Genomic DNA, 57,258 nt, shown 5'->3' on the forward strand with positions numbered 1-57,258 from the left:
CCCTCAGCGAGGCGCAGCTGACGCAGTTCGTCCATGACGGTTTCGTCAGGATCGATCGCGCTTTCCCGCGCGACCTCGCAGAGGCCGGCCGCCTTATCCTGTGGCGTGACACCGGTTGCGATCCGAGTGACAGCAGCACATGGACGGAACCGGTGATCCGGCTCGGCGATTATTCACAGCTGCCCTTCGCAGCAGCAGCGAATACGCCGGTGCTGCATCGCGCCTTCGATGAGCTGGTCGGAATTGGCCGCTGGCTGCCACGTGGCAGTCTTGGCACCTTCCCGGTACGGTTCCCCTCGCCTGAGAATCCCAACGATGCCGGCTGGCACATCGATGTGTCATTCGGTCACGAGAACCCGGACTTCATGTCGTGGCGCGCCAACATCGTCTCAAAGGGACGCGCGCTGCTGATGCTGTTCCTGTTCTCGGATGTCGGCACAGACGATGCACCGACGCGAATTCGCGCAGGATCGCATCTGGATATCGCACGGCAACTTGCTCCGCACGGCAATGCAGGCCTGTCGCTCGGCGAACTTGCCGCCGACGGCTTTGCCGGTAGCGCGCATCTGCCAGAATTGCTCGCATTGGGAGAGGCTGGCACGGTCTATCTATGCCACCCGTTCTTGGTCCATGCAGCGCAGCCACATCGCGGCACGGCGCCGCGCTTCATGGCACAGCCACCGCTATTGCCACGCGGCGATCTCTTGCTTCACCGCGATGACAAAGCGTATTCGCCGGTCGAGCAAGCGATCAGGCTGGCACTTGCCGACTAGGAAAAATGGCTTCGGCGGCACGCGCCGCTGAAGCCAACATCAATTATGCCAGAACCAGCCGCGTCGTCTCATCCATGCTCACATCGCGGTCGCCCAGCAAATGCGCGACTATCTGCTTCTGGGCCTCGGTTTCCACCAGCGCAAACGGATCGGGCGCCATCAGGCGATGATCGATGACGAGGCGCGACAGCAGCAGGCGCCGCGCATCGCCGCGTCGTGTATGGATGCGATGTGCTTCCCAGGTTAGCGCGATGGCGCTGGCTGCATGATATAGCGAACTGGTCGCGCGGCGGGCATCGCCTTCGTTGTCCGAGCGCGCCGCCACCTCGCGCGCGAAACCGATGGCCTTGTCCGCGAGACCACGCAGTCGATCGCGCCAGGCCTGCGGCACGCTGGGTGAATCATCGAGCCGCGCATGAAGATCCGCGGCAAGCGCGGCTTCCGCGCCGTGCCGCCCAACCGCGCGCGTCAGCGCGTCCAGCGCGACGATATTGCCGGTGCCTTCCCAGATCGACCCGAGATGCGCATCGCGCAGCAGCCGTGCGGTAGCGAATTCCTCGATGTAGCCGACACCGCCGCGCATCTCCATCGCGTCACCGCAGACCTTGCGCGCATCGCGGGTGGCGCGGAATTTCAGCGTCGGCGTCAGGATACGCAGTAATGCTGCAGCGTCCTGGCTGTCGGCCTCGGCACGGTCCAACGCATCCGCGGTGAGGAAACTCATCGACAGCGCTTGCTCGGTCGCCAGCATGATCTTCATCAATTGCCGCCGGGCCAGTGGCATGTCGATGATGCGTTGACCGAACACGACGCGGCCGCGCGCCACCGCCATGGCATCGTGATAGGCGCGGCGCATCAGCGAGGTCGACTTCACGCCATTCGAGAGACGCGACGAGTTCACCATCTCGGCCATCTGCACGAAACCGTGATCGAGCTTGCCTACTGAATAAGCGATGGCGCCTTCGAGCTTGATCTCGCCTGAAGCCATCGAACGCGTGCCTAATTTGTCCTTCAGACGCACGATCCGGTAGTGGTTGGGCGTACCATCATCGAGCGTGCGCGGCATCAGAAACAGGCCGACGCCCTTGGTGCCGCCGACCGCGCCTTCCGGCCGCGCGAGCAACATCACCATCTTCGCATCGGCATTGGAGCAGAACCACTTCTCGCCATACAACCGCCAGTGATCGCCTTCCTGCACGGCACGAGTGGTCAGCTTGCCGACGTCCGAGCCACCTTCTTTCTCCGTCATGAACTGGCCGCCCTGCGTCAGCTTGCTCATGTCGGTCTGCGTCAGCCCGTCGAGATATTTTACCTTCAGTGCGTCATCGCCATAGTTCGACAGCAACTTCGCCGCCCCATCGGTGACGTTGATCGGGCAGCCCATGCCGAATTCGGCTTGATTGAACAAAAACGTAAACGCGTGCTTGGCTGTAACCGGATAAGTCGAGGGCCAGCCCATGATGCCCTTGCGATGCGACATCGCGTGAATGCCGAATTCGCCGAAGGCCGCATTCTCCAGTTCGCGATAGGCTGGATGATATTCGACCCACTGTACATCCTGGCCGAACTTGTCCCGCTGATGCAGCACGGGGCCATGCTTGTCGGCCATTCGTCCGGCTTCATCGAGGGGACCTCCGACGAGCCCACCCAGCCGATCGAGATGCGGTTCGATATGGTTGAACAGGTCCTCAGGCAGATGAATGCGGAGCAGATCAGCCAGCGCCGGATCGGCGCGATAGAAATTCATGCCGGAGGTATCGGGCGCGATCAGATTGGCGGCAATCGGGGCATGGGCGTTCATGACGGCCTCTTGTGTTTGGCAGTTGCGTTTCCATCTTCATCATGCGCCCGCTCAGTCCGCGAATAAAGCGCCCAGCCGGAGATTTGATCCATGGAAATTCCGCACTACGAAACCGCTTTGATCGTCGGCGTCGGTGAGGGCATCAGCGCATCGCTGGCGAGGCTTTTATCCAAGCAAGGTATCCGCGTCGCACTCGCAGCGCGCAATCCCGGCAAGCTGGATGCGCTGTGCCAGGAAACCGGCGCCAAGGCCTTTGCCTGCGATGCGACCCAGGCCGACGACGTCGCCAAACTCTTTAAGGATGTCGAACGCGATCTCGGTGCGCCCGACATCGTGGTCTACAACGCCAGCCAGCGCGCGCGCGGCGCTTTCGTCGAACTCGCGCCCGCCGACGTTGCGCAAGCAATTGCCGTCAGCGCCTTCGGCGGATTTCTGGTCGCGCAACAGGCGTTGCAGCGCATGTTGCCGAACAAGCACGGCGCCATCCTGTTCACTGGCGCCTCGGCGAGCATCAAGGGCTTCGCGCAATCGGCCCCCTTCGCCATGGGCAAGTTCGCGCTACGCGGTATGGCGCAATCGCTGGCCCGCGAATTCGCACCGCAAGGTATTCACATCGCCCACTTTGTCATCGATGGCGGTATTCGCAGCTCCGTGCGCGTCGAGCCCGCCGACAGACCTGACTCAATGCTCGATCCCGATGCTATCGCCGCAAACTACTGGAACGTGCTACAGCAGCCCCGCAGCGCCTGGAGTTCGGAGCTGGAAATCCGGCCATGGGTCGAGAAATTCTGACGCGAAAGCGGGGCGAGGCGTATGAGTAAAGTCGTAGAGGTCATCGACACCGGCACCAGCGAACTGTTGTGTGAAATCCGCGAGCGTGTTGCCGTGATCACGCTGAACCGGCCGGAAGCGCGCAATTCGCTTTCCGATCATCTGACGCCCGCATTGCGCACGATGATCCGCACCTGCGGCGAAAACCCCGATGTCGGCGCGTTGCTGATTACCGGCGCGGGCACGGCCTTCTGCTCCGGCGGAGACGTCAAGGGCATGGGCGCCAATCGCAAACAGGCCGTGCTGGAGATGTCGTTCGACGAGCGCGTCGCAGATCTGCAGGAGCGTCAGCGCCTGCTGACCGGCGCTTTGGTCGCCGTGCGCAAGCCGACCATTGCCGCGCTGCCCGGCCCCGCTGCCGGCGCTGGTCTTGCCATCGCCATGGCCTGCGATATCCGCATCGCCGCCCAATCGGCTTTCGTCTCGACTGGCTATCTGCGCGTCGGTCTCAGCGGCGATTACGGCATCGCCTGGCTGCTGACGCGCCTCGTCGGCACGGCCCGTGCGCGCGAGCTGATGTTCACCGCCGAAAAAGTCGAGGCCAACCGCGCCGAAGCCATCGGGCTGTTCAACCGCGTGGTGCCCGACGACAGGCTGCAGGACGAGGCTTTCATACTGGCACGCGGCATGGCGCAAGGGCCGACGCTGGCGCTGCGCTATATGAAGGACAATCTCGACGAAGCACTCGCCTTCGATTTCGCGACAGCGCGGGACCATGAGGCGGAGCGCCTGATCCGCACCACCATGACGGCGGATCATCGCGAAGCAGTGCAGGCCTTCATCGAGAAGCGCAAGCCGAACTTCACGGGCAACTGAAGCGGATCAGGCCTTCGGCTTCACAGGATTTGGAGCCTTGGCAAAATCGACAAAGACCCGCAATGCCGCCGGCAGTTGTCGGCGGCTCGGATAATACATGAAGAAGCCGGGATAGGCCGGGCACCAGTCAGCGAGGACTCGAACAAGCTTTCGCTTGGCAATCAATTCGTCGACCTGCCCTTCGAATACGTAAGCCAGCCCGGCTCCGTCCAGCGCGGCGTCCACCATCAGGTCCTGATCGTTCAGGGTGAGCGCACCCGCGACGTCGATCTCGACCTCGATGCCGCCGCGCTCGAATTCCCAACGATAGAGCGCACCGCCCCAGAATCGATAGCGGATACATGGCAGGTCTTTCAGCTCGTACGGCGTCTGCGGCGGCTTGTGCAGCTTGAAGAAGCCGGGTGACGCAACGACGGCCGATCGTTGCCGTGGACCGATCGGTACCGCGATCATGTCCGCTGCAACGGTTTCACCGAAACGGATGCCTGCATCGAAGCCGGCAGAGACCATGTCGACAAGACCGTCATTCACGGCAATCTCGACATTGATCTCCGGATAGACTTTCAGGAATCGTGTGACGATCGGCAGCAGCACGAGTTGTGCGGATTGCCGGGCAGTATTGAAGCGCAACGTCCCCGCCGGCTTGCCACGAAAATGATTGAGATCTTCCAGCGCGTCATCGATGTCCTGAAACGCCGGACTGACCCGCGCGAACAGCCGCTCGCCCGCCTCCGTCAGCGCGACGCTGCGGGTGGTGCGATTGACCAGACGGACATCAAGACGCTCCTCAATGCCGCGCAAGGCGTGGCTCAGCGCGGAGGCAGACACGCCAAGCTCAACGGCGGCATTGCGAAAGCTGCGATGGCGGGCAATCGCGAGAAAGGTGGCGAGGTCGGCCGGGCCGATCAGGCTCATTGTTGAATCCAGCTCATGAACACATGGAATAAATAGAGGATTATTTCAGTTCTAGCGAGCCGCTAGTTTCCTCCCATCAGCCCGGCACTGACGCGGGGCCATTACCAAAGGGAGACCACCATGCGTGTCTGGTTCATTACAGGAGCATCCCGCGGTTTCGGCGCCCTCATTGCGGCGGAGGCCTTGGCCCAGGGCGATGCCGTCGCTGCAACGGCCCGCGACCCCAAAGCCGTCACCGCACGTCTCGGCACCCATGAGCGCCTGCTGGCGACGCGGCTCGATGTCACCAGCGAGACCGAGGCCCATGAGGCCGCAGGTCAGGCCGTGAAGAAATTCGGCCGCATCGATGTGCTGATCAACAATGCCGGCTATGGCCTGCTCGGCGCGATCGAGGAAGCCAGTGCCAAGGAAGTCGAACGCCTCTATGCCACCAACGTATTCGGCCTGCTCGGCGTTACCCGCGCGGTACTGCCGCATATGCGCCGGCAGGGCTCGGGTCACGTCATGAACATTTCATCCGTCGGCGGATATGCGGGCTTTCCGGGCTGGGGCGTCTATGGCTCGACCAAGTTCGCGGTCGAAGGCATCAGTGAAGCGCTGGCCGCCGAAGTCGCGCCGCTCGGCATCCATGTGACGGTGGTCGAGCCCGGCTTCTTCCGCACCGACTTTCTGGACGACAATTCTCTGGTACGCACGACACTGGAGATCGGCGACTATCACGCCACCGTCGGCGAGACTCGCGGCCATGCCGCCGACGCCAATCATGCGCAGCCCGGCGATCCCAGCAAGCTGGCAAAGGCCTTCATGCAGCTCGCGGCTGCCAAGACCCCTCCGACCCGTCTGCCGCTCGGCAGCGACACGGTTGCGCGGATTGAGAGCAAGCACGCTTTTGTCGAAAAGGAACTGGCTGCATGGCGCGACGTGGCCAGATCGACAGACTTCGTGACACCGAGCGCCTGAACGCCTGACTTCAAGACACGACGTTGCGACGAAGCAATCCAGAGCTAGAGAGGGAATTGGATCGCTTCGTCGCGTCGCTCCTTGCCAGAACGTGGCGACTATTGCCGTGCTCAGGCAAGTATCGGCTGCAGAGGCTGCGCTGCGAGGCGCCAGACCGCACAGGGATTTCCCGCTGGCACCGCATCGATCTGCTTTTCAAATCGCACTTGCTTCCAGTCGCCCGGCGTCGGCGCGAATATGAAGCCGGCCTTGCGGGCCAGTGCGAGCATTGCCTCGTTGGAGCGCAATGTATCACCGTAGAGATGTTCGGCGCCCAGCGCCGCAGCACGACATTCCAGGTTGGACAGGAGCGCCGCGCCGATGCCCTGCCCTTGCATGGAATCGGCAACGGACAGGCCCAGTTCGAAACGGGATGTCACTTCATCGAGCGCGTAGCGTGCTTCGCCGACAATGGCCTCCGAGCCATTGCTCCAAATTGTCGCGATGACCGAGAAGCTGTCGGCCTCGCCGATATGGATGAACTTGTCGAGCTGCCCCGCCGGCAATTCGCTGGCGGCGCCCATCAGGCGGTTGTAGCGCGACCGCACCGACAGGCCACGAAAATAGGCCTGCAGCGCGTCCGCATCGTGAAGTTCTACAAACCGAACCGTCACCGCAGCACCGCTGCGTGACAACACCACATCGGAATACTGACCGAGGTCATCGAGGTTGAGATGTTGCATGACAGTCACTCCTTGACGATCGGATCGCCCTTACGCGCGCCAGAAAGGCTTGCTGGCCTCGGCCATCACGTCGCCCACTGACAGGCCGGCGTCATGGATGTCGCGCTCGCTCCAATGCGCGAGTTCGCCGCGCTGATGAGCTCGTTCCCGCCACGTATGAACGGTTTCCACGACCGTCGCGACGACGCCAGAGGCATGATGATTTGTCATCGATTCATGGGTGCAAGTAGACATTTTGCTCTCCTGAAGCTAAATTTATACAGCCAATATTTGCTTCATTCTCCAATCGCACAAACGACATTGTGCACCGCATCACATGAGAGAAATTCATGTATAACTGAGAGCTGGATAACCAAGGGAGAGCATCAATGAGCGCCCGATTGCCGTCACTCAACGGGCTCCGCGCTTTCGAGGCTGCGGCGCGGCTTCTGAGCTTCACCAATGCGGCGAACGAGCTGAGCGTCACGCAGACGGCGATCAGCCATCAGATCAAGCGGCTGGAAGAAGAACTCGGCCTCAAACTGTTCATTCGGCAGAACCGCGCTTTGGCGCTGACGCCGCAGGGCCGCGACTATCTGCCGGGCGTGCGGGCAGCGTTCAACGACCTGCGTCTCGCGACCGACCGGCTAAAGCGCCGGGACAACGATCATGTGCTGACGGTGAGCACGCTGGCCTCAATGGCCTCGAAATGGCTCCTGCCACGCATCTCAGCATTCCAGAAAGCCCATCCCGATATCGATGTCCGCATCACCACATCGACGAGCATGGTCGATTTCAAGAGCGGCGATGTCGATGCCGCGATCCGCTACGGCCGCGGCCAATGGCCGGGCCTGCGCGCCGATTGGCTGACGGCAGACGATCTGTTTCCGGTCTGCAGCCCGGCGCTGCTCACCGGCAAGAAGGCCCTGCTGAAGCCGCAGGATCTCGCAAGCTATACGCTACTACATTCGAGCGGTGGCTATGACGATGACTGGCGGCTCTGGCTCACCGCGGCAGGATTGCCGACCGATATTTCAAAGCAACCGGGCCTGACCTTCGACATGATTTTCATGACGTTGCAGGCGGCGATCGACGGCCTCGGCGTCGCCATCGGCCGCACCACCTATGTGGAGGGCGATCTTGCCAAGGGCCGGCTGGTGGTGCCCTTCGACATGCGCATGCCCGCCGATGCCGGCTTCTACCTGGTGTCCCCCGAAGCCTCGTCGGATTCGCGGAAACTGAAGGCTTTTCGCGACTGGCTGCTCTCCCAGGCTCCCCCAAGAGGTTGATCCGCCTACGCGTTTTGGGTTGGACGGTCGCGCTTGATGTGGCAGATTGTCGCATAACGGCAGCCCAACTGCCCGGCCGCGCGCTTCGCCGGTCGTCCGTGACCGGGAGAGAACGATGACGGCATCCAACACGACACTTGCCCAGCCTGCCGAGCTCAAGTCGCGTCTCGGCGCCATCCTGCGCTCGACGTCGGGCAATTTCCTCGAACAGTTCGATTTCTTCCTGTTCGGCTTCTACGCCACCGCGATCTCCAAGGCATTCTTCCCGCCCGGTAACGACACCAACGCGCTGCTGCTGACCTTCACCACCTTCTGGCTCGGCGCCTTGATGCGCCCGCTCGGCGCGATCTTCCTCGGCGCCTATATCGATCGCATCGGCCGTCGCAAGGGCCTGATCGTGACGCTGGCGATCATGGCGCTCGGCACCGTCTTCATCGCGGTGTGCCCAACCTATGCCTCGATCGGCATCGCCGCGCCGATCATCGTGCTGATCGGCCGGTTGCTGCAGGGCTTCTCTGCCGGTGTCGAGCTCGGCGGCGTCTCGGTCTATCTGTTTGAAATTTCGACGCCCGGCAATCGCGGCTTCTACACGTCGTTCCAGTCGGCGAGCCAGCAGGTCGCTATCTTCGTCGCTGCGCTGCTCGGCTTCTTCCTGAGCGAGGTCATGCCCGCCGATCAGGTCGCGGCTTGGGGCTGGCGCATTCCGTTCTTTGTCGGCTGCCTGATCGTGCCGTTCATCTTTGTGCTGCGCCGCTCACTGGAAGAGACCCCGGCATTCCTGGCCATGAAGAAGCATCCGACGGCGTCGGAGATCTTCGCGTCGGCTGCGGTGAACTGGAAGATCATCGTGCTCGGCATGTTCCTCGCCGCGATGACCACCGTGACCTTCTACTTCGTCACCGTGTACACGCCGACCTTCGGCAAGAACGTGCTGAAGCTCTCGACGCAGGACAGCCTGCTGGTGACGCTCGCGGTGGCCGTCACCAACTTCATCTGGAATCCGGTCGGCGGAGCACTGTCCGATCGCATCGGGCGCAGGCCCGTATTGTTGGCGATCTCGGGCCTCGCGCTTGTGACGGCCTATCCCGCTTTGCTCTGGCTCACCGCGAATCCGACATTCGGCAAGATGCTCGCCGTGGAAATGTTGTTCTCGTTTTACTTCGGCATGTACAGCGGAACGATGCTGGGCGCTCTGGTCGAGATCGTTCCGGCGCATGTGCGCACGACCTGCTTCTCGCTGGCCTTCGCCCTCGCCGCGGCTTTGTTCGGCACCTTCACGCCGCTCGCCTCGACATGGCTGATCGAACACACCGCGGACCGCGCCTCCCCCGGCTTCTGGCTGATGTTCGCGGCAGCGAGCGGCTTCCTGGCAACGCTGGCGATCTATCGTGGCGGCGGCCAGACCGTGGAAGCGCCCAAGCCTGTTCCCGCCTAGGCTGCAGCATCGACATCAAGGCATCACGTGTTCGCGAGCAGATTGCCATCCGAAACATGCTAGAAGTCTGGCCTGTTTCGGATGGAGCTTGCGATGAATCGGACGACACTGGCCGCGGTTATCACTCTTCTCACGCTGACGCCTGCGCTCGCGCAGCAGGCATCTCCGCCGTCGGCACCGCCGCCGCCCGACTTCTCCAAGGTCGAGATCAAGACCACAGACCTCGGCGACGGCGTCTACATGCTCGAAGGCCAGGGCGGCAACATGACGCTGGCGACGGCCAAGTCGGGCGCCATTCTCGTTGACAGTCAGTTTGCGCCGCTGCACGACAAGATCAAGGCGGCCATCACTGCGGTGACGCCGCAGCCGGTGAAGTATCTGGTCAACACGCATTTCCACGGCGACCACACCGGCGGCAATGAAGCCTTCGCCAACGAGGGCACGACGATCGTCGCTCACATCAAGGTCCGGACAAAGCTGAAAAAAGGCTCCGCCAATTTCCTGACCGGCGCGCAGAACCCGCCGGCACCGAAAGCCGCCAGGCCGGTGACGACCTATACCAATCAGCTCAAGCTCAGTCTGCGCGGTCGCATCGCCGAACTGCGCCACCCCGATAACGCCCATACCGACGGCGACACCTATGTCTACTTCAAGAGCGCCAATGTCATTGCAACCGGCGACACATTCACCAATGGACGCTATCCTAATATCGACACCCTCAACGGCGGCAACATCAAGGGCATGATCGCCGCGACCGATGCCTATCTGAAGCTGGCCAACGACAGTACCAAGATCGTTCCAGGTCATGGCCCTCTGGCGAACAAGGCTGCGCTGGTCGGGTACCGCGCCATGCTGGTGACAGCCCGCGATCGCATGACCACGCTGATCAAGGAGGGCAAGACCGAGGACGACGTCCTGGCGGCCAAGCCCTTCGCCGATCTCGATGCGAAGTGGGCGCCGAACGAGACGGCCAGCAAGAACTTCATTCGCGCGGTTTATACGTCGCTGGCGAAAAAGCCTTGGATCAAACCGTGGGGCAAGAAATCATGAGAGATCTCGTCCTCCTCGCCGAGAAGATCGCCATCGAGCTGATCGCGCGCAAGCAGACCATCGGCGTCGCAGAATCCTCCACCGGCGGATTGATCTCCGCCGCACTGCTGGCCGTGCCTGGCGCCTCCGCCTATTTCATCGGCGGTGGTGTGATCTATACGCGCGATGCGCGGCGCGTGTTGATGGATATTTCCGATGACGCGTTTCGGATACCGGGCATGCGCTCGTCTTCAGAGCCCTACGCACAACTGCTAGCAACGCAGATCCGCACCCGCCTCGGCTGCGACTGGGGACTGTCGGAGACCGGAGCCACCGGCCCCTCCGGCAATCGCTATGGCGACGCCGCCGGCCATAGCTGCATGGCCGTCGCCGGCCCTCGGAACGAGGTCATGACGCTGGAGACCGGCAGTAATGACCGGTCTGGCAACATGCACAGTTTCGCGCAGACGGCATTGACGTTTCTGCTGAAGAATTTGGCGGGGTAGGAAGGCGTCAGGCCGGCACTGCCGCTGCCGCCTGCTCCGCCAGAATACACCGCACTACGCGATTGTCCGCGAGTTCGACATTCGGCGGCGGCGCTTCGACACAGCGCGGCTGGGCGAATTTACAGCGTGGCGCGAAGGAGCAGTTCACCGGCGGCTTGTCCAGCGACGGTGGCGTGCCCGGAATGGTCTCCAGCCGCGCGCCGCGCTTGGCGCCATGCACCGTGGAGGCCAGCAGCCCCTGCGGATAGGGATGCACGGCCGAGCGCACGATCTGGCTCAGCGTGCCCTGTTCGACGATCTGGCCGGCATACATCACCGCGACACGGTCGCAGATCTCGATGGCCACGCCGATATCATGCGTCACGAAGATGATCGACATGCCGAATTCGCGCTGCAGCTCGCGCAGCAACAGCAGTATCTGGATCTGCACGGTGGCATCGAGCGCGGTGGTCGGCTCGTCCGCGAGCAGGATCTTCGGCTTGCAGGCCAGCGCCAGCGCGATCATCGCACGCTGCCGCATGCCGCCGGACATTTCATGCGGATAGGCATCGAGGCGACGCTTCGCAGAGGGAATGCGCACGACCTCGAGCATTTCGAGCGCGCGCTTCACACCCTCGGCCTGGGTCTTGCCCTCGTGGCGCATCACGCTTTCCGCGATCTGCTGACCGATCGTATAAACGGGATCCAGCGCCAGCGCCGGTTCCTGGAAGATCATCGACACCGTCTGGCCGCGAAAGGCCGAGAGCTCGTCGTCGTCGAGCGCCAGCACGTCCTTGCCGAGCACATTCACCGTGCCGGTGATCTGCGTGCGCTTCTTCGGCAACAGCCGCATCAGCGCGCGCAAGGTGACGCTCTTGCCCGAACCGGACTCGCCGAGCAGGCCGAGCACCTCGCCCTCACCGAGCGTCAGGTTGAGATCATTCACCGCATAGACGGTGCGCTCGCCGCCGAACCGGACGTTGAGATTGCGAACGTCGACAAGATTGCTCATGCCAACTCCGGGCACTGTTTGTGGAAGTCGGTCGCGCGCTGGAAGGCCGCGCCAATGGTCAGCAACGTCGTTTCATCGAACGGCCGACCGATCAGCTGCATGCCCACCGGCAGCTTGGACTTGGTGAAGCCGGCCGGAATCGAGAGACCGGGCAGACCGAGATAGTTGATCGGGCGCGTGAAGCGCGTCAACCGCTGGATCATTGCTTCGGCACCCGAGCTATTGCCGACATCGGTCTCCGCAATGGTCGGCGCCGCGCCGGGCGAAACCGGTGCGAGGACGGCATCAGTGCCGGTCACGGCGGCCAGATAGGCCGCAAGCGCCGGGCCGCGCCAGCGCAGCGCCTCGATATAGGACACGCCGGTGATCGCGAGGCCGTTTTGCAAACGCATCAGCACCTGCGCGCCGTAATCCTGTGGACGCTCGATCATCCAGCGCTTGTGCATTGCTGCGGCTTCCGTCGCGAGCACGAACTGACAGGCCGCCGTGAGCTGGCCCTGATTGGGCAAATCGACCTCAACGATCTTGACGCCATCGTCTTTCAGCGTCGCGATGGTGTTCTGCAGAATGGCAGCAGTATCGATGTCCAGATCATCGACATAGAACGCTTTGGGAATGCCGACGGTCATGCCTTTGGCGGACGCGCGTGTCGCCACCATGTAGTCCGGCACAGGGAGCGTGCTACAGGTCGGATCGAGCGGATCGGCACCGGCCATCAGACCCGTCAGCAGCGCGCAATCCTCGACGGTACGCGCCAGCGGGCCGACCGTATCCAGCGATTGCGACAGCGGCATCGCCCCGGCGCGACTCACCAGACCGACGGTCGTCTTCAAACCGGAGACGCCGCAGAAATGCGCCGGCAGGCGGATCGATCCGCCGGTGTCGGAACCCAACGCCGCGAACGTGAGACGCGCCGCAACGGCAGAGCCAGAACCCGACGACGAACCGCCGGTGACGTGATCGACGTGCCAGGGATTATGCACGGCGCCGTAATGCACGTTGTGGCCGAGCGGGCCGTAGGCGAACTCCACCATCTGCAACGAACCGAGCCGCACCGTGCCGGCATCCTTCAGGCGTTGCAGTGACGTTGCCGTCGTGGTGGCAACCCAGTCGCGGCGAATATGCGAGCCGCATGTCACGACGTGTCCCTCGTCGTAATACATGTCCTTGTGCGCCAGCGGCACGCCATGCAGTGCGCCGCGGCTCTGCCCCCTGGCAAGCGCGGCGTCGGCCGCGGCCGCCGCCGCTAGCGCTGCATCGGCCTCGATCGACATATAGGCGTTGAGGCTCGGCTGAGACTTCGCAGCGCGATCGAGGCACGACTGCGTGACTTCGCGTGACGAAATCTTCTTCGTGGCGATCGCGTCAACGACTTCCGTCAGCGACAGCAATGCGGGTTCGGTAACACTCATTTGGCAGCCTTCGTATTCTGAACAGCGAGGAAGGTCGCAGGCTCGAGATCGAACGGCAGGGTGCCGGCCACGGCCGCGAATCCTTCGAAGGCCGGACCGATCGAATTGGCGATGCGCTCCGCAACCTCATCAGAGGCGGGAAGACCGCTGACCTCGGTCAGCGCCTTGATCTGCTTGGCAGTCGGTTTGGTCATCTCAATGCGCTCCTGCAGCAGGTGCTTTGCTGTGTCCCGAACCCGGGATCGCCATGTAACAGGCAGCCTGATGGCCGGTCACAGTGATTTCAGTCAATTTCGGCGTCGCCTCCCCGCACATCGCTTCGGCAAAGGGGCAGCGTGTGTGGAAACGGCAGCCGGACGGTGGATCGATCGGGTTCGGCGGATCGCCGGTGATCGGCGGCGTTTCCGTCCGCTTGTCGGGGTCGGACGACGGCATCGCGGCCAGCAACGCGCGCGTGTACGGATGCGCCGGCCCGTCCCAGACCTCGTCCACCGGACCGAGCTCGACAACCTCGCCGAGATACATCACCAGCACGCGGTCGGAGATATAGCGCACTACGTTGAGGTCGTGGCTGATGAACAGATAGGTCAGGCCAAATTCGCGCTTGAGATCGACCAGCAGGTTGAGCACCTGTGCCTCGACCGACTTGTCGAGCGCCGAGACAGCTTCGTCGAGAATGACGAGCCGCGGCGACAGCGCTAGCGCACGCGCGATGTTGACGCGCTGACGCTGGCCGCCGGAGACTTCATGCGGATAGCGATTGGCGAAAGTCTCAGGTCGCAGGCCGACCTTGCCGAGCAACTCACGCGCCAGCAGCCGCGCGGCCTTGTCGGCCATGCCGTGGACCTTTGGTCCGAACGCGATCGATTCCTCGATGGTGAGGCGCGGATTGAGCGACGCATAGCTGTCCTGAAACACCATCTGCATGCCGCGGCGCAGCTCGCGCAGCGAGAGCTCGCGTCCGACGGTACGGCCGTCATAGATGATGTCGCCGGAATTGCGCGGCATCAGATGCATCAGCAACCGCGCGGTCGTCGACTTGCCGCAACCGGACTCGCCGACGATGCCGACGGTCTCGCCCTTGGAAATCGTGAACGACACATCATCCACGGCGCGCACGGTCTTGCTTGGCGCGAACAGTCCGCCGCGCACCGGAAAATGCTTGGTCAGGCTGACCACCTGCAACAGCGGCTGTGCAATACCGCCAATGTCTTCCAGCGGCTCCAGCTTGTCGATTTCTTCTACGGTATCACTCATGCCATCAGTTCCGGATATCCATGGCACTACGCATGCCGTCGCTCAAAAGATTGAAACAGATCGACACTGCGAAGATCATTGCACCGGGGAGTGCTGCCACCCATGGATTGACGTAGATCGCCGTGCGCAGCGTGTTCAGCATCAGGCCCCATTCCGGCTCCGGTGGCTTGGTGCCGAGACCGAGAAACGACAGGCCTGCGGCAAGGATCATCGATACCGAGATCAGGCCCGTCGCATAGACGAAGATCGAGCCCAGCACATTGCCGAGCATGTGCACGCGCATGATCGTGAAGGCGCTCGCGCCCGACGCACGCGCGGCTTCCACATAATCCATGTTGCGCACGCCCGTGGTGACGCTCTCGGCGACGCGCGTGATCTGCGGCACGAAGACGATCGTCAGCGACACAATCGAGTTCAGAATGCCCGCGCCCAGCGCGCCGGAAATTGCAATGGCCAGCAGGACCGAGGGGAACGCATAGAACACGTCGACGGTGCGCATGATCGCGGTATTGAGCTTGCCGCCGACATAGCCCGCGACGAGTCCGAGCGACGTACCGATGACGAAAGCGAGGATCACTGGCAGAATGCCGATCAGCAGCGACAGCCGCCCACCATAGATCAGGCGCGCGAGCATGTCGCGACCGAGTTCGTCTGTGCCGAGCGGATAATTGGGCGTGCCGATGGCGCGCAGGCGACGGATCATCGAGCCCTGATAGGGATCCGCAAGATGCAGATAGGGCGCGAAGATCGCGGCGAGGAAGATCAGCAACAGGATGAACGCGCAGACCATCGCGACCTTGTCGCGCGCGATGCGGCGGCCCACCGTGGCCCAATAGCCGCGGGCCTTGCTGGCAGGAGCCACCTGCAATGCAGTGTCGGTCATCACGGTCATGAGAGGATATCCAGCATGGTCAGCTCCGCTTGATGCGCGGATCGATCGACGCCTGCGCGATATCGACCAGAAGATTGAGGAACACGAAGAACAGCGCCAGCACGAGGATCGTGCCCTGCAGTAGCGGCAGGTCGCGCTGGAAGATCGCGGAGTTCAACAACAGCCCCGAACCGGGCCATGAGAACACGGTCTCGATCAGGATCGAGCCGCCGAGCATGTAGCCGAGCTGCAGGCCCATCACGGCCAATGCGGTTGGCGCAGCGTTCTTGATAACGTGACGGAACACCTTGGTTTCCTGCAGGCCCTTGGCACGCAGCGCCTCGACGAAATCCTGCGACAGGATGTCGCCAGTGAGTGCGCGCACCGTGCGCGTCACGATACCCATCGGAATGACCGATGTCGTGATCGCCGGCAGCACCAGATATTTGATGTGCTCCCAGTCCCAGGCCCATGAGCCCGAACCGCCCGGTCCGGCGCCGACCGCAGGGAGCCAGTTGAGCTGTACCGAGAAGATGATGACCAGCACCATGCCGAGCCAGTAATGCGGCACCGAGACGCCGGCGATGGCGATCGAGGTCGCAACCTTGTCGACCCAGGTGTCGCGAAAGTAGCCGGCGATCAGGCCGAAAAACAAACCGAGCGTGAAGCCGATAGCGGCCGCTGCGACGGCCAGCGTGACGGTGTTGCCAACGGCTTTCAGGACTTCGGCCAACACCGGACGGCCCGTGGCGATGGAGCTGCCGAGATCACCATGTAGCGCGCGCCACAGCCACAAGCCGAACTGAACTGGCAGCGGACGATCGAAGCCGTAAGCGACGCGGAGCTGCTGCGCCAGTTCCTGCGACGCGTCAGCGGGAAGAATGGCAACGAGAGGATCGCCGGGTGTGATGTGTACCAGCAGGAAACACACCAGCGCCACGCTGAGGACGATGGGAATGACGTAGACAACACGTCGCGCGATGTAGACGAACACTGGTCACCTTCAGTTCTAGTTCAGAGAGCCGCCTCTGGCGACTTCGCCCCTCTCCTGTGCAGGAGAGGGGCGAAGCATCGGCTTGACGTAATGACCGAGTTCTTACGGCGCGATTGACACCGGCGAGAAGTCGACAAACCAGCTCTTCGGCTGCACGAAGCCCTTGACCTTCGGGCTCAATGCACGCGGGCCGACGTCATGGGCCACGTAGAGGAAGGCTGCGTCATCGACCGAAGCGGCGTGCAATTCGGCCAGGGCTGCATCGCGTGCCGTCGCATCGAAGGTAGTGCGAGCCTTGGTCACCAGTTCATCGAACTTCGGATTGTTGATGAAACCCCAGTTGTTGGAGACCGGCGGCGCCATCGACGACTGCAGGAAGCGGACCAGCGCGAAGAACGGATCCATCGCCGCGTAGGTGACGTTGGTGGCATCCGAACCGTTTGCGCTCGGATCCTTCACGCCACGGCGCCAGTTGGTGAACAGCGTGTTCCACTCGATGACATCGAGCTTGACGTCGAAGTAGCACTCCGCCAGCGCCTGCTGCAGATATTCGTTCATCGGCAGCGGCAGCATCTGGCCGGAGCCCGATGCCGAGGTCTGCGTCTTCACGGTCAGCTTCTTGCTCGGGCCGTAACCGGCTTCCTTCATCAGCGCTTGTGCGGCCTTCAGATCATACTTGATCTCGAAGGTGGGCTTGCCGCGCCAGGGGTGGCCGGGCTCGAAGGTGCCGGTCGCCGGCACCATCAGGCCGGCGAGCAAACCGTCCTTCAAACCGTCGCGATCGATGCAGAGATTGGCGGCCTTGCGGACGCGGATGTCATTCCACGGCGAGCCTTCGACGCGCGAGAACTGCCACGGCCAGACATGCGGCTGCTCGTTCTTCTCGATCTTGAAGCCGCGCGCGGTGATTTCCTTGACGGCGTCGGGCGCAGGCGCCTCGACCCAGTCGACCTGCCCCGACAGCAGCGCTGCAGTACGGGCGTTGGCTTCCGGCATCGGCAGCAACACCATCCTGTCGGTCTTCGGAACGCGGTCCTTGTTCCAGTAGGCGTCGTTCTTCACCAGTTCGAGACGCTCGCGCGGCGTGAACTTCAACATCTTCCACGGGCCGGTGCCGGAGGCTTCGCGGGCGAAGGCCGCCCATGCCGCCTGCGACTTGGCCTTGGCATCAGCGCCTTCGGCCTTGTCGAACAGCGCCTGCCACTTCGTCGGGCTCGCCATAAAGAGGTTGGTGAGATTGATCGGCAGGAAGGAGTCCGGCTCCTTCGTGGTCAGTTCGACGGTCATGTCGTCGATCTTCTTCGCGGACACCAAAGTCGGCATGCGCGAGGCGGTCACACCGACCTGGCTGGCATCGAACTGGACTGCATCTTGTTTGAGCACCTTGTCCACATTCCAGACCACGGCATCCGCGTTGAAGGCCGAGCCATCGTGGAAAGTAACGCCTGGACGCAGCTTGAAGGTCCACTTCTTCTTGTCCGCGTCGTCCACCTTCCATTCGGTCGAGAGTGCTGGGATGACAACACTCGCCTTGGTGGCGGACGAGAGATCCCAGCCGGTCAGGCCGTCATACATTGTGTTCCCGGTGAAACGATTACCTTCAAACCCCTGATCGGGCTGGCCGAGCGTGCGTGGAATATCTGCAGCGGTCATGCCGATGCGCAGCACCGTTTCGGCGCGCGCCACCTGAGGCAGGGTCAGGGCCGTAGCGAGCGTCAGCAAGGTGATTGCTGCCGCGAGACGGCTCTTTGTCGGCTTTTCGATACGCATCGTAATCAGTCCCTCTTGGCTTTGGATGACACGTTGGCTTCCGCCAGTGTTGGTTTGTTCTAAACTGGCTAATTCTTATGCAACGCTTGTGCCAAGGCCTGCAACCTTGCAGCGCAATGACTCAAACTGCGGCACTGCAGCACACCAGCACACACCAACCGTTCGAAATGCCCAATCTGGCATCAGGATTGCAGGTATCTGGCGGACAATATCCCACCATACGGAGTCTGGTTTATGCGCGTTCGAAGCTCGTTATTTGTTGCGGCCATCGCCGCCGCCATAGGTGCAGCCACGCCGGCGCAAGCCGAAACGGTGGTGCGCTATGGCATATCGATGGCGGACGTGCCGCTGACCACCGGTCAGCCCGATCGCGGCGCCGGCGGCTACCAGTTCACCGGCTACACGATCTACGACCCGCTCGTCGCCTGGGAGATGGATGTCGCCGATCGTCCGGGCAAACTCGTTCCCGGTCTCGCCACGGAATGGAAGGTCGACGACACCGACAAGACCAAGTGGCGCTTCACGTTGCGCAAGGGCGTCAAGTTTCATGACGGTAGCGACTTCAACGCCGACGCGGTGATCTGGAATCTCGACAAGGTGCTGAATGAGAAGGCGCCGCAGTTCGACAAGCGCCAGAGCGCGCAGGTCAAGACCCGCCTGCCCTCGGTCGCCAGCTACGCCAAGATCGACGATGGCACTGTCGAGATCACCACCAAGACCGTCGACTCCTTCTTCCCCTATCAGATGCTGTGGTTCCTGGTCTCCAGCCCGGCGCAGTATGAGAAGGTCGGCAAGGACTGGGACAAGTTCGCATCGCAGCCGTCGGGCACCGGCCCGTTCAAGCTAACCAAGCTCGTTCCGCGCGAACTCGCCGAACTCAGCAAGAATCCCGACTACTGGGACAAGAAGCGCATTCCGAAAGCCGACAAGCTCGTGCTCGTCCCGATGCCGGAAGCACTGACCCGCACCAATGCGCTGCTCGCCGGTCAAGTCGATCTGATCGAAACCCCCGCTCCTGACGCTGTGCCGCAGCTCAAGGGCGCCGGCATGAAGATCGTCGACAACGTCACGCCGCATGTCTGGAATTATCATCTCAGCGTACTGCCGGGTTCGCCCTGGACCGACGTGCGGTTGCGCAAGGCCCTCAACCTCGCCATCGATCGCGATGCCGTCGTCGCGCTGATGAACGGCCTCGCCAAGCCCGCTATCGGCCAGGTCGACCCATCGAGCCCGTGGTTCGGCAAGCCGACCTTCAAGATCAAGTATGATCTCGCCGAAGCCAAGAGACTGGTGAAGGAAGCCGGCTACGGCCCGGACAAGCCGCTGAAGGCGACCTTCATCATCGCCAATGGCGGCACCGGCCAGATGCTGTCGCTGCCGATCAACGAATTCCTGCAGCAGAGCTTCAAGGAAATCGGCGTCGAGGTCGAGTTCAAGGTCGTCGAGCTCGAGGTTCTTTACACCGCATGGCGCAAGGGTGCGGCTGACGAGAGCATGAAGGGCATCACATCCAACAACATCGCTTACGTCACCTCGGATCCCCTGTATGCCATCGTGCGCTTCTTCCACTCCGGCCAGATCGCACCGGTCGGCGTGAACTGGGGCGGCTACAAGAACCCGAAAGTCGATGCGCTGATCGACGAAGCCAAGAACACCTTCGATCCGAAGAAGCAGGACGAGTTGCTGGCCGAGGCTCACGCGCAGATCGTCGATGACGCAGTGCTAGTTTGGGTCGTCCACGACACCAACCCGCACGCGTTATCGCCGAAGGTGAAGAAGTTCGTGCAGGCCCAGCACTGGTTCCAGGACCTGACCACGATCGGTATGGATTAAGCGCTTCGTCTGCGTGACGACGATTGAGAAAGCGCCGCCGGGCAACCGGCGGCGCTTTTGCTTGTTATGCATGCGGCCGCCGAGCGCGGATATCTACCGCAGCCTGACGATCACACCTTCATTGCCTGATAATTCCAGCGCGCCCGAAACATTCTCTCCATGGCGATCCAAGCCCGTCGCCAGCAATATCTCGCCGCCGCCCACATGCAATGACACCGGCTCTCCGCTGAGATTGAGGGCGATCAGGACCATTTGTCCGTCATAGACGCGCCGATAGGCGAGCACGTCGCCCGCAGCGTCCACGGGCTCATAGCTGCCGAACACCAGTTCAGGTATGCGCTTGCGCAGATCGATCAGCTTTACATAGAGGCTGAGGATCGAACGCGGATCGGTAGCGAGTGCCGCCGCATTCTGCCGCGGATAATCCGCGTCCAGCGGCAACCAGGGCTCGCCCGTGGTGAAGCCGGAATGTTCGGTGGCACCCCATTGCATCGGTGTGCGACAGCCATCGCGACCGACACCGATCCCGGGCACGTTCTTTTCGAACGGATCCTGAACCTGCTCCGGTGCAATAGGTACCTGCTTCATGCCGATCTCGTCACCATAATACAGCGTCGGCGTCCCGCGCAGTGTCAGCAACAACATCGCCGCGACGCGCGCTTGAGCCATGCCAACCCGGCTGGCGACGCGCGGCCGATCGTGATTGCCGAGTACCCAATTGGGCCAAGCGCCGAGCGGCAGTGCTGCTTCATAGCGCGCGATCAACTCGCCGATGGCAAAGGCATTCCACGGCGCGGAGAGCAGTGCGAAATTGAACGGCAGATGAGCGCCCGACAGGTCCTTGCCGTAATAGGCAACCAGCCGGTCGACCGGGAGATAGACCTCGCCGATCAGCACGCGGTCATCGAACTCATCGACGACACGGCGCATCTCGGCGACTACGTCCAGCGTCTCCGGGCGATCGGTCGAATAGAGCGGCAGGAACGCCTCGTGTGGCGGGCGCCCGGCTGTGAAATTCGGATTTGTCGGGTTATCGCGAAATTCGGAATCCTTGATCAGATGCCAGATCACATCGACGCGAAAACCATCAACGCCCTTTCGCATCCAGAACCGCATCACTTCATGGATTGCTTCGCGGACGGCAGGATTGCGCCAGTTCAGGTCAGGCTGCCTGTCGAGAAAGGCATGGTAATAATATTGCTGCGTGGTCTCATCATATTCCCACGAACTCCCGCCGAACTCGGACATCCAGTTCGTTGGTGCGCTGCCGTCGGGCTTCGGATCATGCCAGATATACCAATCGCGTTTGGGATCATCACGCGAGGAGCGACTCTCGACAAACCACGGATGCTGATCCGAGGTATGGTTCGGCACCAGATCGAGAATGATCTTCAGGCCGTGGCCATGGGCTGTAGCCACAAGCGCTTCGAAATCGGCCGATGTACCGAATATCGGATCAACACCGATATAGTCCGAGATGTCATAGCCGAAGTCGGCCATTGGTGACGGGAAGATCGGCGACAGCCAGATGGCGTCGACGCCGAGCTGCCGAAGGTAGGGGAGCCGGCCGACAATGCCCGCAAGGTCGCCGACGCCGTCCCCGTCTGAATCCTGAAACGAGCGCGGGTAGATCTGATAAATGGTGCCGGCCTGCCACCAAACCGTCGCTGCAGTAGTCATGGTCCTATCACTCAATGTTCTCTGGCTTCCATCACGCACGAAAAAACGGCCCTTCCGAGGAAGGGCCGCCTCTCGTTCAGCGCAATATTAGTAGCGTTCGATGACAGTACGACGTTCGACGCCGCCATCATAATAGCCACGATCACGGTCGCGGCTGCGCTTGATGATCACGGTCTCGTTGCGGTCGCGGCGATCGCGGTAATAACCGCGGTCGTAATCATCGCGATAGCGGTCACGGCCGACAGCGCCGACCGTCACACCACCTGGGCCGACGCCCACGCCGATGTCCTGGGCCTTGGCTGGAATTGCGCTGCTGATGCCCGCCGCAGCAACGGCGATGATGGCAAGATGCTTGATCATGACGTGCTTCTCCGTCTGTGAACGATGGAGTAGCAATCCCGCGTCACAGGGTTAGTTCCGAGAAGATAACAAAACGATCATGTGTAACGCGCGCAAAAGCCCGGAACCAATCGAGGTTTCGCCGACCGTGAGCTAGCCGGGCGGTATAATCGCGTTACTCGGCGTCGGCCGATCGGTGATCTGCTGCCCGAACAGACTGCCGACCAGCTCGACCATCACCCGTGCGGTTCGCCCGCGCTCGTCCAGAAACGGATTGAGTTCGACGACATCCAGCGAGCACATCAACCCCGAATCGTGCAGCAGTTCCATGATCAGATGCGCCTCGCGATAGGTCGCACCGCCGGGCACCATGGTGCCAACGCCGGGCGCTGCCGCAGGATCGAGGAAGTCCACATCGAAGGACACATGCAACACGCCGTTGCGCGCCTTGACCCGCTCGATGACACGGCGGATCAGAACGCCGACACCGAACTCGTCGATCTGCCGCATGTCTGCGATGGCGACCTTGCGGGCGTGCACCAGCTCTTTCTCGAGCTTGTCGATGGAGCGGATGCCGAACAGATCGAGATTGTCAGGCTTGATCGAGGCCCGAGGCTCCGCACCGAGCAGTCCATCGAGACCGGACTCGCCGCACAGAAAGGCCGCGGACATCCCATGCATGTTGCCGGTGATGGTCGTGTGCGGCGTATTGTAATCGGCATGCGCATCGAGCCACAGGACGAACAGTTCGCGCCCCTGCTCGTGCCAGTGCCGCGCCACGCCATTGATCGATCCCATGGACAGGCTGTGATCACCGCCCACGAAGATCGGCAACGCGCCCGATTTGGCAAGCGTGTAGGCGCGCGCACTCAGCGCCTGGATCCAGCTCTGGATCACGCGGTAATGCTTGGCATTCTCCGGCGGTGTATCAGTCGACAGAGGCACAGACGGCGGCATGAGGTCACCGTGGTCTTCCACCTCGAAGCCAAGCTCTTCCAGCAGCGGCCCCAGGCCTGCCGTCCGCATGGCAGCCGGCCCCATCAACGTCCCGCGCTGAGAGGCTCCGACTTCGACTGGCGCGCCCAGCAATGCGATGCGCTTGTGATGCGAGACGTCGGTCAAAAGGCAAAACTCCGGGCTGGTGGCCCTTGCAGGCCAAGATATATTCCAAAACGACCTGATTGCATTGCAACGGAAATGCGGCGACGCAGTTATACCGCGCATTTCATCACCAGACAGTGGGGCAATCGTGACGAACAGAGTGGTCGAAGAAGGTCTTCCCTATCCCTTTGGCGCGCATTGGGACGGAAAGGGCACCAACTTCGCACTGTTCTCGGCCAATGCCACCAAGGTCGAGGTCTGCCTGTTCGACGGCGACAAGGAAACGCGCATCGAGTTGCCGGAATATACCGACGAGGTCTTTCACGGCTATATCCCGGATGTCGGTCCCGGCACGTTCTACGGCTACCGCGTCCATGGTCCCTATGAGCCGGACAAGGGACATCGCTTCAATCCGAACAAGCTGCTGCTCGATCCCTATGCCCGCGCCCATGCCGGTCAGCTCGAATGGAATCCGGCTGTGTTCGGGTACAAGATGGAGAGCGGCGACGACACCACTTTCGACGAGCGCGACTCGGCGCCCTTCATGCCGAAATGCGTGATCGTCGATCGCGACTTCGACTGGGCCGGTGAAGCCGGCCGGCAACCCGTGCCGTGGGACCAGACCATCATCTACGAAACCCACGTCAAGGGCTTCACCAAGTTGCATCCCGACGTACCGGAAGAATTGCGCGGCACTTATGTCGGCTTCGGCAGCAAGCCGGTGGTGGACTATCTCTGCGGCCTCGGCATCACCTCGGTCGAGCTGCTTCCGATCCATACTTTCATCAATGACGACTATCTGCTGAACAAGAAGCTGGTGAACTACTGGGGCTATAATTCCATCGGCTTCTTTGCGCCCGACCCGCGCTACGCCTCAGACGTGCCGAACTCACTGCGCGAATTCAAGGAGATGGTGTCGGCGCTGCATGCCGGTGGGCTCGAGGTCATTCTCGACGTCGTCTATAATCATACTGCCGAAGGCAACGAGCTTGGCCCGACCCTGTCCTTCAAGGGCATCGACAATGCGAGCTATTATCGGCTGATGCCGGACAAGCCGCGCTATTACATCAACGACACCGGCACCGGCAACACAGTGAACCTGTCCAATGCCCGCGTCATCCAGATGGTGGCCGACAGCCTGCGCTACTGGGTGCGGGAGATGCATATCGACGGATTCCGCTTCGATCTCGGCACCATCCTGGCGCGCGAAGTCTATGGCTTCACCGAACAGAGCGGCTTCCTCAAAGCCGTCGATCAGGATCCCTTGCTGACGACAGTGAAGCTGATCGCTGAACCCTGGGACATCGGCCCCGGCGGTTATCAGGTCGGCGGTTTTCCGCCCGGCTGGGCAGAATGGAACGACAAGTTCCGCGATACCGCGCGTGACTTCTGGCGCGGCGAAGCGCCGGTCTCGGCACTGGCACCGCGTCTCGTCGCGTCCGGCGACATGTTCAACCATCAGGGTCGCCGCGCCTGGGCCAGCGTCAATTTTGTCACCGCTCATGACGGCTTCACGCTGAACGACTGGGCGAGCTACAACGAGAAACACAACGAGGCCAATGGCGAGAACAACAAGGACGGCAGCTCCAGCAACCGCTCGTGGAATTGCGGCGTGGAAGGGCCGACCGACGACAAGGCGATCATCGCTGTGCGCGAGCGCCAGAAGCGCAACATGCTGGCGACACTGCTATTCTCTCAGGGCACGCCGATGCTGCTCGGTGGCGACGAATTCGGCCGCACGCAGAACGGCAACAACAATGCCTATTGCCAGGACAGCGAGATTTCGTGGTTCAATTGGAGCCTCACGGCCGAGGACAAGGACCTTCTCGCTTTCACCAAGCGGCTGATCAAGCTGCTTGGCGGCTGCTCGGTTCTGCGCCGGAGCCGCTTCCTGACCGGCGAGCACGACCCCGATCTGGATGTCCGCGACGTGACGTGGATCAACGCCAATGGCGGCCCGATGCAGGACGCGCATTGGAAGGACGGCAACATGAAATGCTTCGGCATGCTGCTGGACGGACGCGCGCAGAAGACCGGCATTCACAGGCCTGCCGAGGATCAGACGATGTTGCTGATCCTGAACGGCTTCGAAGGGTTGGTCGATTTCACGATGCCCGAGGCTTTTGGGGGAACAGCTTGGGAACTGTTGGTGGACACCAATATTCCGGATACCAAAGGCGGCGAGGACTTCCCGTTCGACCACGAATATCAGGTGACTGGCCGCTCACTGCTGTTGCTGTCGCTGAAGAAGTAGCCTCTGGCGTAGCGGGCCGGCAGGGCCTGCTGCCCACATTTTCTGCGCATTTCTGTCACTGAACCTCGGAACGATGTTCGCTGACTACACTTGTCTGGCAAGATAAATTCTTGACTTGCCGAGCTAGTGGAGACGTAAAGGTGCAGATTCGCGCGGGCTACGACATCGCTTTCCAGTGTGCCCAGGAAACGCCCATGATACTGATGCTCAGCATCCATCCTTCGCGCGTGAAGGATTTGCAGAGCCCGCACAGCATCCAGTTCTCTCACGACGTGCAGGCGCATGACTATCTCGACATGTTCGGCAATACCTGCACGCGCATCGTCGCGCCGCCAGGACTGATCGAGATCAAGAACGATTTTCTGATTTTCGACAGTGGACTGCCGGACGCGGCACCGCCACCGGGGCCGTTGCAACCGGTCGGAGAACTGCCCGATGACGTGATGGTCTTCCTGCTCGGCAGCCGCTATTGCGACACGCAGAAACTCTCAGATCTCGCCTGGTCGCTGTTCGGCCATATCGAGGACGGAGCGGCGCGCGTTCAGGCCATTGTCGATTACGCGCATCAGCGCATCGAGTTCGGCTATCACCATGCCCGCAACGATCGCACCGCGTTCGAAGGTCATGAAGAGCGCATCGGCGTCTGCCGTGACTTCGCGCATCTGGCCGTTACGCTGTGTCGCTGCATGAACATTCCGGCACGCTATTGCACCGGCTATCTCGGTGATATCGGCGTGCCCATCGATCCTGCGCCGATGGATTTCAGCGCATGGTTCGAAGTCTATCTCGTAAACAAGTGGTACACATTCGATGCGCGTCACAATCATCCGCGCATCGGGCGCATCGTGATGGCCCGCGGCCGCGATGCCGCTGACGTGGCGATCTCCACCAATTTCGGCCCGACACCGCTGGTTCGCTTTACGGTAGTTACGGAAGAGGTTTTTAGCGAAGCCAGCCCTGCCGTCGCACCGATGTGGATGGTGGCCTGATCATCGTTTAAAGGCATTTGGCAATTGCAAAGCCACTCGTGTCAGCGGGCGGCTTTGTTGTCTCAGGTCCTGACAGGACTGATCTTCCATGTCAGCGCCATGAGGCCCGCCGTGATGGCGCCCGCGATCACAGAGGCAATCGGCAGCACCAGTGCCAGTGCAGCAGTCGCGGCCCAGCCGATCGACGAGAAAGCTTCGGCAAAGGTCGCGATACGCGATGACGTCTGACGTCGCCTGAATTGGCTGCGCCGCGCCTGCACCCTGAACCAGAGCTGGATAGCCGTCGCCGAGGCTGCCGCCACGACAGTTGCCAATGCCGTCACCGCAGCCAGCCGCAGTGAGACGAGCGCGAGACCTGCGACCATTGGCGTGAACACGACGGCAATGATCACGAGCACGACTTCGACCTTGGCCGTGATGATCGTATTTCCGGGGAGCGGTGCGGTCGTGACCAGATCCGCAGCATCTTCACCGGAGATCGTCAGCCAGGCCAAGCCCCCGGCAAGCTGACCGGCAGCCATCACGATCACCGGCGCAAGCACGATGAACGCGCCTGCGCCCTCGCCGAAGCTGCGCCACAGCATCAAGGCCGGCGGGAGCAAATACAGCAATTGCATCAGGGTTTGCGAGACCAGCCACGGATCCCGCCACAACAGGACAAACTCCTTACGCCGCAAGGCCTTACGTCGAGATCCCGTCCGGAACGGTCTTGCGACTTTCTTGCGACGAGCTTGCGCCGAAGGTGCGGCACTGGCCACATAATTGCTGAAACGCGGCGAAAAGATCGCCATCGCGATCCCGAGCAGGATCAATCCGGCTGCCAGCAGTGGCACCAGTGCTGCGATATCGCCGAGCATTGCGCGCGCGGGCCACCACACCACGCTGTCAGCGTCGGGCGCAAAGGCGGCTGCGGCATCGGAGGTCAGCACAGCGAAACGCGACAGCGTGCCGTAAGAGAGAATCGCCGCGACCTGCAATGCGATGACGAAGCCTGCGCCGGTCACCGCCGAAATGATCTGCGCGACCAGCCGTGTCTTCGCAGGGCCGCAGAGCTGAAACAGCCCGACGGTGATGGCGATCGCGCATGCAGACGCGGAAAGGCCCATGGCGATGACGACGGCATAGGCGGAGAACCAGCGCGCGCCTCCGCCGATCACCAGTACGTTGACGAAGGGCGTCGCCAGCAACATCGCCATCAGGGTCACGGTCAATGCGATCGCGGCGATGCGGACGGAGAACAGGTTGGTAAGCGGCGCCGGTGACGACATGATGAGATCGAGATCGGCGCGCGCGTAAAATACACGGGTAACGGACTCGATGGCCTGCGACAGGACGAGCGCCCAAGCGAGGAAGATACTTGCAGTGATGACGATGGCCGTCGATTGATCGAGCGGCGTCTGCACGTCTGCAAAACGGCCAACCACTGCATAGGCCGGTAGATGCAGGAAGATCACGAAAACAATCAGCAAGAGCGAAACGCTACGCGGACGCCAGCGACGACCCGCCGTCAGCATGCCCAGCATCTCGCGCCATGCCAACCGGACCTCGTGGCCGGCAAACCACGTCACGCTGGCGGATGACGTCATGCGGCAACCGGCGCGCTGTCCACCAGCGCCACGAACATGTCCTCGAGGCTGGTATCGGCCTGTCCGTTCTGCTGGCGCAATTCGGCAAGCGTACCTTCGGCGATCAGCCTGCCTGCGGCGATCACGCCGATCCGGTCGGCCATGCGCTCGGCGACTTCAAGAATATGCGTGGTCATGATGACAGTGCAGCCGGAGCGCACGCGATTCTGGAGCAGACCTTTCACATGGCGCGCCGACACGGCATCGAGCCCGGTCAAAGGTTCGTCGAGAATGATCAGTTGGGGCTCATGTACCAGCGCGCCGGCCAGTGCCACCTTCTGACGCATACCCTTGGAGAAGCCTTCGCATCGCTCGTGCAGATGTGGACCGAGACCGAGCGATGCAAGCAATTCGTGCGACCTGCGCTCTGCCACATCAGTATCGCAGCCCCATAGACCGGCAACGAACTCGAGATATTCGAGCGGCGTCAGCTTGTCATAGATCATCGGCTCGTCGGAGACCCAGGCCATGATCTGCTTCGCAGCCACCGGATCGCCGAGCGCGTCGATACCAAGTATGGAAACCGATCCAGCATCGGGACGCAGCAATCCCGCGACCATGCGCAATGTTGTCGTCTTGCCAGCGCCGTTGGCACCCAGCAGCGCGTAGAACTCACCGGCGCGCACCGTGAGATCGAGCCCATCGACGGCAGGCCTATCGAAACGTTTCGTTAACCCTCGCAATTCGAGAGCAGCGTGTGTGGTGATCATGATCAGACGATCTGTATGTTGACCTGCATAGCAAAATGGATGGAAGTTATTTCAGGGCGGTGAATCCGACGACGTAACTACGACCTCCCCGGCATTTTCTGACCTGTTCCGGCATCGGAAAGGTTACGACCGACTACAAGAAGAACCAGAACATCTTCTGTCGGGGTGAGACGGCAGCTTCTGTTTGCTACATCCTGAACGGACGTATCAAGCTGACAGTCCTGTCCGAACAAGGACGCCGTCGTCGGTTTGCTCGACCCCGGACAGTTCCTCGGTGAGGGTTGCCCGAATAGTCAACCAGAACGTCGCGTGTGCCGGATCAGCCTCGCTCCACACGCGCCAAGCTCGGCCCGATTTGAGAGTGCTACTGACGTCGGGATATGCTTTGGAGACATTGACGGCGCACGGTCGGCTTCGCGATGGATCGGTAATCCTCGCGAAGCCATACCGTAAGGCAGAACTTGCAGGTCGTTTACGGGAGGTGCTGAAAGTGGCGCTCTGCAATGGATAGCGCAGATCCGTTTCTGACGCTGTGGGCGCCCTGGCACCAACACGTAAGTTCCAGTGGTCACGCACAATCAAGCGCGGCCGGCGTTGGCATTGCCCGATGTCTTTGTGTGCTGCGGTATAATGGGATCATGATACCACAACGCCTGCAACCCAAAGGTAATTAAGGGCTCCTTCACTCGGCTTCCCTATTTCTAGGTCGGGAATATGAGTGCCGCAGCAGAATTGCTTGCCGCGGCCCAAGGGGCATATCGATGCAAGCGCTTAATTCTATTTCAGCACGTATGATTGTTGCCATCACGCTGGTCGCTGCCGGATCGTGCGGCGCGCTTGCGGCCTTCAGCATGTGGCAGCAACAGGCGATCATCGATACCGCCCTCAATCGCGAGGCGCATGACGACTACGCCAATCTGACAGCAGCGCTGAATGCCGAAACGCGAACGCTGCTCGCGGTTGCCGAGTCGATCGCTTCGTCGCAGCCGATCAAGGACGCCATCAAGGCGAACGATCGTGTCGCTGCGCTCGCGAATTTGAAGGAGACCCATCAGCGCATCAAGCCGCGCGGCCTCGAACTGATCACGATCCAAACACCGCCTGCCATCAGCTTCGCCCGCATCCACAATCCCGGCACCTTCGGAGACAATGTCTCCGAGCGCCGCAAGATGGTGGTGCAGGCGATGACCAGCAAAAAGGCGGTCGGCGGCATCGAACCTGGCCGTGATGCACTCAACGTCTTCGGCGTAGCTCCAGCGATGGATGGTGACACCATTCTCGGCACGGTGGATGTCGGCGCACCGTTCGGCAAGACCTTCGTCGAAACCATGAAGTCGCGCTTCGGTGTCGAAGTCGGCATCCACCAGATCGATGGCCAGGCCAGCAAGACGCTGGCTTCCACGTTGAAAGCCACTGCGCCAAGCGTCGAGACGCTGCGTCGCGCGCTAGCCGGCGAGATCGTGACCCAGTATAGCGAGCTCGACAACAAGCCTGTCGCCACCACGTTCGGCGCGATCAAGAGCTTTTCCGGCGATAACATCGCCGTCTTTGAAATCACCCGCGATACCAGCGGATACCACAGCCTGATGCGCTCGTCGCTCAACTGGCTCGGTATCATTTCAGCCTGCGTGCTACTGCTCGCCGGCGCCATCGCAACCTGGATGGGTCGTTCGATGGCAAAGCCGATCCGCGCGCTCGAAGCTGCCATGCGCACGATCGCTGGCGGCAACCACACGATTGCCGTGCCGGGCGCCGGCCGCAAGGACGAGATCGGCTCGATGGCCGGTGCGGTCGAAATCTTCAAGACCGGCCTGATCGAGACGGAGCAGTTGCGCGCGGCGCAGGAAGAACAGCGCGAGCGTGCCCAGCACGATCGCCGCGACACCATGAACGCGCTCGCTTCGCGCTTCGAGAGCGGCGTCGGCACCGTGGTCAACGCCGTCGGCTCGGCCGCTGGAGAATTGCGCAACACCGCACAGACGCTGGCGGCCACAGCCGAGGAATCGACCCGACAGACTGCGGCCGTCGCGGCAGCGTCCGAAGAAGCCACGCAGAGCGCACAGGCTGTCGCCGCTGCCATCGAGGAGCTCAACGCCTCGATCAGCGAGATCGCACAGCAGGTCAATGAGTCCGCCCGTGTCGCTGGCGATGCGGTATCGCAGGCCAATGTTACCAATGGCGAAGTCCAGAGCCTTGCCGAAGCAGCGCAGAAGATCGGGGATGTCGTCAAGCTGATTAGCGAGATCGCGGCGCAGACCAACCTGCTCGCACTGAACGCCACTATCGAAGCGGCCCGTGCCGGTGAAGCCGGGCGCGGCTTCGCGGTGGTCGCCTCCGAAGTGAAGGCGCTGGCCACCCAGACGTCGAAGGCAACAGACGAAATCTCGGCCCAGGTCAGCGCCATCCAGGGCGCCACCAAGCTCTCGGTGGATTCGATCCAGAACATCACCTCGACCATCGGCCGCGTCAGCGAAATCGCCAGCACCATCGCCGCCGCCGTCGAGGAACAGGGCGCGGCGACGCTCGAGATCGCGCGCAACGTCGCCGAGGCCGCCCGCGGCACCGGCGAGGTTTCGCAAAACATTGCCGGCGTCAACGACGCCGCCCGCGAGACCGGCCTTGCCGCATCGCGCGTGGTGGAATCGGCCGGGGACCTCTCGCGCAATGGCGAAGACCTCCGCACGCAGGTCGATGTGTTCCTGCGCGAAGTGCGGGCGTCGTAATTCTTCCAGCGGCGCGCTTCGGCGCGCGCTCTTCCATTGCGAACAAAGCGGGAATCAGCGAGCGTGATTCGTCACCTCGGATACGCCCCGTGCTCGCCCCAGCTGCCTATCTTGACGCCCTGAATCCGGAACAGCGCCGCGCCGTCGAGCATGGCGTGTTCCCGCTTGGGAACGGTACCGCGTCACCTGCGCCACCATTGCTGATCATTGCCGGAGCCGGTTCCGGCAAGACCAACACGCTGGCCCATCGCGTCGCGCATCTGATTGTCAATGGCGCCGATCCGCGCCGCATCCTGCTGATGACATTCTCCCGCCGTGCCGCCAGCGAAATGAGCCGCCGCGTCGAACGCATCGCCCGCAAGGTGGTGGGCGACAATGCCGGCATCATGACCGGCGCGCTGACATGGGCCGGCACCTTTCACGGCATCGGCGCGCGGCTGCTGCGCGACTATGCCGAACAAATCGGACTTGATCCCGCTTTCACCATTCACGACCGCGAGGATTCCGCCGACCTGATGAACCTGGTCCGGCACGAGCTCGGCTTCTCCAGGACCGAGACGCGCTTCCCGACCAAGGGCACGTGCCTCGCGATCTATTCCCGCTGCGTCAATTCCGAAACCGAACTCGATCAGGTGCTCGGCCCCTCCTATCCGTGGTGCGCGGCATGGTCCGCCGAACTGCGCGAGCTATTCGCCGGCTATGTCGAGGCCAAGCAAAAGCAGAACGTGCTCGATTACGACGACCTGCTGCTGTACTGGGCGCAGATGGCGAGCGAGCCGCTGCTCGCAGACGACATCGGCGGCCGGTTCGACCACGTGCTGGTCGACGAATATCAGGACACCAACCGTCTGCAGTCGGCGATCCTGATGGCGTTGAAGCCCAACGGCGCGGGCCTCACCGTCGTCGGCGATGATGCGCAATCGATCTATTCGTTTCGCGCCGCCACCGTGCGCAACATTCTGGATTTCCCCAGGCAGTTCAGCCCGCCGGCACAGATCATCACGCTCGACCGCAACTATCGCTCGACACAGCCGATTCTGGCAGCGGCCAATGGCGTGATCGATCTCGCACGCGAGCGCTTCACCAAGAACCTCTGGACCGACCGCGAGTCATCCGCCAAGCCACAGCTCGTCACGATCAGGGACGAGACCGATCAGGCCCGCGCCATCGTCGCTTATGTGCTCGACAATCGCGAAGGCGGCATGAAGCTCAAGGAACAGGCCGTGCTGTTTCGGACGTCGTCGCATAGCGGATCCCTGGAAGTCGAACTGACGCGGCGAAACATTCCATTCGTCAAATTCGGCGGGTTGAAGTTTCTCGACGCCGCGCATGTGAAGGACATGCTTGCGCTGCTGCGCTTCGTTGAAAACCCACGCGACCGCGTTGCCGGCTTCCGGCTGATGCAATTGCTGCCCGGCGTCGGCCCGGCGTCCGCACAGCGCGCGCTGGATCACATGATCGCGGCGCCGGATCCGATCGATGCGCTGACGCATGCACCGGCGCCGCCGCGCGCGGCCGCCGACTGGCGCGGCTTTGTCGAACTCATCAGCGAAATAAAGTCACGCCGTTCCGGCTGGCCCGCCGAACTGGAGCTGGCGCGACGCTGGTACGAGCCGCATCTCGATCGCATTCACGAAGATTCGCTGACGCGACGCGCCGATCTGATCCAGCTCGAAGCGATCGCCTCAGGCTATCCGTCGCGGGAACGCTTTCTCACCGAACTCACACTCGATCCGCCGGACGCCACCAGCGATCAGTCCGGCGTGCCGCTGCTCGATGAAGATTATCTGATCCTCTCGACGATTCATTCCGCCAAGGGGCAGGAATGGAAATCGGTCTATGTCCTGAATGTGGTCGATGGCTGCATGCCGTCGGATCTGGGCACCGGGACGTCCGCCGAGATCGAGGAAGAGCGCCGGCTTTTGTATGTGGCGATGACGCGTGCCAAGGATGATCTGCATCTGATGGTGCCGCAGCGCTTCTTCACCCATGGGCAACATGCGCAGGGCGATCGCCACGTCTATGCGTCACGCACACGGTTCATCCCGGCAACGCTGCTCGACCTGTTCGAACGCACCACCTGGCCGCAAGTGACTGCGGTCGATCCCGCACGCGCAGCGGCACAGGGCGTCCGCATCGACATCAATTCGCGGATGCGCGCGATCTGGCGCTAGACTCGCCTGTCATCCCGGCTCGGAGCGCCAGTGATGACCTGCGCTGCAGTGAATTCAGGCCATCGGCGATGCCGCGCGGCTTATCGGCTCCAATGGAGCGGATATCGCCGTTTGCGAAGGCGCGGAGGCATGTATCAATAGCGTCAGTCTCGGCGGTTTTGCTGCGGCACGGTCGCTCTCCACCGGATTCAACGACACGCCAACTCAGGCTTCACGGCCGTTCGATTCACACGCGATGGTTCCGTAATGGGCGAATTCACCGTAGGCGTGAGCATGATCGGCAGACATCGTAGGTGCCCGATGCACGCCGCTGCATATAATTCAAAGCCATCATTCTGGACCGCCTTTTTGAAGGCTACGATTGTGTAGCAAGGTGGCCTCTCTAAGCTTATGATCGCTCAGAGTTTTCAGCTCTTCAATGGCTTAGATGATGCTTGGGCTTAGATGATGCTTGGCGCTCCGTAAGGGAATCGAACCCTTATTTTAGCCTTGAGAGGGCCATGTCCTAACCGTTAGACGAACGGAGCGTGCGCGGGAGGGGATAGCCGGGAATGGCGGTGGCTGCAAGATGCCACGACCCCCTCGCCCACTTATATGGTTATGGCTCGTAGACGAACCTGAGGAGGGCTGGCAAACCTATGGTTCGCTGGCGAATTTCAGTGTTCCCGTGGGTTTCAGGCTTTTGGCATCGAACGTGCGGATTTCAGTGGAGCCACCGACGTCCAGGGTCAGCACGATACGGTCCCCGGCCACCCCGGTGGAGAGGATTTTCGCCCCTTTCGGCAGGGTGGCGGTCGCGGCGGACGTCACGGTGCTTCCATCCGTACGGAAAAGGCGGTAGCCGATCACAACGAGCAGCGCGCCGACGCCGAGAGCGGTGGTCAGGCCCGCGATCAGCATCATGCGGCGGACGCGCGCGATCATGACGGCCTGTTCAAGGGTCGGTTCGGGCGCGCTATCGGCGGCGGGCTGGGTCATGCAAATACTCGTCTCTTAATTCACGGCTCTCGAAGCAACACGCTTCTGTCAGGTAAGGCTTTACGGAATGAACGATCAACGGCTGGATGTCACGGTGCAGGGCGACGAAGGCTCGACCCGGCTCGATCGCGTGCTCGCCGTGCGCAGCCCGGCTTTGTCGCGCTCCCGGCTGAAGGCGCTGATCCTCGCCGGCCAGGTGACGATCACCCGGTCTTCGCAAGACCCCACCCCCGTGCGCGACCCCGCTTATCATGTCGCTGCCGGCGATACGATCACAATCGACGTTCCGCCCGCCATCGCGCCGGAGCCGGAAGGCGAGGATATCGCCCTCGATATCGTGTTCGAGGACGAGGACATCATCGTCATCAACAAGCCCAAAGGCCTCGTCGTGCATCCCGCCGCCGGCCACGAAACCGGAACGCTGGTGAATGCGCTGATCACCCATTGCGGCGCCAGCCTGTCGGGGATCGGCGGCGTCAAGCGCCCGGGCATCGTGCACCGGCTGGACAAGGACACCACGGGTCTGATGGTGGTCGCCAAGAACGACGCCGCGCATCAGTCGCTGACAACGCAATTCGCCGATCACGGCCGCACCAACGAGATGCGGCGCGGCTATATGGCCTTTGCCTGGGGCATTCCGAACCGCCCGCGCGGCACTGTGGAAGCGCCGATCGACCGGCATCCGCACGCCCGCGAGAAGATGGCGGTCCGCGAAGGCGGTCGGGACGCTGTCACCCATTGGGAAGTGCTGCAGGAATTCCCCGATCGCCACGGCAAGCCGATCGCCACCCTGCTGGCCTGCCAGCTCGAGACGGGCCGGACGCACCAGATTCGCGTGCATCTGGCGCACATCCAGCATCCGCTGATGGGCGATGCGGTCTACGGCTCGCATTTCAAGACCAAGGCGAGCTCGCTGGGCGTCAAGAGCCGCGCGGCACTGGAAGCGCTCGACCGGCAGGCGCTTCACGCCTATTTGCTGGCACTGGAGCACCCTCGCACAGGCGAGATTCTCGAATGGACCAGCGCTCTTCCTCACGATCTGGCGGTTTTACGGACCCATATGGCCGTGCCAGAATGACGCAGATGCATACAAAAAAGTTAGTTTTTACAATGGCTTATATAGGCGACACAGGAACGTGACAGCGAATTCACTTTCAATACGCTTGTAGTAGGGTGTATGTTGCACCTGCGTCAGATGAGACGCGGAACATCGCAGCCAGGGCGGCTTTAACAAAGCGCTCGCTGCCTGGCCCGCCGCTATCGGGGGTCTGAACCACTGGAGGGCGCGAAAATGGCCCGTACAGCTACACTTCCGGTTCTCAATGGAGAATCCGGCCTCTCGCATTATCTTGCCGAGATCCGCAAGTTTCCGATGCTGGAACCTCAGCAGGAATACATGTTCGCCAAGCGTTGGCGCGAGCACGACGATCGCGACGCAGCGCATCACCTTGTAACCAGCCATCTGCGGCTCGTCGCCAAGATTGCCATGGGCTATCGCGGCTACGGACTGCCGATCTCCGAAGTTGTCTCGGAAGGCAACGTCGGTCTGATGCAGGCCGTGAAGCGGTTCGAGCCGGAGAAGGGCTTCCGCCTGGCCACCTATGCCATGTGGTGGATCAAGGCGTCGATTCAAGAGTACATCCTGCGTTCGTGGTCGCTCGTGAAAATGGGCACCACCGCGAACCAGAAGAAGCTGTTCTTCAACCTGCGTAAGGCGAAGAGCAAGATTTCCGCCCTGGACGAAGGCGATTTGCGTCCCGACCAGGTCAAGATCATCGCCACACGTCTCGGCGTGACGGAACAGGACGTGATCGACATGAACCGCCGCCTCGGTGGCGACGCGTCGCTCAACGCACCGATCCGTGACGACGGCGAAGCCGGCGAATGGCAGGACTGGTTGGTCGATAACTCGCCGAACCAGGAAGCCGTCCTGGCGGAGCACGAGGAGTTCGATCATCGCCGTCAGGCGCTGAGCGGCGCCATCGGTGTACTCAACCCGCGGGAACGGCGTATCTTCGAGGCGCGTCGCCTCGCCGACGAACCGATGACGCTGGAAGATCTCGCCAGCGAGTTCGGCGTCTCGCGCGAGCGTGTCCGTCAGATCGAAGTCCGCGCCTTTGAAAAGGTGCAGACCGCGGTCAAGACCACCATCGCCCGCGCGGAAGCGGCCACGCTGGAAGTTGCGCACTAACAGGCACAGTGAGACATACGAAGAATACGAAAGCCGGCGGAAACGCCGGCTTTTTTGTTGGGTCAACGGAAGCCAATTGCTCCGCCACTATATGCGTACTCACCTCCCCCGTAAGCCTGGTGAGGGAAACCGCCCAATCGGCAAAGGGGATCAATTACCTGATCGGCTTCGCCAGCGCCTCTGTCCGGTCGCGCTCCGTCATGTCGATCACCGTCTCCACCGGCGCCGTCAGTTCATAGACGTAGGATACGTCGGTGAAGTAACGCTTCGCCGTGCCACCCAGCGCTTCCGGCGCCACGCGGTCCAGCAGCACCAGACCGAAATCGCTGTCCGGCCGCCGTGTTGCTTCGCTGGTGTTGAACTCTTCCCAGCGGAAATTGAACTGCCCGTCCGGCGGCGGGCCCGTAATCTCCCAATATGCAACGATATGCGGATGCTTGCCGACCAGCGACAGGCCCTCGTCTGAATGCGAGGCGAGTTCAAAGAACAACAGCGACAGGCTCTGCGCCGCACGCGCGCTGACCACAATATCAGGGCCGGTGGCAGCTATGCGATCCGCATGCGGAATCGCGCGTGCCTCGAACAGACCCTTGAGCTGCACGCCCTGCCACTGGCTCTCGCTCAGCAGCGACACGACATTCGACATCGCGTGAATACGGCCGATCAGGAGATCTCGCGCACTGTCCACATCGGAGCCGTGACGCAGCGTGCGCGTCACGATGGACTGGATCACTGCCAGGATATTCTTCACGCGATGATTTAGCTCGTCGATGACGGCGGTCAGGCGACGTTCGAAGCCGATGCGGGTCTCCACCTCGCGCCGCAACCGCAAATTGGCATAGGACACATAGCCGAACAGCCCGCAAACGATGGCCGTTAGCGCGAGGCCGACCCCGCCGACGATGATCGCGATGCGCTGCGCGCGCAGCTCGGTATTGACCTTCGGATAATAGCCCAGCGACCAGTCACGCCCGCCGAACGAAACCGTGCGCAGGACTGCCAGCGCAGGACCATTCGCCACCAATGGGCGCGCCGTTACCCTGCCATCGTCGTCAGCGACGATTTCACCATCGGCGACGCGTGGATCTTTCAGCGCCACCGAGAACAATGACATCTCGTCATTGGCCAGCATCAGCGGCCCAAGTTCATAGGAGAACGACACGAAGCCGGCCGGCGCGGGATCGCCTTCGGGCACAACTGGCGTTACCAGTACCAATCCCAGCGGTCCATCGGGCTGCTGCAGCGGCGTGGGGCTGGAGGCTACCGGCATGTCCTCGTTCATGGCGCGAGCCAGCGTTGGCCCTGTGACGGGCGAGAAATTCAGGACACGACCGGCAAAGCCTTCGGTGACGGAATTGCGCGGCTCCACATCCATCAGCACGTCCAGCGGCTGCTCCAGCACCTTGGCATCGAGACGATCGTCATTGTAGTTGCGGATCGTGGGATTGCGGTAGCCGGCACGGGCCAGCTCCGCGCTGGCGGCCGGCAATTCATTCGGCTGCAGACGAGCGATCCATCCGGCGATGGCGAAATCGGTCTTGAAGGCGTAGATCGAGGCCCGCAACGGCTGCAGCATATTGGCCCTCATGACCGTGGGGGCACGAAATAGCCCGGCTGCAACCCGAGCCAGCAATTCGCGCTCGGTCAGGCGCTCCTGGACCAGGCTGGCATGGATATCCACGGCCCGGCCAAGCGCGATATTCTCGATCGCCAGTTCCTGGTCATGCACGCGATAGGCCGCAAGGCCGGAGAACAGAACTCCGCCCAGTGCCAGTAATGCGATGATAAAGCCAAGCCGGACCACGCGGTTACTCGGAATAGGAGACGTTGCTGCCGGTTCAGCGGCTCGGGAATATGCCAATCACGCTGGAACGAATTGGTTCCAGCCTTCTGGAAATAACTTTGGACCGGGTAAATCTAGGGAAACAGGCTTAACGAAATGACTTAAGCGCAATGCCCTGTCGGGTGCCAGCGGGATCACCGTTATAACCAACGAGATATGAAGGGCTCAGGTCCTGAACTCAAGTATCAAGCCACCGCCTTCGCCTTGAGCCCACCCTTCGTCTCAATGAATGAGATAATCCGATCCAGACCGTCCTGGGTCTTCATATTGGTCATCACGAAAGGCCTGACACCGCGCATCCGCTTGGCGTCGACTTCCATCTTTTCCAGCGAGGCCCCGACATAGGGTGCGAGATCGATCTTGTTGATCACCAGCAGGTCCGAACGCGTGATGCCCGGGCCGCCCTTGGAGGGGATCTTGTCGCCGGCCGCGACGTCGATGACATAGATGGTGATATCGGCCAATTCAGGCGAAAAGGTCGCCGCCAGGTTGTCGCCGCCGGATTCGATCAGCACCATGTCGAGATTGGGAAACTTCACGCGCATGTCGGCGACGGCCGCGAGGTTCATCGACGCGTCCTCTCGGATCGCCGTGTGCGGGCAGCCCCCGGTCTCGACGCCCGCTATCCGGTCCGCCGTCAGCGAGCCCGAACGCACCAGATATTCGGCATCCCACTTCGTATAGATGTCATTGGTGATCGCCGCGATGTCGTAGCGTTCACGCATGGCCTTGCAGAGCAGGTCCATCAACGCAGTCTTGCCGGAGCCGACAGGGCCGCCGATGCCGACGCGGAGCGGGCCGTGAAAACTGGACATGTCAAATGCTCTCTGGGTTGAAGTTACGATCAATCATGACCTGAACAGCCGCGTATATTGCGTCTCGTGACGCATGCTGGCGATATCGGAGCGGAATGTTGCGCCACCGAGATCGTCGAGTGATGCGACCAACGCGCGATGGCCGGTGGCCACGACGACGGACTCCAGCGCTGCAAGAACGCGCTGGCTGTCGGTCTGGCCGAGCGGCACCAGCCGCGCGCCAGCGGAAATCCAGTTCGAGATCACCGCGTGGAAAAAACCATGCATGGTTGCTGACAGCGTCACACCATGCGCGGCGCTCACAAGTCCGACAGCGACGGGATAGACAATCGGACTGTCGCACACCGCGATCAGCCGCTCCATCCCCTCATGTGCCCAGGCATTGCGCGCGATCTCGATGAAGGCCTTGCCCTGCGTGGTGGTTTCGAGCTGACGTTCCCTTGATGGCACGAAGGCGCTGGCGAGTTCGGCAACCTCGCGCAGTGCCTTGTCGTCGCCATCGGATGCTGCGCGATGCACATGTGCGAGAAACACGCCGTCGCAAAAGCCCGCGCCATCGGACAGCATAGCCGACAGCCAGTCCTGCAACGACGCGGCATCGGTGATGTCGCCGGCCTCGACGGCCCATTCGATGCCGCTGGAATAGGAGAACGCGCCGACCGGAAAGGCTGGCGACAGCCAGGTCATCAGCCGATACAGCGCAGCGCCTTCGTCGGCGGACAAAGCGGGAGAGTCGTTCAGCGAGCTATTGTCCGCTGGCCTATTTGTGGTCATGAGCATGAGAATGACCGTGGTGGTCGTGCTTGCTGTCATGATCATGCGCATGATCGCGATCATGGTGATGATCGTGACCGCAATGCTCGTCATGGACATGCTCGGCATGACCATGCGCATGATGGCCATGATCATCTTTGCCGTGATCGTGCCCGTGATGATCGTGACCGTGATGACCATGATCATGATGGTCGTGACCAGCCGGCTCATGTGCCGCGGCATAGGCGCCGCCTTCGGGATCGAACGGCGCCTCGATCTCGATCACGCGCGCGCCGAGACCCTTCACCATCTCCTCGATGACATGGTCGCTGCGGATGCGCAGCCCCTTGGCCATGATCTGCGTGGGCAGATGACGGTTGCCGAGATGCCAGGCGAGCCGCACCAGATGGCCGGGATCGGTGCCGCGGATCTCGATGAGCGGCTCCGGTGCGGCGACCACCTCGATGAGGCGGCCATCTTCCAGCACCAGGGCGTCGCCACCGCGCAAGGCGGTGGCGTTTTCGAGATCGAGCAGGAATTCCAGTCCGCGCGTTCCCGTCATCGCCATGCGGCGACGATGTCGGTCGTCGAAGTCGAGGACGACGGTATCCACCGCCGCCTCTTTCCAGTTGAATTGGCCTTTGACTTCAGTCGCGCGGATCATTCCGTTGTCTTCCTGCTCAGAACTTCTCGACCTTGCCGTCACTGATGATCTCGATGACGGTCGGTGCAACTTTCAACGGCGCTGAATATTCGCGCCAGACTTTCATATGCGGGGCCTTGCCGTGTGCGTTGAGATCCTCTCGGGTCTCCCAGCGCTCCACCACCACGAACAGATTGGGATCGTGGATACTGGTATGGTTCTCATAGGAGATGCAGCCCTTCTCCTGGCGCGTGGCAGCGATACACTCCTTGGCGCCCTTGATGAAATCATCGCGGCATTCCGGTTTCACCTGGCTGGTGGCAACGACATAAATCATGTTGTTTCCCTCCCGTCAGCGCACGGTGACGTCGGCGGGCGTGATGACTTCGATCTTCGGCGGCGCGCTCAGGCAATTTGCCGCCACGCGGCCAAATGCCTTGAAGTGATCGGCCTTGCGGTGCGGCTCCAGCGCCTCGGCATTCTCCCACTGTTCGACGAACACCATCTTGGTCGGATCGGTCACGCTCTCATGCAGGTCATAGGCGATATTGCCGGGTTCCTTCCGGGTCCCTGCGATGCAGGCCTGTGCGGCGGCGATGAGTTCGGCACGTGCTTCCGGCTTCACGGTCAGTGTGGCAACGACGTAAATCAAGGGAGTCCTCCCGGTTTTCTTGTTGTGGCTGAGACTGCCGGGACGGACATTAGGAGGTAATGGCCGGGGATTGAAGGGGGCGCTTTCTCATTCCTCCCCCTTGCGGGGAGAGTGGCCGCGCGCAGCACGGTCGGGTGGGGGTGCCACAAGCTCCGCGCCGGTGGAAGCACCCCACCACCGCGCTGGAGGGAGGGATCACGCAACCTCCGTTCTCTGGCATCAATACATGAAATACCTTTGTGCCATCGGCAGCACCTCCGCGGGCTCGCAGGTCAGGAGTTCGCCGTCGGCGCGCACCTCATAGGTCTCCGGATCGACTTCGATCTTCGGCGTGGCACCGTTGTGGATCATGCTCTTCTTCGAAATGCCGTCGCGGGTGTTTTCCACCGCATAAAGCGACTTCTGGGTGCCGAGCTTCTTGGCCAACCCACCGGCGATTGCAGCACCGGATGTGAACACCACCGACGACTGCGTCAGCGCACGGCCGAAGGCGCCGAACATCGGCTGGTAATGCACCGGCTGCGGCGTCGGGATTGACGCGTTCGGATCTCCCATCGGCGCCGCAACGATCGAGCCGCCCTTGATCACCAGATCCGGCTTGACGCCGAAGAACGCCGGCGACCACAGCACGAGATCAGCGAGCTTGCCCTTCTCCACGGAGCCGATCAGTTTCGACACGCCATGCGCAATCGCGGGATTGATCGTGTATTTGGCGATATAGCGCTTGACGCGGAAATTGTCGTTGTTGCCCTTGTCTTCCTTCAGCGAGCCGCGCTGCTTCTTCATCTTGTCGGCCGTCTGCCACGTCCGGATGATGACCTCGCCGAGCCGCCCCATGGCCTGCGAATCCGACGATATCATTGAGAGCGCGCCGAGATCGTGTAGGATATCCTCGGCAGCGATGGTTTCCTTGCGAATGCGGCTTTCGGCAAAGGCCAGATCTTCCGCGATGGAGGGATCGAGATGGTGGCACACCATCAGCATGTCCAGATGCTCATCGATGGTGTTGCGGGTGAACGGCCGCGTCGGATTGGTCGATGACGGCAACACGTTCTTCAGACCCGCGACCTTGATGATGTCAGGTGCGTGCCCGCCACCGGCGCCTTCGGTGTGGAAGGCGTGGATGGTGCGCCCCTTGAAGGCCTTGATCGTATCTTCGACGAAACCGGACTCGTTCAGCGTGTCGGAGTGCAGCATCACCTGGATGTCGTGATCATCGGCAACCGACAGGCAATTGTCGATCGCCGCCGGCGTGGTGCCCCAGTCCTCATGCAGCTTCAGCGCACAGGCGCCGGCATTGATCATCTCCACCAGCGGCGCCGGGCGCGACGCGTTGCCCTTGCCGGAAATGCCGAGATTGACCGGGAACGCATCGAACGACTGGATCATCCGCGCGATGTGCCACGGGCCCGGCGTACAGGTCGTCGCGAAGGTGCCGTGGGACGGCCCGGTGCCGCCGCCGAGCATCGAGGTGACGCCCGACATCAGCGCATGCTCGATCTGCTGCGGGCAGATGAAATGGATATGGCAATCGAAGCCGCCAGCCGTGAGGATCTTGCCCTCACCCGCGATGACGTCCGTGCCCGGACCGACATTGATGGTGACACCCGGCTGGATGTCGGGATTGCCGGCCTTGCCGATCGAATGGATATAGCCCTCTTTGATCGCGACGTCGGCCTTCACGATGCCCCAGTGATCGACGATCAGTACATTGGTGATGACAGTATCGACCGCGCCCTGCTTGTTGGTCGCCTGCGACTGGCCCATACCGTCGCGGATCACCTTGCCTCCGCCGAACTTCACTTCCTCGCCATAGATAGTGAAATCCTTCTCCACCTCGATGATCAGATCCGTATCGGCGAGCCGTACGCGATCGCCGGTGGTCGGGCCGAACATGTCGGCATAGACGGAGCGTTTGATTTTCACGGGCATGTCAGAGCTTCCCCATCACGTCACCACGGAAACCGTAGACGGTACGCTTGCCGGCGAGTTCTACCAGTTGCACATCGCGGGTCTGGCCGGGCTCGAACCGCACAGCGGTGCCAGCGGCGATGTCCAGGCGCATGCCGCGTGCTTTCTTGCGGTCGAATTTCAGCGCCGGGTTGGTTTCGAAGAAATGATAGTGCGAGCCGACCTGGATCGGCCGGTCGCCGGAATTCGCCACCGTGAGCGTCACGGTCTTGCGCCCGGCATTGAGCTCGATCTCGCCGTCCTGGATGAAGAGTTCGCCGGGGATCATGGCCGTTCCTTTACAGATCTTCGTCTTCGCTCAGTTTGAGCTCGTAGGCCACGACGGCTTTTTGGATGGCATCCTCATGATCGCCGAGCGGGCTGTTCAAATCCCAGAGCCTGTTGCCGAGCGGACTTGATGGATCCAGCATCGCCTTGAGCGCCAGATCGCGCCAGTCGTCCTGATCACCAGGAAATTCGGCAATCGCCGCCTCGACTATCGGCGCCGCCTCGGGTGCGCCGACGATCCTGAGCGCCTCGGGGATCAACACGATGTCCGCGCGATTCCAGTTCGCAAACAGTTGCGACAGACCGCCGTTGTACCACTCACCCTGAAACCGCTCGACCAATGCCAGAGCATCCTCGGGCACGCTCAGGTCGAAGTCGGCCAGGTCCTTCCAGCTGCGCTTCGACGGGGCGTCGGCCATGACGGCAGTCTCCATCACCGGATCGGTTCATGCACGGTGACAAGCTTCGTCCCATCCGGGAATGTCGCTTCCACCTGAATGTCGTGGATCATCTCGGCGATCCCATCCATGCATTGCGCGCGGGTGATGACCTCGGCGCCGGATTTCATCAGCTCGGCAACGGTGCGGCCGTCCCGCGCGCCCTCGACAATGAAATCGGAGATGATGGCGATGGCCTCGGGATGGTTGAGCTTGACGCCGCGCTCCAGCCGGCGGCGCGCCACGATGGCGGCCATCGAGATCAGAAGCTTGTCTTTTTCGCGGGGGGAGAGATTCATCGGCAGGTCTCTGTAAGTTTAGTTCAACCACATACGCGGCAGCATCGCGCCTGATCGTCCAAGCACCGCCATCATGTCGGCGCGCAATCTGGCCGCATCTTGCGCACAGAAGCGGGCCGTTGCAAATCCGTTCCAGCAGGAGATACCGACTTCGCCGCCAGAGCCATCCGTGGCTTCGCGTAGTCGCTCGATCAGTGTCTCGTCGCCGGGCACGATCAGCGCCGTGCCGATGGCCACGGCTCCATTGCCGATCGCCGGCCTGGCCAGTTTCGCGGCGATATTGCCATCCAGCCGCACGTTTTCCGCAAACACGAGCTTACCGCCGCGGCGCAGGCGCCAGCGGTCCAGGAAACGTCCTGATGTCATCACCTCGCCCATGGCGGCGCGGCCGAACACGACGATCTCGCAGAGCAAGAGCGTCGCGCTATCAGCCAGATCAATGTCGATGCGCCTGATGGTGCTGGCCTGATCGAACAGGATGGTTTCCTGCGGCAGCCACGACAGATGCGCGCCGGCCGCGGCCTTCAGCCCAATGTTGATCTCGGCCGCGGGTCCGTGGGAACGATAGACCTTTTCGGCTGCAGCGGTCGTCACCGTCAGGCTGGTGCCCTCGCCGGCCGCGATATCGATATCGAAACGGTCACCGCCTGCCGCACCGCCGGCCGTGTTGACGAACATCGCGGAGAGGCCGTCGTCTTCGGGGGACGGGAAGCGCACACGCAGCGAGCCGGATTCATGCAGCTGACGGCGGCGCGTCTTTCCCTCCACCAGATGAACGTCGAACGCCACCGCGCCACGGGCACGGTTAGCGGCAAAGATCGCCGAGGGCGATGAGATCGCCGATGACGACAGCGTGGTGTTGTCAGCCTGCATGTACTCTCCGGCTTTGAGCCCGCGTTACAGCGCCATCTGGCGGCTGATCTCGGCGGGATCGAGCGTGCTGCGGTCGCAGGTGTATTTCACCGCACCGCGATCCATCACGGCGAAGTTGTCGCCGAGTTCGCAGGCAAAGTCGAGATACTGCTCCACGAGGACGATAGCGATATTGCCGAGCGAGCGCAGATAGGAAATCGCGCGGCCGATATCCTTGATGATCGAGGGCTGGATGCCTTCGGTCGGCTCATCGAGCAGCAGGAGTTTCGGTCGCATCACCAGTGCACGGCCGATGGCGAGCTGCTGCTGCTGGCCGCCGGACAGATCGCCGCCGCGTCGGCCCAGCATCGAGTTCAGCACCGGAAACAGCGAGAACACATCGTCGGGAATATTGCGGTCGGCGCGCTTCAGCGGCGCATAGCCGGTCTTGAGGTTTTCCTCCACGGTGAGCAGCGGAAATATCTCCCGCCCCTGCGGCACGAAGGAAATGCCGCGCCGTGCCCGCTCGAACGGCTTCAGGGTCGAGATGTCCTGGCCATCGAACGTGATCGAGCCTGACGAGATCGCCTGCTGGCCGACCATAGCGCGCAGCAGCGAGGTCTTGCCGACGCCATTGCGGCCGAGCACGCAGGTCACCTTGCCAGGTTCGGCCGAGACCGTGACGCCGCGCAGCGCCTGGGCGGCACCGTAATAGAGGCTGATATTGTCTACCTTCAACATGCGTCAGCGCCCCAAATACACTTCGACCACGCGGTCATTGGTCGACACCTGATCGATGGTGCCTTCGGCCAGCACGGTGCCTTCATGCAGGCACGTCACCTTGACGCCGAGTTCGCGCACGAAGGTCATGTCATGCTCGACCACCATGACGGTCTTGTTGTCGCGGTTGATCGCTTTGAGCAATTCGGCGGTCTGATGCGTTTCCACATCGGTCATGCCGGCCACCGGCTCGTCCACCAGCAGCAGCTTCGGATCCTGTGCCAGCAACATGCCGATTTCGAGCCACTGTTTCTGGCCGTGGGAGAGATTACCGGCGAGACGGTCGCGGGCGTCGGTGAGACGGATGGTTTCCAGCACCTTGTCGATCCGCTCGGCCTCGCCCCGGCTGCCGCGCCAGAACAAAGTACCGCGCACAGAGTGATCGACGTTCAGCGCCAGCAGCAGATTGTCATAGATGGTCTGGCTCTCGAACACCGTCGGCTTCTGGAATTTACGGCCGATGCCGAGCTCGGCGATCTTGGTTTCGTCCAGCAGCGTCAGGTCGTGAATGCCGTCGAAATAGACGTCACCCTCGTCCGGCTTGGTCTTGCCAGTGATGATGTCCATCATCGTAGTCTTGCCGGCGCCGTTGGGGCCGATAATGGCGCGCATCTCGCCCGGCGCGAGCACCATCGACAGGTTGTTGATGGCATGGAAGCCATCGAACGACACATGGACGCCGTCGAGATAGAGCTGTGCGGAGGTGATGCGCTTCTGCCGGGCTTCGGCCTCGCGCGCCGCAACGACGGGATCGATCACGGCAGGCCCATGGGAGGCGGGCGCTGCCGGGGCTGGCGTTTCAGTCACGGTCATCACGCCTTCTCCGCCAGATGGGGTTTGGTGACGCCATCTTCTGCTGCGGCGCTATCGGCATTCGCGTTATTGCGGGCTTTGCGGCTTTCTGACCAGGCATTGAAGGTCCCGATGATCCCCTTGGGCAGCAGCAACGTCACGAGAATGAACAGCGCGCCGAGCATGAACAACCAGTAGGGAGCAAGGGCGCCGGATGTGAACACCGTCTTGGCGTAGTTGACGACCACGGCACCGAGCGCCGCGCCGACCAGCGTGCCGCGGCCACCGACCGCGACCCAGATCACGGCCTCGATGGAGTTGGCGGGCGCAAATTCGCCGGGATTGATGATGCCCACCTGCGGCACATAGAGCGCGCCCGCGACGCCGGCCATGCAGGCCGACAGCGTGAACACGAACAGCTTGTAGGATTCGACGCGGTAGCCCAGAAATCTTGTGCGGGACTCCGCATCGCGCACCGCGATCAGCACCTTGCCGAGTTTCGAGGTGACGATGGCACGGCAGACAAAGAAGCCGATGATCAGCGCCAGACAGCTCAGCGCAAACAAGGCCGCGCGGGTGCCATCGGCCTGGATATTGAAGCCCAGGATGTCCTTGAAATCGGTCAGGCCGTTATTGCCGCCGAAGCCGAAGTCGTTGCGGAAGAACGCCAGCAGCAGCGCGTAAGTCATCGCCTGGGTGATGATCGACAGATACACGCCTGACACGCGCGAGCGGAAGGTGAGCCAGCCGAACACGAAAGCGAGAATGCCGGGCGCGATCAGCACCATCGCCGCCGCGAACCAGAACATGTCGAAGCCGTACCAGTACCACGGCAGCGCCTTGTAGTTCAGGAACACCATGAAGTCCGGCAGGATCGGATTGCCATAGACGCCGCGCGAGCCGATCTGGCGCATCAGATACATGCCCATGGCGTAACCGCCGAGCGCGAAGAAGGCGCCGTGACCAAGCGAGAGAATGCCGCAATAGCCCCAGATCAGATCGATCGAGAGCGCGAGGATGGCATAGCAGACATATTTGCCGAACAGCGCCATCAGATAGGTCGGCACCTGCAGCGGCGAGTCCGCCGGTAGCAGCAGGTTCGACAGCGGAATGAGGATGCCGACGGCAGCGACGACCAGCAGGAAGATCGTGGCGCTGCGATCGAGGGTCCGGGTGAGGAAATGCGGCGTCATGCTTCTATCGCCCTGCCCTTGAGCGCGAACAGTCCACGCGGCCGTTTCTGGATGAACAGGATGATCAGCACCAGGATGGCGATCTTGCCGAGCACGGCGCCGGCCACCGGCTCCAGAAACTTGTTCGCGATGCCGAGCGACAGCGCGCCGACCAGCGTGCCCCACAGATTGCCGACGCCGCCGAACACCACGACCATGAAGCTGTCGATGATGTAGCTCTGGCCGAGATTGGGCGAGACATTATCGATCTGCGACAGCGCCACGCCGGCAATGCCTGCGATGCCAGAGCCGAGACCGAAGGTCAGTGCATCGACGCGCGAGGTGGCAATGCCCATCGACGCCGCCATGCGGCGATTCTGCGTCACGGCACGCATTTCGAGGCCAATGCTGGTGTAGCGCAGCATCGCCAGCAGGATGGCAAACACAGCCATGGTGAAACACAGGATCCAGAGCCGGTTATAGGTGATGGTGATCTGGCCAAGTTCGAACGCGCCCGACATCCAGGAGGGATTGCCGACCTCACGATTGGTCGGGCCGAACATGGTGCGCACCGCCTGCTGCAGCACCAGCGACAGACCCCAGGTGGCCAGCAGCGTTTCCAGCGGGCGGCCATAGAGGAAGCGGATGATGGTGCGCTCGATGACGATGCCGAGGAGACCGGCGACGATGAAGGCCAGTGGCACGGCCATCAACAGCGAGTAATCGAACAGGCCAGGATAGCTGGTACGGATCACGTCCTGCACCACGAAGGTGACATAGGCGCCGATCATCACCATCTCGCCATGCGCCATGTTGATGACGCCCATCACGCCGAAGGTGATGGCCAAACCGATTGCGGCGAGCAGCAGGACCGAACCGAGCGACAGTCCGTACCAGGCGTTCTGGCCGATCGACCACAGCGTCTGCCGGCTGTTGATCGCGGTGACGGCGCTGGCCGCGCTGCGCGCGACGCCGACGGTCTGGTCGGCCGGCAGGCTGGTGAGCAGCGCCAGCGCATCCTGATCGCCGCGGCTCTTGATGACCGCGATGGATTCGATCTTCTCGGCCTCGGTCGCATCTTCCTTATAGAGCAGGATCGCGGCGCGGGCCTCGGTGAAGGCCTGCTTGGCAGTCTTGTTGGTTTCCTTCTCCAGCGCGGTCTCGATCACCGGCAGCATCGCGGTCTCGTGGCTCTTGAACACCGATTGTGCGGAAGCGATCCGCTTGGCGGGATCCGGCGACATCAGCGTGAGCCCGCCGAGTGCGGATTCGATGTTGCGGCGAAGACGATTGTTGAGGCGCACGGCGGCAGCACTGGCCGGCACTTCAGCGACGGCCTCGCCGGTGGCGGCGTCGGTGACCTTGCCATCTGTGCCGGTGAGATAAACCTTCTTGCTGTCGGGGTCGGCGGAGAGCCGACCTTCCTGCAGCGCGGTGATCACAGCGAAAGCCTGCGGATTGCCTGAGGTTGCGATGATGCCCACCGCCTCGTCGCTGTCAGAAAAATCATCATTGGCGAATTTGGCGACGGCATCCTCGAAGGGACCCGCGAAGGCCGGAATGGCGGTCGCGGCGGTCAGCAGAAATGCAAGCGCGATCGCACGGAAACGATGAAGGAGATCAGTCACTGGAAAACCCCGGCCGAAGAAAAAAGAGAAGGCGGCGGACGCACCGCCTTCCCCAGTTTTGGGAGTCTCGGGAGGAAATCACTGCGGACGCAAACGCCCGCAGTGATGGAAACACGAAGCCTCAGAGCGAGATCAGGAACCCTGACCGCCGCACTTGTTGGTCTTGGTGTTGAAGTTGCCGCACTTCTTGCCGACCCAGTCGCCGATCAGGTCCTTGGAGCCGTCGAGCTCCTTCGACCATGCATCGCCAGCCACCAGCGCCGGGGTCTTCCAGACCACGTCGAACTGGCCATTGGCTTTGATTTCGCCAATGAACACCGGCTTGGTGATGTGGTGGTTCGGCAGCATCTTCGAGGTACCACCGGTCAGGTTCTTGGCTTCGATGCCGGGCAGTGCGTCGATCACCTTGTCGGCCTCGATCGACTTGGCCTTCTCGACTGCCTTCACCCACATGTTGAAGCCGATCACGGTGGCTTCCATCGGGTCGTTGGTCACGCGCTTCGGATTCTTGGTGAAGGTCTGCCAGGCCTTGATGAACTTCTCGTTCTCGGGGCTCTTGATCGACTGGAAGTAGTTCCAGGCCGCGAGATGGCCGAGCAGCGGCTTGGTGTCGATGCCGGCGAGTTCTTCTTCACCCACCGAGAACGCAACAACCGGAATGTCGGTCGCCTTGACGCCCTGGTTGCCGAGCTCCTTGTAGAAAGGAACGTTGGCGTCGCCGTTGATGGTCGAGACCACGGCGGTCTTCTTGCCGGCCGAGCCGAACTTCTTGATGTCGGCCACGATCGTCTGCCAATCACTATGACCAAACGGCGTGTAGTTGATCATGATGTCTTCCTGCTTGACGCCCTTCGACTTCAAGTAGGCTTCCAGGATCTTGTTGGTGGTGCGCGGATAGACATAGTCGGTGCCGGCCAGCACCCAGCGCTTCACCTTCTCGTCCTTCATCAGATAGTCGACCGCCGGGATCGCCTGCTGGTTCGGAGCAGCACCGGTGTAGAACACGTTACGCTCGGACTCTTCGCCCTCGTATTGCACGGGGTAGAACAGGATCGAGTTCAGTTCCTTGAACACCGGGAGTACCGACTTGCGCGACACCGAGGTCCAGCAGCCGAACACGACGGCGACCTTGTCCTTGGTGATCAGCTCGCGTGCCTTTTCGGCGAACAGCGGCCAGTTCGAAGCGGGATCGACCACAACGGCTTCGAGTTTCTTGCCGTTGATGCCGCCCTTCTTGTTCTGTTCATCGATCATGAACAGCACGGTGTCCTTCAGGGTCGTTTCGGAAATCGCCATGGTGCCCGACAGCGAGTGCAGAACACCGACCTTGATGGTGTCGTCTGCAGCTTTGGCCGGCGAAAATGCCGACAGGCCCAGTGCCAGACCGGTTGCCGCGGCCATCAGGCTGCGTCGGGTCAGGCCCTTACCCTTTGCGGGCTTGGCTATTGCATGAGTCAAATTGGTAATCATATGCGGTCTCTCCCTGACGCAGACGAAATAGACGCGGAACGGCCCCACGGCCGGCGCATTAGGGGAATCGCAAGAAGTGTGCCAGCGCCTGAACACACGTTAAGTAATTGGGATCGCTCATCTGTTTCCAATTTAGGCAACCGCTCAATTTTGCTGCGCCAAAATATTGTGCAGAAAAATTGATCATGCACACGGCAAGCGGCACAAATAATAATCAAATATTGCCCTGTGTCTAAATTTCATGCAGCGGTATTTTGTCGCTGGTTTTAACCCTCCTGGCGATTCACCTTGAATCCGCCGCGTTGCTGTTCCATATCATCCGAACGACCTAGAGAATCATCAGGTCTTTGCGAGCCGCGTGTTCTGATCCCGTCTTTACTCTGATCGTATTCAGGGCAGTTCGACGGTTTCTGGCTTGCCCCTTCAGCTAACCAGAACTGACGCCCCAAACACGCGGGTGTCCCGGACACCCTCGCGCGCTCCTGGCCCCATGATCTTTGAATCATGGCCGGGCGTCTGCTTTCACTTTGGAAAGATCAATCTTTTGACCACCTTTCAGGAATTCGGCCTCGCCGATCCCATCACCCGTGCGCTTAAAGAAGAAAACTACACCACGCCGACCCCGATCCAGGCACAGACCATCCCGATTGCCATTACCGGCAAGGACGTGATCGGCATCGCCCAGACCGGCACCGGCAAGACGGCCTCTTTCGCGCTCCCCATCCTCCATCGCTTGCTCGAGAATCGCATCAAGCCGCAGCCCAAGACCTGCCGCGTGCTGGTGTTGAGCCCGACCCGCGAACTCTCCGGCCAGATCCTCGACTCGTTCAACGCCTATGGCCGCCACATGCAGCTCGCATCGGCGCTAGCGATCGGCGGCGTGCCAATGGGCCGTCAGGTGCGCTCGTTGATGCAGGGCGTGGACGTCCTCGTCGCCACCCCCGGCCGCCTGCTCGACCTCGTGCAAAGCAACGGGTTGAAGCTCAACATGGTTGAGTTTCTGGTGCTCGACGAAGCCGACCGCATGCTCGACATGGGCTTCATCAACGACATCCGCAAAGTCGTCGCCAAGCTGCCGATCAAGCGCCAGACCCTGTTCTTCTCGGCCACCATGCCGAAGGACATCGCCGATCTCGCCGAAGCAATGCTCAAGGATCCGGCCCGCGTTGCGGTGACCCCGGTCGCCTCCACCGTGGAGCGCATCAGCCAGCGGATCATGCTGGTGGATCACTCCGCCAAGCCGACCATTCTCGCCCAGATCCTCAAGACCGAGACGGTCGACCGCGCGCTGGTGTTCACCCGCACCAAGCACGGCGCCGACAAGGTCGTGAAGGGCCTCGAGCGCGCCGGCATCGCCGCCGCCGCGATCCACGGCAACAAGTCGCAGAACCATCGTGAGCGCACGCTCGCCCAGTTCCGCACCGGCGAAATCCGCACGCTGGTGGCCACCGACATCGCCGCCCGCGGCATCGACGTCGACGGCATCACCCATGTGGTGAATTTCGACCTGCCGAATATCCCGGAAACCTACGTTCACCGCATCGGCCGTACCGCCCGTGCCGGACGCGAAGGCATTGCAATCTCCCTTTGCGCCGGCGAGGAAATGGCGTATCTGCGCGATATTGAAAAGCTGATCCGTATTTCGCTTCCGAAGGAAGACCGCCGTACCCCAGGCCGTAATGACGTGGGGCCGTCGCCTTCCCAGAATCGTGGCGGTCAGCGCAACGGTCGCTCCGCCCCGCATGCCCCCCGCAGCAATGACGGAGCGCCCGGCAAGAACGCGCGCAATCGTCGTCGTCCCCATGGCGGCGGAGGTGCCGCATCGCAGCCGAACCGCGATCATGGTCGGAGCGAAAATGCGAGACACGAGAATGCAAGACACGAGAACGCTCGCCATGAGCCGATCTCACGCCCGGCCAATCAGGCCGGATCTACGACCAAAGAAGGGATGCAGGGCGTTGCCTTCCTGCACCGCGAAAGCCGACCGAATACAACCCCGAACCGCACCCAGCGGCCACGCTAACAGCCGATCGATCTGGAGCTAACAATGGCCAAAGAAGAGCTGATCCAGTTCGAAGGACTGGTGACTGAAATCCTCCCCGATGCACGCTATCGCGTGCAATTGGATGCAGGACACGAAATCGTCGCCTACACCGCCGGCAAGATGAAGAAGAACCGCATCAAGACGCTGGCGGGTGATCGCGTGACCATCGAGATGTCGCCTTACGACCTCGAAAAGGGTCGCCTGATTTTCCGCCACAAGGACGAACGTCCTGGTGGTCCTCCCCGTGGTGCACCGCCGCGCGGTCAGTTCCGTCGCCGTTAAGCGCAGCACGCTTCTAAACTGTCGACAGTTGGCACAGTAACGACAACCAGCCCGCGCATCCGGTCACTCCCGATGCGCGGATGGGTAAGCGTTCCTGACCGTTCGTGCGCAATCAAAAAATCGTGCGCGTCAGGATTGTTTTGGGGGGGCGCTTCCCCTAATATGAGTTAATCGATTTTCGGCCGGACGACATTATCTATCCCCCGGTGCAGCCGGTCTAGACTGACGACCCTTCCAAAAATTCGATGTCACCAGCCCACATATGTTTCGTGGGCTACACTATATTCTTGAGAAGGGACTACCCCCATGAGCATGGGAACAGTGAAGTGGTTTAACGCGACCAAGGGCTTCGGCTTCATTCAGCCGGACGATGGTGGCAACGACGTGTTCGTTCACATCTCCGCCGTTGAGCGTGCCGGTCTCGGCACCCTGCGTGAAGGCCAGAAGATCAGCTACGAAATCGTTGCTGACCGTCGTTCCGGCAAATCGTCGGCCGACAATCTCCGCGCCGCAGGCTAAACGATCACTCGCAAGCCAGATGCTTGCGAACTGATCGACTGAATACGAAAAGGCCGCGCTCTCGAGCGCGGCCTTTTTGCTGAAGGATGATTCGGAAAGTGGATCGACGATCGTTCGCTGCAACTACAAATACGCAGCGCATGATCGCAAATTACGGCGTGCAACTCGTCACCATCACGACGCATGACGTTTGCCGCGGTCGCGTGTACATCGCATCGGACAGCGTGAGCCCGCCCTTCGGCACGACCCAGCCAATCGTCGGCACGTATTTATAGTTGGCCTCGCCGAGGATCAGATACTGGTTCGGCAGATAGTTCCCGTTGGCGTCCTTGACGATCAGGTCGGTGGGAACCGATACGATGTCTTTCACTTTCCTGACCACGACATTGCCATTCGCATCTTTCCCGGTGGGATAATCGCCGCGCGTCCACACCACCTTGGCGGTCTTGGTCGCCGGATCGATATACACTTGGCTGACCGACACTTGAAGCTGCGTCTTGTCGTAAGGCGTCAGCATCGCGTCGCCAATGATGAAGAAGTTCGACACATCGGTTTCCGCTAGCGTCGTGTAGCGCGACGCCAGGTCGGCCATGCCTTGTGAGATCTGGCTGACCTTGCGATCGACGGCAAAACCGTTGGAAACATCCAGCATGCCGAAGAACATCAGGAACATCAGCGGAATGATCATCGCGAACTCGACCGCGGATACGCCTCTCGTATCGTCTCGCAACAGCAAGGCCCGTCGCCAGGCTGCCAGTGCTGCCATACGCACGCGCATTGTCCCGATCCCTGCCATCACTGCGGTCCGGTAGCCGCTGTCGCGGCCAGCAGGCGCTTGCTGCTCGTCGTTCCACGACTGATATTGGCGATGTTGTAGCCTAGGCCGGTCACATAGAGCGGCCACTGATAGAAACCGCGCACGACCACGGTCTTGGTGGTCGGACAGGCCGGCGGCTGGTAGACGAGATTCGTCGACACATAGTTGCCGCTGGCGTCGATCGGATCCGAAATCGTGATCGCTGTGCCGGGATCGTACGACCGCACATCGATATCGAGCTTGGTGCAATCCATCAGTGCCGATGCGCGCGCGCAGATCGACGTCTTGAAATCGACGGCTGTAGCTGCAGCAGAACACGTATAGATCGACCGCGCGGCATCCTGGACGCCGGTTTCAAGGACCTGTCCAGCCAGAAACACCATGCCGGTTTCCATGATGGCAAAAATCAGCGCGAAGAAGATCGGCGCGATCATCGCGAATTCGACCGCGGCCGATCCGCTGCTGTTATGGCCGAAGCGGCGCAGGCGCCCGGCGAGCGTCGCCATCGAGATCAGCGGTAGCAGCATCTGCAAGTGCCTCGGTGATAGGAAATAACTACCGCCGAGATGTATCGGAAACAGATTGTTGAAGTGTTTCGCCGGATCGAGACAAGATGGCTCGATGCGTTAACCCACCATTACCCATGTGGCAGGAGGCTTGCGATGATGTCCGGGCGGGATTGGGCTGACCGACGAAAAGTGGTGGCTTAGAGCATGATCCCGAAAAGTGGATACCGGTTTTCGGATAGGATCATGCTCCAATAAAGAAAAACGTTAGAGTCTGATTCATCGGAGATGAATCAGACTCTAGTTGTTTCTCGCCCCGATCGTCGCGGCCTGACTGCCGATGGCGCCGGCCTGATCCATCGTCGACTTGAAGAAGGTTTCCCCGTCACCCAGCGTCAAACGCCGCTCGCAATTCGCCGCGCAGCTATAGGTCTCCCGGCTCATACCGCGATAGACGGTCACGACCTTGTCGGTCGGGCCTTCCACCTGAATGACGCGGTCCATCAGCACGGAGCCTGCGCGATCAATGGCAATCACATTGGTGGCGCCATAGCTCTTGCCGGTGACGACGACCATGCCGCCGGCTTGCAGCGTCACATCGGCGATCAAGGGGTTGCCGACCACGATGGTAGCGATCTTCTCGGGAAATTTGACGAGCCTGGCCTGATCGACGCTGACTGCGATCAGATCATTCGCAGGGGCCGCAAGACTGCCCGCCGGCAACAGCATGGTCCCTGCCGCCAGAGCACGGGCCACAAACATCGCGCGCATCCGCGCGCGCTTCGACTGAAACGACATCCTGTACTCCGGGACGATACAAGCCGACAAAAGCAGATACGCAGCGGTGCCGGCGCCCGACATGGCAAATGTGCCGTTAATTGATGAAGGAACTGGAAACGGCGGTGGCGGGGTGCATGATAGACGCTGTCCCGGCTTAGGAAAGCTTGGATTGACCGTCATTCCGGAGCAGGACTGAGCCCCGAGTTTCCACTGTCATTCCGGGGCGTGCGTCGCCGGCGAAGCCGGCACAGCGCGAACCTAGGCACACCAATTAATGTGCCGGGGGTTGATCCCGGTGGCTCCGAAAGTCCTGATGCACTCCCTTACGGAAGACCGCATCGGCATCAGGCCCAGGGGTGCGTCGGGCACCTGGCGTTCCGCACGCCAACGAGGCAGGAAGGAATGCGCAAAACTCGGAAGCGAAAGCGCCGCGAGAATGCGGAGGCTTGACTGTTTGAAATTCACATAAGCGATGATCGGACGACGGTCGCGTGATCACTCCCGCTGCACAGCTTCGCTGCTTCGGGAGGGAAAATAGGAACGCACCCTACTGCTTGAACGGATAGGCCAGCTGGCCGGTGAATTCGGTCGGCAACGCCTCGCCATCGACACCGTAATTGTCCGGCAACTCCCCCGCCGGCATGCGGAAGGTTCCAAACATCATGTCCCAGATCGGAAACGTGCCAGCGAAGTTGGTGTTACCGCCGCGTTCCAGCGACGTGTGGTGCCAGCGGTGGAACACCGGCGTTGCCAGCACATATCTGAATGGCCCGAGCGTCCAGTTCAGATTGGCGTGCACGAAAGCCGAGTGGAAAGTCGTGAACGGTCCGACCCACAGCATGATGTTCGGCGAAATACCGGCCATGAGCAGCAGCACATCGACCGCGACGGTGCCGAGAAACAGATTGACCGGGTGAAACCGTGCCGCGGAGATCCAGTCCAGCTCTTCCGACGAGTGATGGATCGCGTGGTATTTCCAGAAGCCGCC

General features: G+C 61.6%; 55 protein-coding genes, 1 tRNA gene and 1 pseudogene (2 of these 57 running past the window's edge). 19 read left to right on the plus strand and 38 right to left on the minus strand.

Annotation, left to right across the window (positions count from 1 at the left end; genetic code table 11):
* A protein-coding gene (locus CIW50_RS25430; protein ID WP_149533952.1) for a phytanoyl-CoA dioxygenase family protein crosses the window boundary here: on the plus strand, positions 1–773 show its 3' portion. Its footprint begins 28 nt before the window's first position; the window shows 773 of its 801 coding nt (coding positions 29–801); its start codon lies off the left edge, out of view; it ends in the stop codon at positions 771–773.
* 43 nt (positions 774–816) lie between these two features.
* On the opposite strand, the gene CIW50_RS25435 is transcribed toward CIW50_RS25430, so the two are convergent.
* Positions 817–2,574 (minus strand): acyl-CoA dehydrogenase family protein, encoded by a 1,758-nt coding sequence (locus tag CIW50_RS25435; RefSeq protein ID WP_149533953.1) that lies wholly within the window; start codon positions 2,572–2,574, stop codon positions 817–819.
* 90 nt (positions 2,575–2,664) lie between these two features.
* On the opposite strand from CIW50_RS25435, the gene CIW50_RS25440 reads away from it, so the two are divergent.
* Positions 2,665–3,366 carry an SDR family NAD(P)-dependent oxidoreductase gene (locus tag CIW50_RS25440; protein ID WP_149533954.1) on the plus strand — a complete coding sequence of 234 codons (702 nt, stop codon included), beginning with the start codon at positions 2,665–2,667 and terminating at the stop codon, positions 3,364–3,366.
* Positions 3,367–3,387: 21 nt separating this feature from the next.
* Positions 3,388–4,221: an enoyl-CoA hydratase gene (locus CIW50_RS25445; RefSeq protein ID WP_149533955.1), complete on the plus strand. Its 834-nt coding sequence runs from the start codon at positions 3,388–3,390 to the stop codon at positions 4,219–4,221.
* A 6-nt stretch (positions 4,222–4,227) separates the two neighbouring features.
* Here the strand turns inward: CIW50_RS25445 and CIW50_RS25450 are convergent, their stop codons facing one another.
* Positions 4,228–5,136 carry a LysR family transcriptional regulator gene (locus tag CIW50_RS25450; protein ID WP_149533956.1) on the minus strand — a complete coding sequence of 303 codons (909 nt, stop codon included), beginning with the start codon at positions 5,134–5,136 and terminating at the stop codon, positions 4,228–4,230.
* A 120-nt stretch (positions 5,137–5,256) separates the two neighbouring features.
* Between CIW50_RS25450 and CIW50_RS25455 the strand changes: the two genes are divergently transcribed.
* A complete protein-coding gene (locus tag CIW50_RS25455; protein WP_149533957.1) occupies positions 5,257–6,096 on the plus strand; it encodes an oxidoreductase in 840 nt (279 codons plus the stop codon).
* Positions 6,097–6,206: 110 nt separating this feature from the next.
* On the opposite strand, the gene CIW50_RS25460 is transcribed toward CIW50_RS25455, so the two are convergent.
* Entirely contained in the window at positions 6,207–6,818 is a 612-nt protein-coding gene (locus CIW50_RS25460; protein ID WP_149533958.1) for a GNAT family N-acetyltransferase, read from the minus strand.
* A 30-nt stretch (positions 6,819–6,848) separates the two neighbouring features.
* The gene (locus CIW50_RS25465) at positions 6,849–7,052 is read right to left on the minus strand and encodes a DUF1127 domain-containing protein (RefSeq protein WP_149533959.1); all 204 of its coding nucleotides are present in this window, start codon (positions 7,050–7,052) and stop codon (positions 6,849–6,851) included.
* 134 nt (positions 7,053–7,186) lie between these two features.
* Here CIW50_RS25465 and CIW50_RS25470 point away from each other — a divergent pair, with 134 nt between their 5' ends.
* From CIW50_RS25470 to CIW50_RS25485, 4 genes are all read left to right on the plus strand, one after another.
* Positions 7,187–8,086, plus strand: coding sequence for a transcriptional regulator GcvA (locus tag CIW50_RS25470; protein ID WP_149533960.1), 900 nt, complete (start codon positions 7,187–7,189; stop codon positions 8,084–8,086).
* Positions 8,087–8,201: 115 nt separating this feature from the next.
* Complete coding sequence (locus CIW50_RS25475) at positions 8,202–9,521, plus strand: MFS transporter (RefSeq protein WP_149533961.1); 1,320 nt, start codon at positions 8,202–8,204, stop codon at positions 9,519–9,521.
* A gap of 93 nt (positions 9,522–9,614) precedes the next feature.
* Positions 9,615–10,571, plus strand: a complete 957-nt coding sequence (locus CIW50_RS25480) for an MBL fold metallo-hydrolase (RefSeq protein WP_172980466.1) — start codon at positions 9,615–9,617, stop codon at positions 10,569–10,571.
* Positions 10,568–11,056, plus strand: a complete 489-nt coding sequence (locus tag CIW50_RS25485) for a CinA family protein (RefSeq protein ID WP_149533963.1) — start codon at positions 10,568–10,570, stop codon at positions 11,054–11,056. Before CIW50_RS25480 ends, CIW50_RS25485 begins: the two co-directional genes overlap by 4 nt.
* 7 nt (positions 11,057–11,063) lie before the next feature.
* Here CIW50_RS25485 and CIW50_RS25490 read toward each other — a convergent pair whose 3' ends face one another.
* From CIW50_RS25490 to CIW50_RS25520, 7 genes are all read right to left on the minus strand, one after another.
* On the minus strand, positions 11,064–12,047 hold the full coding sequence (locus CIW50_RS25490) for an ABC transporter ATP-binding protein (protein ID WP_149533964.1): 984 nt from the start codon (positions 12,045–12,047) through the stop codon (positions 11,064–11,066).
* Entirely contained in the window at positions 12,044–13,459 is a 1,416-nt protein-coding gene (locus tag CIW50_RS25495; protein WP_149533965.1) for an amidase, read from the minus strand. The genes CIW50_RS25490 and CIW50_RS25495 overlap by 4 nt, the downstream gene beginning before the upstream one ends.
* On the minus strand, positions 13,456–13,653 hold the full coding sequence (locus CIW50_RS25500) for a hypothetical protein (RefSeq protein WP_120287058.1): 198 nt from the start codon (positions 13,651–13,653) through the stop codon (positions 13,456–13,458). Before CIW50_RS25500 ends, CIW50_RS25495 begins: the two co-directional genes overlap by 4 nt.
* 1 nt (position 13,654) lies before the next feature.
* Positions 13,655–14,716, minus strand: a complete 1,062-nt coding sequence (locus CIW50_RS25505) for an ABC transporter ATP-binding protein (protein ID WP_149533966.1) — start codon at positions 14,714–14,716, stop codon at positions 13,655–13,657.
* Positions 14,717–14,720: 4 nt separating this feature from the next.
* Positions 14,721–15,599, minus strand: coding sequence for an ABC transporter permease (locus CIW50_RS25510; RefSeq protein ID WP_502707542.1), 879 nt, complete (start codon positions 15,597–15,599; stop codon positions 14,721–14,723).
* 28 nt (positions 15,600–15,627) lie between these two features.
* A complete protein-coding gene (locus CIW50_RS25515) occupies positions 15,628–16,581 on the minus strand; it encodes an ABC transporter permease (protein ID WP_149533968.1) in 954 nt (317 codons plus the stop codon).
* A gap of 102 nt (positions 16,582–16,683) precedes the next feature.
* Positions 16,684–18,351, minus strand: coding sequence for an ABC transporter substrate-binding protein (locus tag CIW50_RS25520; protein WP_149533969.1), 1,668 nt, complete (start codon positions 18,349–18,351; stop codon positions 16,684–16,686).
* Between the two features lie 234 nt (positions 18,352–18,585).
* Between CIW50_RS25520 and CIW50_RS25525 the strand changes: the two genes are divergently transcribed.
* The gene (locus tag CIW50_RS25525) at positions 18,586–20,184 is read left to right on the plus strand and encodes an ABC transporter substrate-binding protein (protein WP_149533970.1); all 1,599 of its coding nucleotides are present in this window, start codon (positions 18,586–18,588) and stop codon (positions 20,182–20,184) included.
* Between the two features lie 93 nt (positions 20,185–20,277).
* Here the strand turns inward: CIW50_RS25525 and CIW50_RS25530 are convergent, their stop codons facing one another.
* The 3 genes from CIW50_RS25530 to rocF all read right to left on the minus strand — a co-directional run bounded on the left by CIW50_RS25530 (position 20,278) and on the right by rocF (position 23,325).
* Positions 20,278–21,864, minus strand: a complete 1,587-nt coding sequence (locus CIW50_RS25530) for an alpha-amylase family glycosyl hydrolase (RefSeq protein WP_149533971.1) — start codon at positions 21,862–21,864, stop codon at positions 20,278–20,280.
* An 87-nt stretch (positions 21,865–21,951) separates the two neighbouring features.
* Entirely contained in the window at positions 21,952–22,224 is a 273-nt protein-coding gene (locus CIW50_RS25535) for a hypothetical protein (RefSeq protein ID WP_089265966.1), read from the minus strand.
* A gap of 132 nt (positions 22,225–22,356) precedes the next feature.
* Positions 22,357–23,325 (minus strand): arginase, encoded by a 969-nt coding sequence (gene rocF, locus CIW50_RS25540; RefSeq protein ID WP_246664461.1) that lies wholly within the window; start codon positions 23,323–23,325, stop codon positions 22,357–22,359.
* 127 nt (positions 23,326–23,452) lie between these two features.
* Between rocF and glgX the strand changes: the two genes are divergently transcribed.
* Positions 23,453–25,558 (plus strand): glycogen debranching protein GlgX, encoded by a 2,106-nt coding sequence (glgX, locus tag CIW50_RS25545; RefSeq protein WP_149533973.1) that lies wholly within the window; start codon positions 23,453–23,455, stop codon positions 25,556–25,558.
* Positions 25,559–25,698: 140 nt separating this feature from the next.
* Positions 25,699–26,547, plus strand: coding sequence for a transglutaminase-like domain-containing protein (locus tag CIW50_RS25550; RefSeq protein ID WP_149533974.1), 849 nt, complete (start codon positions 25,699–25,701; stop codon positions 26,545–26,547).
* 62 nt (positions 26,548–26,609) lie between these two features.
* Here the strand turns inward: CIW50_RS25550 and CIW50_RS25555 are convergent, their stop codons facing one another.
* Together CIW50_RS25555 and CIW50_RS25560 are read right to left on the minus strand one after the other, a co-directional pair.
* Positions 26,610–28,133: a permease gene (locus tag CIW50_RS25555; protein WP_149533975.1), complete on the minus strand. Its 1,524-nt coding sequence runs from the start codon at positions 28,131–28,133 to the stop codon at positions 26,610–26,612.
* A complete protein-coding gene (locus tag CIW50_RS25560; protein ID WP_149533976.1) occupies positions 28,130–28,882 on the minus strand; it encodes an ABC transporter ATP-binding protein in 753 nt (250 codons plus the stop codon). Before CIW50_RS25560 ends, CIW50_RS25555 begins: the two co-directional genes overlap by 4 nt.
* 761 nt (positions 28,883–29,643) lie before the next feature.
* Here CIW50_RS25560 and CIW50_RS25570 point away from each other — a divergent pair.
* From CIW50_RS25570 to CIW50_RS25580, 3 genes and pseudogenes are all read left to right on the plus strand, one after another.
* Positions 29,644–31,605: a methyl-accepting chemotaxis protein gene (locus CIW50_RS25570; RefSeq protein WP_149533977.1), complete on the plus strand. Its 1,962-nt coding sequence runs from the start codon at positions 29,644–29,646 to the stop codon at positions 31,603–31,605.
* An 89-nt stretch (positions 31,606–31,694) separates the two neighbouring features.
* Positions 31,695–33,779: an ATP-dependent helicase gene (locus CIW50_RS25575; protein ID WP_149533978.1), complete on the plus strand. Its 2,085-nt coding sequence runs from the start codon at positions 31,695–31,697 to the stop codon at positions 33,777–33,779.
* An 18-nt stretch (positions 33,780–33,797) separates the two neighbouring features.
* Positions 33,798–34,034, plus strand: a pseudogene (locus CIW50_RS25580) (beta-ketoacyl synthase N-terminal-like domain-containing protein); the annotation flags it as partial.
* A gap of 197 nt (positions 34,035–34,231) precedes the next feature.
* On the opposite strand, the gene CIW50_RS25585 reads toward CIW50_RS25580, so the two are convergent.
* Positions 34,232–34,306 (minus strand) — tRNA-Glu (locus CIW50_RS25585).
* A gap of 109 nt (positions 34,307–34,415) precedes the next feature.
* On the minus strand, positions 34,416–34,757 hold the full coding sequence (locus CIW50_RS25590; RefSeq protein ID WP_149533979.1) for a hypothetical protein: 342 nt from the start codon (positions 34,755–34,757) through the stop codon (positions 34,416–34,418).
* A 67-nt stretch (positions 34,758–34,824) separates the two neighbouring features.
* On the opposite strand from CIW50_RS25590, the gene CIW50_RS25595 reads away from it, so the two are divergent.
* Both CIW50_RS25595 and rpoH read left to right on the plus strand, forming a co-directional pair.
* Positions 34,825–35,835 carry an RluA family pseudouridine synthase gene (locus CIW50_RS25595; protein ID WP_149533980.1) on the plus strand — a complete coding sequence of 337 codons (1,011 nt, stop codon included), beginning with the start codon at positions 34,825–34,827 and terminating at the stop codon, positions 35,833–35,835.
* Between the two features lie 213 nt (positions 35,836–36,048).
* On the plus strand, positions 36,049–36,948 hold the full coding sequence (gene rpoH, locus CIW50_RS25600; protein WP_149533981.1) for an RNA polymerase sigma factor RpoH: 900 nt from the start codon (positions 36,049–36,051) through the stop codon (positions 36,946–36,948).
* 154 nt (positions 36,949–37,102) lie between these two features.
* On the opposite strand, the gene CIW50_RS25605 is transcribed toward rpoH, so the two are convergent.
* The 16 genes from CIW50_RS25605 to urtA all read right to left on the minus strand — a co-directional run bounded on the left by CIW50_RS25605 (position 37,103) and on the right by urtA (position 51,253).
* The gene (locus tag CIW50_RS25605) at positions 37,103–38,752 is read right to left on the minus strand and encodes a CHASE domain-containing protein (protein WP_149533982.1); all 1,650 of its coding nucleotides are present in this window, start codon (positions 38,750–38,752) and stop codon (positions 37,103–37,105) included.
* Between the two features lie 224 nt (positions 38,753–38,976).
* Entirely contained in the window at positions 38,977–39,606 is a 630-nt protein-coding gene (gene ureG / locus CIW50_RS25610; RefSeq protein ID WP_149533983.1) for an urease accessory protein UreG, read from the minus strand.
* Between the two features lie 33 nt (positions 39,607–39,639).
* Positions 39,640–40,386, minus strand: a complete 747-nt coding sequence (locus tag CIW50_RS25615; protein ID WP_149533984.1) for an urease accessory protein UreF — start codon at positions 40,384–40,386, stop codon at positions 39,640–39,642.
* Complete coding sequence (locus CIW50_RS25620) at positions 40,367–41,023, minus strand: urease accessory protein UreE (protein WP_149533985.1); 657 nt, start codon at positions 41,021–41,023, stop codon at positions 40,367–40,369. The genes CIW50_RS25615 and CIW50_RS25620 overlap by 20 nt, the downstream gene beginning before the upstream one ends.
* Before the next feature lie 16 nt (positions 41,024–41,039).
* Positions 41,040–41,339 carry a putative quinol monooxygenase gene (locus CIW50_RS25625; protein WP_149533986.1) on the minus strand — a complete coding sequence of 100 codons (300 nt, stop codon included), beginning with the start codon at positions 41,337–41,339 and terminating at the stop codon, positions 41,040–41,042.
* A gap of 15 nt (positions 41,340–41,354) precedes the next feature.
* Positions 41,355–41,654: a putative quinol monooxygenase gene (locus CIW50_RS25630; protein ID WP_149533987.1), complete on the minus strand. Its 300-nt coding sequence runs from the start codon at positions 41,652–41,654 to the stop codon at positions 41,355–41,357.
* A gap of 219 nt (positions 41,655–41,873) precedes the next feature.
* Positions 41,874–43,586 carry an urease subunit alpha gene (gene ureC / locus CIW50_RS25635; RefSeq protein ID WP_149533988.1) on the minus strand — a complete coding sequence of 571 codons (1,713 nt, stop codon included), beginning with the start codon at positions 43,584–43,586 and terminating at the stop codon, positions 41,874–41,876.
* Between the two features lies 1 nt (position 43,587).
* Positions 43,588–43,893, minus strand: a complete 306-nt coding sequence (locus tag CIW50_RS25640) for an urease subunit beta (RefSeq protein WP_116663917.1) — start codon at positions 43,891–43,893, stop codon at positions 43,588–43,590.
* 10 nt (positions 43,894–43,903) lie between these two features.
* Complete coding sequence (locus CIW50_RS25645; protein ID WP_172980467.1) at positions 43,904–44,311, minus strand: DMP19 family protein; 408 nt, start codon at positions 44,309–44,311, stop codon at positions 43,904–43,906.
* A 14-nt stretch (positions 44,312–44,325) separates the two neighbouring features.
* On the minus strand, positions 44,326–44,628 hold the full coding sequence (locus CIW50_RS25650) for an urease subunit gamma (RefSeq protein ID WP_068733936.1): 303 nt from the start codon (positions 44,626–44,628) through the stop codon (positions 44,326–44,328).
* 18 nt (positions 44,629–44,646) lie between these two features.
* Complete coding sequence (locus CIW50_RS25655) at positions 44,647–45,501, minus strand: urease accessory protein UreD (RefSeq protein WP_149533990.1); 855 nt, start codon at positions 45,499–45,501, stop codon at positions 44,647–44,649.
* A 24-nt stretch (positions 45,502–45,525) separates the two neighbouring features.
* Entirely contained in the window at positions 45,526–46,221 is a 696-nt protein-coding gene (gene urtE, locus CIW50_RS25660) for an urea ABC transporter ATP-binding subunit UrtE (protein WP_068733931.1), read from the minus strand.
* 3 nt (positions 46,222–46,224) lie between these two features.
* Positions 46,225–47,073 (minus strand): urea ABC transporter ATP-binding protein UrtD, encoded by an 849-nt coding sequence (gene urtD / locus CIW50_RS25665; RefSeq protein WP_149533991.1) that lies wholly within the window; start codon positions 47,071–47,073, stop codon positions 46,225–46,227.
* Positions 47,073–48,245 carry an urea ABC transporter permease subunit UrtC gene (urtC, locus tag CIW50_RS25670; protein WP_149533992.1) on the minus strand — a complete coding sequence of 391 codons (1,173 nt, stop codon included), beginning with the start codon at positions 48,243–48,245 and terminating at the stop codon, positions 47,073–47,075. Before urtC ends, urtD begins: the two co-directional genes overlap by 1 nt.
* On the minus strand, positions 48,242–49,852 hold the full coding sequence (gene urtB, locus CIW50_RS25675; RefSeq protein ID WP_149533993.1) for an urea ABC transporter permease subunit UrtB: 1,611 nt from the start codon (positions 49,850–49,852) through the stop codon (positions 48,242–48,244). Before urtB ends, urtC begins: the two co-directional genes overlap by 4 nt.
* 132 nt (positions 49,853–49,984) lie before the next feature.
* Positions 49,985–51,253, minus strand: a complete 1,269-nt coding sequence (gene urtA, locus CIW50_RS25680) for an urea ABC transporter substrate-binding protein (RefSeq protein ID WP_502707543.1) — start codon at positions 51,251–51,253, stop codon at positions 49,985–49,987.
* Between the two features lie 559 nt (positions 51,254–51,812).
* Between urtA and CIW50_RS25685 the strand changes: the two genes are divergently transcribed.
* The 3 genes from CIW50_RS25685 (at position 51,813) to CIW50_RS25695 (ending at position 54,167) form a co-directional block, all read left to right on the plus strand.
* A complete protein-coding gene (locus CIW50_RS25685) occupies positions 51,813–53,345 on the plus strand; it encodes a DEAD/DEAH box helicase (protein ID WP_149533995.1) in 1,533 nt (510 codons plus the stop codon).
* 24 nt (positions 53,346–53,369) lie between these two features.
* A complete protein-coding gene (gene infA, locus CIW50_RS25690; RefSeq protein WP_068733922.1) occupies positions 53,370–53,648 on the plus strand; it encodes a translation initiation factor IF-1 in 279 nt (92 codons plus the stop codon).
* A 306-nt stretch (positions 53,649–53,954) separates the two neighbouring features.
* Positions 53,955–54,167, plus strand: coding sequence for a cold-shock protein (locus CIW50_RS25695; protein ID WP_011474122.1), 213 nt, complete (start codon positions 53,955–53,957; stop codon positions 54,165–54,167).
* Positions 54,168–54,318: 151 nt separating this feature from the next.
* On the opposite strand, the gene CIW50_RS25700 is transcribed toward CIW50_RS25695, so the two are convergent.
* From CIW50_RS25700 to CIW50_RS25715, 4 genes are all read right to left on the minus strand, one after another.
* Entirely contained in the window at positions 54,319–54,945 is a 627-nt protein-coding gene (locus tag CIW50_RS25700; protein ID WP_172980468.1) for a TadE/TadG family type IV pilus assembly protein, read from the minus strand.
* Between the two features lie 17 nt (positions 54,946–54,962).
* Entirely contained in the window at positions 54,963–55,511 is a 549-nt protein-coding gene (locus CIW50_RS25705) for a TadE/TadG family type IV pilus assembly protein (RefSeq protein WP_149533997.1), read from the minus strand.
* A gap of 279 nt (positions 55,512–55,790) precedes the next feature.
* Entirely contained in the window at positions 55,791–56,288 is a 498-nt protein-coding gene (locus tag CIW50_RS25710) for a pilus assembly protein N-terminal domain-containing protein (protein ID WP_149533998.1), read from the minus strand.
* Between the two features lie 529 nt (positions 56,289–56,817).
* On the minus strand, positions 56,818–57,258 hold the 3' portion of the coding sequence (locus CIW50_RS25715) for a sterol desaturase family protein (RefSeq protein ID WP_149533999.1). 387 nt of this gene lie beyond the right edge of the window; the window shows 441 of its 828 coding nt (coding positions 388–828); its start codon lies off the right edge, out of view; it ends in the stop codon at positions 56,818–56,820.

This window comes from Tardiphaga sp. P9-11, from assembly GCF_008329525.1.
GTDB lineage: Bacteria > Pseudomonadota > Alphaproteobacteria > Rhizobiales > Xanthobacteraceae > Tardiphaga.

Bases quoted from the DNA above. Each gene is read 5' to 3' on its own strand.
- CIW50_RS25435 (WP_149533953.1), bottom strand. From the start codon at position 2,574: ATGAACGCCCATGCCCCGATTGCCGCCAATCTGATCGCGCCCGATACC.
- CIW50_RS25440 (WP_149533954.1), top strand. From the start codon at position 2,665: ATGGAAATTCCGCACTACGAAACCGCTTTGATCGTCGGCGTCGGTGAG.
- CIW50_RS25445 (WP_149533955.1), top strand. From the start codon at position 3,388: ATGAGTAAAGTCGTAGAGGTCATCGACACCGGCACCAGCGAACTGTTG.
- CIW50_RS25450 (WP_149533956.1), bottom strand. From the start codon at position 5,136: ATGAGCCTGATCGGCCCGGCCGACCTCGCCACCTTTCTCGCGATTGCC.
- CIW50_RS25455 (WP_149533957.1), top strand. From the start codon at position 5,257: ATGCGTGTCTGGTTCATTACAGGAGCATCCCGCGGTTTCGGCGCCCTC.
- CIW50_RS25460 (WP_149533958.1), bottom strand. From the start codon at position 6,818: ATGCAACATCTCAACCTCGATGACCTCGGTCAGTATTCCGATGTGGTG.
- CIW50_RS25465 (WP_149533959.1), bottom strand. From the start codon at position 7,052: ATGTCTACTTGCACCCATGAATCGATGACAAATCATCATGCCTCTGGC.
- CIW50_RS25470 (WP_149533960.1), top strand. From the start codon at position 7,187: ATGAGCGCCCGATTGCCGTCACTCAACGGGCTCCGCGCTTTCGAGGCT.
- CIW50_RS25475 (WP_149533961.1), top strand. From the start codon at position 8,202: ATGACGGCATCCAACACGACACTTGCCCAGCCTGCCGAGCTCAAGTCG.
- CIW50_RS25480 (WP_172980466.1), top strand. From the start codon at position 9,615: ATGAATCGGACGACACTGGCCGCGGTTATCACTCTTCTCACGCTGACG.
- CIW50_RS25485 (WP_149533963.1), top strand. From the start codon at position 10,568: ATGAGAGATCTCGTCCTCCTCGCCGAGAAGATCGCCATCGAGCTGATC.
- CIW50_RS25490 (WP_149533964.1), bottom strand. From the start codon at position 12,047: ATGAGCAATCTTGTCGACGTTCGCAATCTCAACGTCCGGTTCGGCGGC.
- CIW50_RS25495 (WP_149533965.1), bottom strand. From the start codon at position 13,459: ATGAGTGTTACCGAACCCGCATTGCTGTCGCTGACGGAAGTCGTTGAC.
- CIW50_RS25500 (WP_120287058.1), bottom strand. From the start codon at position 13,653: ATGACCAAACCGACTGCCAAGCAGATCAAGGCGCTGACCGAGGTCAGC.
- CIW50_RS25505 (WP_149533966.1), bottom strand. From the start codon at position 14,716: ATGAGTGATACCGTAGAAGAAATCGACAAGCTGGAGCCGCTGGAAGAC.
- CIW50_RS25510 (WP_502707542.1), bottom strand. From the start codon at position 15,599: ATGACCGACACTGCATTGCAGGTGGCTCCTGCCAGCAAGGCCCGCGGC.
- CIW50_RS25520 (WP_149533969.1), bottom strand. From the start codon at position 18,351: ATGCGTATCGAAAAGCCGACAAAGAGCCGTCTCGCGGCAGCAATCACC.
- CIW50_RS25525 (WP_149533970.1), top strand. From the start codon at position 18,586: ATGCGCGTTCGAAGCTCGTTATTTGTTGCGGCCATCGCCGCCGCCATA.
- CIW50_RS25530 (WP_149533971.1), bottom strand. From the start codon at position 21,864: ATGACTACTGCAGCGACGGTTTGGTGGCAGGCCGGCACCATTTATCAG.
- CIW50_RS25535 (WP_089265966.1), bottom strand. From the start codon at position 22,224: ATGATCAAGCATCTTGCCATCATCGCCGTTGCTGCGGCGGGCATCAGC.
- CIW50_RS25555 (WP_149533975.1), bottom strand. From the start codon at position 28,133: ATGACGTCATCCGCCAGCGTGACGTGGTTTGCCGGCCACGAGGTCCGG.
- CIW50_RS25560 (WP_149533976.1), bottom strand. From the start codon at position 28,882: ATGATCACCACACACGCTGCTCTCGAATTGCGAGGGTTAACGAAACGT.
- CIW50_RS25570 (WP_149533977.1), top strand. From the start codon at position 29,644: ATGCAAGCGCTTAATTCTATTTCAGCACGTATGATTGTTGCCATCACG.
- CIW50_RS25590 (WP_149533979.1), bottom strand. From the start codon at position 34,757: ATGACCCAGCCCGCCGCCGATAGCGCGCCCGAACCGACCCTTGAACAG.
- CIW50_RS25595 (WP_149533980.1), top strand. From the start codon at position 34,825: ATGAACGATCAACGGCTGGATGTCACGGTGCAGGGCGACGAAGGCTCG.
- rpoH (WP_149533981.1), top strand. From the start codon at position 36,049: ATGGCCCGTACAGCTACACTTCCGGTTCTCAATGGAGAATCCGGCCTC.
- ureG (WP_149533983.1), bottom strand. From the start codon at position 39,606: ATGTCCAGTTTTCACGGCCCGCTCCGCGTCGGCATCGGCGGCCCTGTC.
- CIW50_RS25615 (WP_149533984.1), bottom strand. From the start codon at position 40,386: ATGCTCATGACCACAAATAGGCCAGCGGACAATAGCTCGCTGAACGAC.
- CIW50_RS25620 (WP_149533985.1), bottom strand. From the start codon at position 41,023: ATGATCCGCGCGACTGAAGTCAAAGGCCAATTCAACTGGAAAGAGGCG.
- CIW50_RS25625 (WP_149533986.1), bottom strand. From the start codon at position 41,339: ATGATTTATGTCGTTGCCACCAGCCAGGTGAAACCGGAATGCCGCGAT.
- ureC (WP_149533988.1), bottom strand. From the start codon at position 43,586: ATGCCCGTGAAAATCAAACGCTCCGTCTATGCCGACATGTTCGGCCCG.
- CIW50_RS25640 (WP_116663917.1), bottom strand. From the start codon at position 43,893: ATGATCCCCGGCGAACTCTTCATCCAGGACGGCGAGATCGAGCTCAAT.
- CIW50_RS25645 (WP_172980467.1), bottom strand. From the start codon at position 44,311: ATGGCCGACGCCCCGTCGAAGCGCAGCTGGAAGGACCTGGCCGACTTC.
- CIW50_RS25650 (WP_068733936.1), bottom strand. From the start codon at position 44,628: ATGAATCTCTCCCCCCGCGAAAAAGACAAGCTTCTGATCTCGATGGCC.
- CIW50_RS25655 (WP_149533990.1), bottom strand. From the start codon at position 45,501: ATGCAGGCTGACAACACCACGCTGTCGTCATCGGCGATCTCATCGCCC.
- urtE (WP_068733931.1), bottom strand. From the start codon at position 46,221: ATGTTGAAGGTAGACAATATCAGCCTCTATTACGGTGCCGCCCAGGCG.
- urtD (WP_149533991.1), bottom strand. From the start codon at position 47,073: ATGACCGTGACTGAAACGCCAGCCCCGGCAGCGCCCGCCTCCCATGGG.
- urtC (WP_149533992.1), bottom strand. From the start codon at position 48,245: ATGACGCCGCATTTCCTCACCCGGACCCTCGATCGCAGCGCCACGATC.
- urtA (WP_502707543.1), bottom strand. From the start codon at position 51,253: ATGGCCGCGGCAACCGGTCTGGCACTGGGCCTGTCGGCATTTTCGCCG.
- CIW50_RS25685 (WP_149533995.1), top strand. From the start codon at position 51,813: ATGATCTTTGAATCATGGCCGGGCGTCTGCTTTCACTTTGGAAAGATC.
- infA (WP_068733922.1), top strand. From the start codon at position 53,370: ATGGCCAAAGAAGAGCTGATCCAGTTCGAAGGACTGGTGACTGAAATC.
- CIW50_RS25695 (WP_011474122.1), top strand. From the start codon at position 53,955: ATGAGCATGGGAACAGTGAAGTGGTTTAACGCGACCAAGGGCTTCGGC.
- CIW50_RS25700 (WP_172980468.1), bottom strand. From the start codon at position 54,945: ATGCGCGTGCGTATGGCAGCACTGGCAGCCTGGCGACGGGCCTTGCTG.
- CIW50_RS25705 (WP_149533997.1), bottom strand. From the start codon at position 55,511: ATGCTGCTACCGCTGATCTCGATGGCGACGCTCGCCGGGCGCCTGCGC.
- CIW50_RS25710 (WP_149533998.1), bottom strand. From the start codon at position 56,288: ATGTCGTTTCAGTCGAAGCGCGCGCGGATGCGCGCGATGTTTGTGGCC.